This window comes from Tumidithrix elongata BACA0141 (genome assembly GCF_036349135.1).
GTDB classification, from domain to species: domain Bacteria; phylum Cyanobacteriota; class Cyanobacteriia; order Pseudanabaenales; family Pseudanabaenaceae; genus Tumidithrix; species Tumidithrix elongata.
On the sequence record NZ_JAZBJZ010000024.1, the window covers coordinates 1 to 53263 of the forward strand.

Here is a 53263-nt window from a genome sequence, read left to right on the forward strand (position 1 = left end):
GAGTCCCTTTACGCAAAGATCTCTAGGCGTTGCATTTCATCCTTGAATTGGCGCAAAAATTATGGTTTGCAGCGTGGCGATAATATTTGCTGGTACGAGAAACGCACAAATGGCAACACAATGATCGCGCGAGAACTGACACAGCTCATTAAAATCAAGCATTAAGAAAAGACGTTAATGTAACTCAATAAAGCAAGAAGTAAGAACCTAGCCTGAAAAAAGAAGTATGAAGCTAAGCCCTGTCCATTTTAGGGCAGATGGCAAGAACGCACAGGCTTTATGCAACATAACGTTAACTGTTGAAAAATTAGGACTTCAAGTGCGATCGCTGTCACATTACGATCCATCTGCGATCGCAGACACACTTCTAAAAAAGCAATAAAATTCTAAAAAATAGGAATCTAAATGAAAAGCTCTTTAACAGTTAGTGTTCTCTCAGTTTCTGCAGTTCTCCTATCATTTCCTGTTTTACAAACAGAAGCAGTTCCGACTCAAAACGAAAGCTTTGAACAATGGTGTTTGCAGAAAGATTTGCTTCCAGTCGAGACTAAAAAAACGGTTGAAGCACTGCTAAAGAAAGTTGGTACGCAAGACTGTAAGTTAGCCGATCTCAAATTCAAAAGTTTTTCTGAACTCCTCCTTGATGATAATAAAATCAGCGATTTAAAGCCTCTAGCAAGTTTGAAGAATTTGACTTTCCTTGGTCTCTCTCTCAATCAAGTTAGAGATATTACACCCCTAGCAGGTTTGACCAACTTGACTATCCTCAGCCTTGCTAACAATCAAATCAGCGATATTACACCTCTTGCAGATTTGACGAAATTGACTGAACTATATCTCGAGGAAAATCAAATCAGCGATATTACGCCTCTTGCAGCCATGACTAACTTGAAGAGACTGCATCTTGAAGGTAATAAAATCAGTAATATTAAGCCTCTATCAAATTTAACTAAATTGACTACAATCCATCTCTCTTTTAATCAAATCACTGATGTTAAACCCTTATCGGACTTGACGAAATTAACCACCATCTATCTAAATTTCAATCAAATTATTGACGTTAAATCTCTATCGCATTTGACTAACTTGATTTACATTTCTCTCTACAACAATCCGATCATTGAGAAGGTTTGTCCAGTTAAACCAAAATCTGTATGTAATTTCTCAACACCAGAAATTTAGATTGGATGCACTAGCCATTCTGTTTGAAGCGATCGCACCTCATATTTGAATTGGTTCCTTATAAATCGGGAAGCATGCGATCGCACTTCCATGAAAACAATAAAATCCTAAAAATGGAATATATGAAATCTTCTTTAGCCTTGAGTGTTCTCTCCATCGCCTCAGCTCTTTTATCATTTCAAGCCCTACAAGCAGAGGCAGTTCCAAATAATACTCAAAGTTTCGGGCAGTGGTGTCTACAAAAAGATTCTCTTCCCACAGAAACTAGATGGACGGTTGAGGTATTACTTACAAGAGCTACTACTAAGAACTGTCAAGTAGCCGATCGTATACTTAGAAGCTTTGGCAGCCTCGATATTGAGGGAAGTCAAATCAGCGATCTGAGACCTCTGACTGGATTGATTAACTTAACTAGCCTCAATCTCGATGATAATCAAATCAGTGATGTGAGACCTCTAGCTGGGTTGATTAACTTAACTAGCCTTAGACTCGGGAGCAATAAAATCAGTGATGTGAGTTCTTTGGCTGGGTTGAGTAGATTAGATAACCTGAAACTCGATGGGAATCAAATTAGTGATGTTAAGCCTCTAGAAAGTTTAACTAAATTGACTACACTCAATCTATCCAAAAATTTAATCAGTGATATTAAACCTCTAGCAGATTTGACGAACCTGACTACACTCTACTTCAATAGTAATCAAATCAGTAATGTTAAACCCCTTACTTGGTTGCGTAACTTGACTTGGCTCGAAATCGGGAGCAATAAAATCAGTGATATTAAACCTCTGGCTGAGTTGCATGGCTTATATCTCCTAGAACTTCACGACAATAAAATTAGTGATATTAAACCTCTATCAAGTTTAACTAAGTTGACTGCACTCATGCTCTTTGAAAATCAAATCAGTGATATTGAGCCTCTGGCTGGATTGAGTATATTAGTTGACCTTCGCATAGATGATAATCAAATTAGTGATGTGAAGCCTCTGGCTGGGTTGAGTTCCTTATCTGCGCTCCGCCTCAAAAACAATCAAATCAGTGATGTGAAGCCTCTAGCAGAGTTGAGTTCCTTACATGAGCTTTTACTCGATAACAATCAAATCAGTGATATTAAGCCTCTATCAAGTTTATCTAATTTGACCACACTTAGCCTCTCTGGTAATCACATCAGTGCAAAGGTTTGTCCAGTCAAGCCAGAGTCTGTTTGTATATTTTAGGTTCCTTTTGGGTGATTATCGATGAAGTAGTAAAAGTGCTTCATTCTCTCTACATCATCGCTTCTCTCTAAAACGCCACAGCGCCTTGTGCCCATTGATTCGTCAGGAATTGATATCACCATCATTCCTAACCGTGATTTAAATACCTATTTAGTGTGGGTAAAAGATTGCTGAGCGCATCGGGTTGTTTGAGGACGACATCCGCAACCTCAAGTAACTGCATAATTTCATCGGGAGGAGGAGAAACTTCTGGCTGAGATGTATCCCCTCTTCCATCAATCACAATAATGGGAAGACCTGCGCTTGTTTTGACAAATTGGGCGATATCCTTGCGCTCTTGGTCAGTTAAACGCAAGCGATTGTTTATCGTTACAATTAGCACGTCAGCAACTTGTGATTCAAGGCTCTGTTGGAGTAGTTCCGAATCATTGAGAAACTGAACTTGTAATCCCGCCAAGGTCAAATATTGATGTAACGGCTGGGCTAGGACTGTTGTTTCTAAACTTGCATCTGAGTTAGCATCTTTAAATGAGAACAACAAAATCGTTGGTGCTTGTAAATGGCTGACAGCACGATGAATTACACGATTGAGGCGTTGAGAAATCGCGAAAGGAAGTAGATTTGGATTGGAGGATTCTACTTCTGAACATCCATACAACCTAAGATCTGGGAACTGTGCCTGAAAGGGAACCAATTCACCCGTTTCCATACCAATGAGTAAGATTGGCAGTTTGGATAAAATGTCTAACTTAGAAAGACTCGCCAATCGCGATCGCATCTTTTCCTTTTCTCTACTATTTAGGATCGTCAGATCGGTTTGCCAAATTCTTGAAATCATTTCGCCTTGAGCCAAATCGTCTGCCTCTAGCAAGCGATGTCCCAAATCTTGGAGCAGGGCGATCGTTTCTTCTTCAACGTCTTGACGAAAATAGACAAGGGTTAGAGGTTTTTGCGCGATCGCATACTGAGATAAAAACGTACTCAGTTGGGCAGGCTGTATCGGTTTCGTCAAAATACCATCGACTTGTTGATATCCCTCACGTTTTGGCTCACTGGAGTCAATCGCCATCACCACACGGATATGCTCTGTTTCAGGATCGCCTTTTAACAGAGCAAGGACATCCCAGCCTGATAGCATGGGGAGGTCGGGGTTAAGTAAAATTAGACAGGGTTGTAGGCGGCGAGCTTTTTCTAATGCCTCTGTACCCGAACGAGCGACCACCACTCGATAGCCCCAGTCAGTCAGCGTTACCATAAATTGCTCAACATCTTTAGCCACTGTCTCGACGACTAGGACAAGGCGACTATGGCTGACTGCTACCTGAGAGTCAAGCTCTAAGTTGCTAGGCGGCGCTGGGGGCAACAAAATCGTAAACTGACTACCCACACCCTCTTGGGATACAAAGGTCACGTCTCCTCCATGCAAACGGGCAAGATGGCGCGTCAAAACTAGACCCAGACCAGGCCCGTCAAAGCGACGGGTGAGCACGCTTTCTACCTGCTGAAATTTCTGAAAAATCAGATGTTGCTTTGCTTCTGGAATGCCTATGCCGCGATCGGTGACAGTAAAAGCTATCCAGCCCTCCCACCATCGTACTGATAGCTTAATTTGTACTTTTGTTGGCACATTTTGAGGCGGAATCTCCTCATATTCTTGGGTTCTCTCGTTATACGAATCAATCGGGATTTCGCTAAATTTGCAGGCATTGGAAAGCAGATTGACCAACATCTGCTGCAATCTACCACCATCCGCAATTAAGGTGGGAATCGTGGGGTCGATATCTAACAAAATTTCTAAAGGTGGTACACCTGCTTCTGAGACAAAGTTTTTATGAATACCGATATCTTGTTGCCACAATCGGCGGGTTTGTTGAATGCTCTGCTGGCAGATAGTTTTGGTGGAAACTGTTTCTAGGGCAAGGGCTAGCTGACCTGACTCAGACTTAGCAAGATCGACGATATTATCAATGATCGAAACCAAATGCCGCCCACTTTGATAAATCATGTTGACATAGCGGCTTTGGCGTTGGTTTAGTTCGCCAAGGGTTTTCGTATTTAGCGTGCTTGCCATCCCAATCACTGAAGTAAGTGGGGTTTTGAGTTCATGGTTAATACAGGCAAGAAATTCATCTTTGAGTCGGCTGAGCCCAGATAGTTCTTGAGCTAACTGCTTTTGCAAGGTGATGTCATAGGCGATCGCCATTTCTAATCCCTGTAGCTCGCCATATAAAGCTGTGCTGGTTACCTGCCATGTTTGAGACTCACCATCCATCGTGCAACATTGATAGTGTTGTGGTAGGTCTTGAGTAGGCAGAGATAAGGGAGCATCAGTGCCTGTAGATGATTGCGAGTCTGTACTTGGTACTACCAAGTTTTGATGCAGGCTATCTCGCCAGATTTGGTTCATCCCTAACACCTTACCTTTGGTGTCATGGATCAATAAAGGTAGGGGAAGCTGTTCGATCAAACTAACTAGAGGGGCGAGGGCATGAGAGGGTAATGTTGTTTTTTCTTTGAGCTGTCGGACTAGCTCCAGAACCTCAACTACACCAATATAGCGATTGCGTCGATCTAGTAATGCCCAGATTGAGGCAGCATGATCGTACTGTGAGATCCTTTGTAAAAATTCGTTGACAGAGGTTGTGGCAGCGATCGCAGGCAGAGGCTGTAAATCAACATCTGCAAGTGTTTGAGTAGCAAAATCTAGATTAAGACTATTGGGCGAGTCGTTATGCGGAGCGAGATCTAACCAACCCAGCAGACACTGAGCGTTAAATAGCCCTTGAGGGGAGGCTTTGCGATCGACAACAACAACATAGGTCCATCCCTTTTTTAGCAGGGATAGTGCATCAAATACAGTTGCATCCAGTCCGCAAGTCGGAACCTGTGGCTGTGTAAACTGATCGAGAGATTGATTTGAGTCAATAGACTCCATTGTGGCAAAACCTAATCAAAAACTATTCGGTTACTTGGTTATAAGTCTTTAGTTAGATGCTCAATACAATATTCTTAAGCTATTGGTAAGGTATTACTATGAATACATTGCTTAATACTTTTTTAACTACAACCAATCTCACATGGTTTCGCTAATTGAATGAGAAAATAAAGATTAACGTAAGCAATTAGAAATAAACATAAACTTAGATTTCCTGTGTCTTTACCTCCCGTCTTACAAGTATGTTGTTTGGTTCCAGAGTCGCAAAGCCTATCTGTAGCTAAGAAGATTGAGCAATTTTTACCAACTCAGCGTTACAACGTCACTTGTGTATCTAGCCTAGACACTCTGCAAGAGGCACTTTTTAAACAAGACACTAAACAAGAAACTCCTCAAGAGTGTTTTCAGGACTGTCTAATTACTTGGGGAGAAGCTGAAGCTGTTATTCATCACCTGAGCCAGTTGGGCATATTTCTACCCACTGTAATGATTCAGGCTGAAACCGCCCCGATCGCTCCCCCTAAGCTAGCCGAAGGTTTGCCACCCAGTGACCTCCAAAATTTTTACAAGGCTGTATTGTGCATCTTGCCAGAACATTTATCCGATCTACCTACGGTGATCGAACAGGCAATATCAACCTTTTTAAGAACTTTTTCTGCTACAAAGCCTCAAGGCTACGTTAGTCTTCCAAATTCAGGCGTTTCTTTATCGACACAGCAACAACGTTTAGCGGAGAAGCTAAAAGAAAGGCTAGGATACTTAGGTGTTTATTACAAGCGCGATCCTAGACAGTTCTTTCGCCATCTACCCGATGAAGACAAGCAGATCTATCTCGATCGCCTCAATCATACCTATCGGAGCATTATTCTGGAATACTTTAAAGACAAACCCACCGATCTAAATCAGAAAATCGACGAGTTTGTCAATTTAGCTTTTTTTGGTGACATTTCGGTCTCTCAAGTGTTAGAACTGCACATGAACTTAATGGACGAATTTGCCAAATTCCTAAAACTAGAGGGTCGTAGTGAAGAAGTGTTATTAGACTATCGGATCACACTCATTGACATTATTGCCCACCTCTGTGAGCTATATCGTCGTTCAATTCCTAGAGGGGCATAGCGATCGCAGTAATTCACCAACCTACTACACCGATCATTGTAATAACTAATGAGACCTATTCGTAAGACCTATGTACTAAAACTCTACGTAGCAGGGAACACCCCCAACTCTGTACGTGCGTTGAAAACACTAAATGATATTCTGGAAAAGGAATTTCAGGGTGTTTATACCCTCAAAGTTATTGATGTATTAAAAAATCCTCAACTAGCAGAGGAAGACAAAATATTGGCAACTCCTACCTTAGCAAAAATCCTTCCACCCCCCGTGCGTAAGATTATTGGCGATCTTTCAGATCGTGAAAAGGTTTTAATCGGGCTAGATTTACTATATGAGGAGTTAATGGAAGATGTCCAATAAGGAACGCGATGCCAACAGCCAAGAACTAGGCGTACAGAAGCTACAGACCATGATTGAGGGGCTGGATGACATCACCCATGGTGGCTTACCCAAAGGACGATCGACCCTAGTTAGCGGGACATCTGGCACTGGCAAGACGCTATTTGCCATGCAGTTTCTTTATAACGGTATTGTTGGGCTAGACGATCCTGGTATTTTTGTTACCTTTGAGGAGTCCCCCTCAGATATTGTTAAAAACGCTTATAGCTTTAACTGGAATTTACCCGAACTGATCGAGCAAGGTAAATTGTTTATTTTGGATGCTTCGCCCGATCCAGATGGGCAAGAGATTGTGGGTGAATTCGATCTGACCGCTTTGATCGAGCGGATTCAATATGCCATCCTCAAGTACAAAGCCAAACGCGTATCGATCGACTCGATCACTGCTATTTTTCAGCAATATGAATCGATTGGTCTTGTCAGACGTGAGATTTTTCGGTTGGTGGCAAGGTTAAAGTCCTTGGGGGTCACCACAGTGTTAACCACCGAGCGGGTTGAAGAATATGGCCCCGTGGCAAGGTTTGGGGTCGAAGAATTTGTCTCTGATAACGTGATTATCTTGCGTAACGTACTAGATGGCGAACGACGCCACCGCACGGCTGAGATTCTCAAGCTACGGGGTACAACCCATATGAAAGGTGAGTTTCCTTTTACCATGACCAGTCAGGGCATCAACATCTTCCCGCTAGGTGCCATGCGCTTGACCCAAAAATCATCGAATACCAGAGTGTCCTCAGGTATCAAGACTTTGGACGAAATGTGTGGCGGCGGCTACTTTAAAGACTCGATCATTCTGACCACAGGAGCAACGGGTACGGGCAAGACCTTGATGGTCAGCAAGTTTTTAGAAACAGGTTGTGAGGGTGGCGAACGCGCAATTTTGTTTGCCTATGAGGAATCTCGCCAACAACTGACCCGCAACGCTTCTTCTTGGGGCACTGATTTTGATAAGTGGGAAAGTTCGGGTTTATTAAAAATTATCTGCGTTTACCCAGAATCCGCAGGTCTGGAAGATCATTTGCAGGTAATCAAGTCCGAAATTGCCACATTTAAGCCTTCTCGGATTGCGATCGACTCACTTTCCGCACTGGCACGAGGGGTGAGCAATAACACCTTCCGTCAGTTTGTGATTGGGTTAACGGGCTATGTCAAACAAGAGGAAATTACAGGGCTGTTCACCAATACGACCGATCAGTTCATGGGGTCGCATTCGATTACCGAATCGCATATTTCTACAATTACAGATACGATTATTTTGCTGCAATATGTAGAAATTCGGGGCGAAATGTCCCGTGCGGTTAACGTGTTTAAAATGCGTGGTTCGCGCCATGACAGTAAAATTCGTGAATATATCATTACCGATCAGGGTGCTCAGATCAAAGACTCGTTCCAGGGCTTTGAACGCATCCTTAGTGGTTCGCCGACGCGAATTTCTGTAGATGAAAAAACCGAACTTTCACGAATCATTCGCGGTGTTTCCGATCCTTTAGGCTAGTTAATGTGAAGGTATGAATTTGAGAATCTCGAACTTGAATCCATTCCTGTAACCCATAATACAAAGACTTCGCATTAAAGATTTAGGATATAACTACAAGTCTTTCTCTATAAGCTTCCTAGACTTCACTTCCCATAAAGTTCAATTCAATCAATTTTTGTAAGAAAAATCATTCAACATAAATTCGCAAAATTAATTTTGCGAATTTATGTCTCAACCTATTAAAAATACTTATATTTCTTGACTAAAATTCTACAGAAAGTCACGAAAAAACAACCCATAAACACCTCGAAGCATGACTATTCTCCTATGTCTTAAGATAGGCAAAATAGTCGTTTTTTGTCACCACCAAAGCATTTCCTTGATTAAAAAAAACGATCGCAAAAAATAACAAAAATCCCTAAAGCCTTGATTTAAAAGAATCTAAGGTGATATAAACTTGCTGAAAAGCTTAAATATTCCAAAGGATTTTAATTGCAAACCTCTACCTCTTCAGATGGATTTTCTTTGAGATGCTCGTACGATCCATCCTATAATAAAAAATTATTATCGAAAACCGCTCTAATTGAGTAAAAAGACCTAATTTTTTGCTTTGAAATTCACTCTATGACTTGCTTTTAGGGCATTTTTGTTCCCAAGTGGGAGAATGCATGTTAGTGTGAATCACGTCAGTCGAATTGCTTTAACTGCTCGAGTAATCCTTCCCAAATTGCTTCAAGCCTTTACTCAAAACAGTTCTCACACACTTGACTTATGCAAAAACACCTTATCAATTTACTATTTTTCGCTTTAACGATTTCCGCTTTTCCCTTGGTTCTTAGCTTTTCTAGTGACACAGCTACAGCCCAAGCAGATAAGCTAGTGAAGTCAGATAAGCAAACCGAAGCCATTCCTTCTACTTCAGATGCTCGTTCCAATGTTCTGAAAGTGGGTGAAACTCGTTCCCGCTCTATGGCTCGTTCGCAAGAAGATGCGATCGCTAAGATTTACCCCCACAAAATTGACGAACGACAAGCCGCAACGGTCTATGTACGCGGAATTCCAGTTCTTACCTTTGTCAGTAGTTTGGATGCTGTGGAAAATAACACCAGTAAAACGAACTCAGCAAACAATCTATCCACTGGGCAGATAGTAAAGCTAAACGATGCGAAGGCGACGAAGTTTCCCACTCAGACTAAGGCGCAATTAGAACCTCTTGCTTCTAAAGATCCTGTCGAACGTGCTACTGCAGCCGCTGCGCTCATTAACCAGCTCAGTCAAGATGGGCTTGATGCCAGTGCCATCTCTCCTGCTTGGGAATCAGGAAATTATGTAATTAAATTTGGCGATCGCGCTGCCCTTAAGTTTGACGAAAGTTTAATCTTGCCTCAAACCACCCGCAATAAAGCTGAGGATTTACTGCAAGCAACAAATCTGTTGCGGCGCTTGATGGGCGGGGCAACACCTGTGAATGGCATTACCAATGCCCCAGCTACTGCCTTGGTTGCGACAAACCAGACTGGTGCAGACTTTATCGGTCAAGTTACAGAAGTTGGTTCAGGACTTGCCTCTTGGTATGGACCTGGATTTGAAGGAGCCTATAGTGCCAGTGGCGAATTATTTAATACCAACGACTTAACCGCAGCCCACCGCACCTTGCCGTTTGGTACCAAGGTAAGAGTTACCAATATGGACAACGGCAAATCTGTAGTCGTCCGTATCAACGATCGAGGGCCCTTCTCTGGAGATCGAATTCTTGATATGTCTAGGGGTTCTGCGGAAGTAATCGGCTTAACCATTTCTGGTGTTGCCCCAGTTAAGTTGGAAGTTTTAATCCCCGCAGTTCTAACTGGCTCGACCCCCATTAAATAACTAGATCGAAATTTGAGCCAATTTTTCACCACGATCGCATCCCTACGCAGTTTTCTCAAGACCTGCCCGAACAAAGATAGAAGGGTTGGTCTTGTACCCACGATGGGGGCACTGCATCGCGGACATCTCAGCCTGATCGAGCGGGCTAGACAGGAAAATAATTACGTTGTTGTCAGCATTTTTGTCAACCCACTCCAGTTTGGGGTTGGTGAAGATCTGGATAAATATCCCCGTACGCTCGATCGAGACCAGCAGCTTTGTCAGTCCGCAGGGGTAGATGCGATTTTTGCACCCAGTGCCCAAGAAATTGGGGCTCAAGCCCAGCTAGCGCTCCGATCGGGTATCACCCAAGTTTTGCCACCACCTGAGATGACAGGGGTCTTATGCGGGCGATCGCGACAGGGACATTTCGCAGGTGTGGCGACGATTGTCACCAAACTTTTACAGATCGTGCAGCCCGATCGCGCTTACTTTGGTCAAAAAGATGGCCAACAGCTAGCAATTCTCAGAAAGATGGTCAAGGATCTGAATATTCCTGTCGAGGTGATTGGTTGCCCCACTGTGCGAGAACCTGATGGCTTGGCGTTGAGTTCGCGCAATCAATACCTAGATACCCCACAACGAGAGATGGCTACAGCCCTGTATCAGGCACTGAGGCAGGCAGCAGCGCTATTTCAACAAGGCATTGGCGATCGCGATCGCCTCGTAGCAGTCGTTCGGAATTTTTTAGCCACTCGACCCCTAATTGCCGTGGAGTATGTCGAACTGGTAGATGCCCTGAGTTTACAGCCGTTGGATTCTGTGTTCGATGCTTTGCCAGATGCTTCTGACCCAAATTGCACTGCTCAGGCTTCAAATCCCGAAGCTTCCTCAAACGCATCTTCATTAAATTCACCTTTATCTAACCCTTTATCAAACCCCTTATCAAACATAGTGCATGAAGATTGTGGGGCAATGTTGGCGATCGCGGCGCGTGTAGGTACAACCCGATTAATTGATAATATTCTCCTAAACCCTTTGTTCCTTTCAGAATCAAAACCAGAGTAAACAATCCGTGTCACCAAATCGCAAACCGATTATTGCCATCGATGGGCCCGCAGGGGCAGGCAAGTCAACCGTCGCTAAGTTAGTGGCACAGGAGTTAGGGCTGCTCTATTTAGATACGGGCGCTATGTACCGCGGGATCGCTTGGGTCGTGCAAACGGCTAATGTGGCATTAACGGATGATCGGGCGATCGCTGAGTTGGCTCGTCAGGCAGATATTGACCTACGTCCCCATGCGACGGATGCTAAACAACTGCTACAGGTTTTTGTGAATGGTGTCGATGTGACCACGGCAATTCGCTCGAAGGATGTAACCAGTAAAGTGTCAGCGATCGCTGCCCAACCTATGGTTAGGGAAATTTTAGTCAGCCAACAGCAAGCACTAGGAAAATCGGGTGGTATTGTTATGGAAGGCAGAGATATTGGTACCCATGTCTTCCCTGATGCTGAGATTAAGGTTTTTTTAACGGCTTCTGTGCAAGAGCGTGCTAAACGCCGCCATGCAGAGTTAGTGGCTCAATCTATGGGTCTGTCGAATGGGGAACCCGTCGAAGATATCACCGTCATAGCAGAAGCTATCCAAACAAGGGACGATCTAGATACAACGCGCACAGTTTCACCTCTAAGAAAAGCAGATGATGCCATAACTGTAGATACGGACGGACGCAGCATCAACGATGTCGTAACAGTTATTGTAGATTTGTATATAGCAAAGGTAACGAGTAGTAACCCAACTCAAAAACAGTAAGCGATCGGATTCACGATGAAATCATCATGATTCTTAGATCTATTAGGACTTTTCTAACTGTTAACCATACCTCTATGATGCTGAGCATAAGCAGATCGTGAAAATACCTGTGACTCCCCCATCCTCCTTAACTCGCCGTTCGAGGTTTTCTCGCAGATTGAACGCTGCCAGAAAATTTGCTGCATTCCTGCCTCTGCTCCTTGCGAGCGCAGGGGTAGTTAGTCTGTTTAGTATGAATGGCAGTGCCCCTGTTGTAGCGCAAACTACTAACACCGCACTCACCATTCGCGCTGATGTCCAAGAAGCCAACTCGATTACGGGCGTGGTGACTGCGACAGGAAACGTACAAATGAACTATCCTGCACGGCAGATCAATGCCACTGCGGCGCAAGCGCAATATTATTCCAAAGAGCAGCGTGTCGTGCTCACGGGAAATGTGGTCGTAATTCAGCAAGGCGTAAATAGTCTTAAGGCCGAGACGATTACCTATTTGGTGACAGAAGGTAAGTTTGTAGCAGAGCCACCTGCCAATCAACAGGTCGAGTCGGTCTATGTTGTGCCCGATCGCGATGTGGGGACGACGACAGCAACCACAGCAACCCCAGTGACTCAGATCAAGCCTGCCTTTAAAAACCAAATCAGCCCACTGGTGATTCCACCTAAAGCGCAAGATGCAAATCCGTCGGAAACAAATAAGCTTCCGGGCAATTCTACTAATCCAAGTTCGGGATCTACAGGTCAGTAAACTGTAGCTATCTGAGCCATGTCCCCATCGAAACTCTAAGACGCTTTCATGAAAATCACTCTAGACAACGTCAGCAAACTATATGGTCGTCGTCAAGTCGTACATCAGGTTAGTCTCTCAGTCAAGCAAGGGGAAATTGTGGGGCTACTTGGACCCAACGGAGCAGGCAAAACCACCAGTTTTTATATCGCCACGGGCTTAGTTCAGCCAGATACAGGCACTGTATTTCTAGATGACTTAGATATCACTCGCTTGCCAATTCATAAACGTGCCCGTCTCGGCATGGCATATCTGGCGCAGGAACCCACGATTTTTCGCCATCTATCGATTCGTGATAATTTACTACTGGTGATGGAGCAAACAGAAGTCCCTGTTCGACAGCGTCGTCAAAGAATAAACCAACTGCTAGATGAGTTTCGTCTGCGTAGTGTGGCAAACTCTCAGGGTATTCAAGTGTCGGGTGGAGAACGGCGACGTACAGAAATTGCACGGGCTTTGGCTGTGGGCGAACATGGACCAAAGTTTCTTTTGTTAGATGAACCCTTCGCTGGTATCGATCCGATCGCCGTGGCAGAAATTCAGACGATTATTGCAGGCTTGCGCGATCGCGACATGGGCATTTTAATTACTGACCATAACGTACGAGAAACCCTAGCCATTATCGATCGAGCCTACATTATGCGGGAAGGAGAAATTTTGGCGGCTGGTGATCGAGATCAGTTGGCATCCGACCCAGAAGTCAGAAAATATTATCTCGGCGAAAAGTTTCAGTTTTAGCAATCTTGTCTGTAGGCGCTAGATGGTTTAGCTGGGCTAAATTTCAGGCTGCTTAATCTACTTTTTGGCATTTAACGACTATATACGGCATTCTCATAAAGCTTTCTGACCATGTAATCTTAATAAAGGAAATGGCTACCTTACCCAATCTGAAAACGAGAAACAAAATTAGAAGCGCAAAAGTTGCTGGGGTGTTACCACTGGAATGGCTACCCCGCATATCTGTCATGGATCGCTACTTGAGTAGCCAAATGTTGGCACCCTTTCTGTTTGGGGTCGGTGCTTTTTCATCGGTAATTTTAGCGATCGGCTCTTTGTTTGAGTTGGTAAGGCTGATCACAGACTCTGGCTTGAGCGTCTTTACTGCGCTCCAAATTTTTGCACTGCGGCTTCCAGGTTTCATGGTTTACTCGTTTCCCATGTCTGTCCTGCTTGCCACGCTGATTTCCTACAGTCGTTTATCTGCTGATGGGGAAACAACAGCTCTAAGAAGCTGTGGTGTGAGTGTCTATCGCTTGGTTGTGCCTGCCATTATTTTGAGCTTTATGGTGACAGGGATGACGTTTGTGTTTAACGAGGTGATCGTGCCCTCAGCAAACTGGCAAGCGAAAAGCACCCTAAAATCGGCTTTAAATCAAGAAAATATTCAGTTTAAAAATCGAGATATTTTCTATCAACAGTACGGTGACATTGTTCAAGAAGATGGCACGACCACACAGGGTTTAGTGCGTAGCTTTTATGCCCGTCGCTTTGATGGCAAGGAAATGCAGGGCTTAACGGTCTTGGACTTTTCACAAGGACAATTGCAACAGATTTTATCTGCCGAATCAGCGGTTTGGCTGCCACAACAGAGCGTGTGGCAATTTCGGAATGGGGCAACCTATTTAATCGGCGAAGATGGTGACTATCACAGCATTCTGAGATTTGAGGAGCAAAATCTCCGCATTCCCCGCGCTCCGCTCGATCTAGCGCAAGAGCAACGCAGTGCTGAGGAAATGAATATCACGGAACTGAGCCGCTACATTGAGCTGATCCGACAGACAGGCAATGCTAAAGAGGTTAAAAAGTTGGAAGTTAGCCTACAACAAAAGTATGCCTTTCCTTTTATCTGCGTTGTATTTGCCTTAGTCGGCTCGCCTTTAGGAATGCGTCCCCAACGCACGACAACTTCTGTAGGCTTTGGTGTCAGTGTATTAATTATTTTTGGCTACTACGTCATGTTATTTGTTTTTGGGGCATTGGGGCAGGTAGAAATCCTAAGCCCTCTGGCAGCAGCATGGACGCCGAATGCGATCGGTTTGGGTACGGGCATCGTACTCTTAACTCGCGTGAATTAAGGTGCTTGTGAATTGTGAATCAAGCCAGTGAAAGCTAAAGCAAGGCAAAAAAATGTCCCACAGGCCCTTGTCCTTGTCCGATCGCTAAGGAATGCTTTAAAGCCTGTGTCACATATTGTTTGGCAGCCTGCACCGCAGGCAAAAGCGGTAGACCTAGCGCTAAATTTGCTGCGATCGCTGCCGATAGCGTGCAGCCTGTCCCGTGCGTGTGCGTCGTATCAACGGTCTCAGTTTGTAATACCTCTAGGCGTTTGCCATCAAACCAAACATCCACACCCCGCAAATTGCCAGTCATACCCCCACCTTTGACCAAGACTGTCCTACAGCCCAACTGGCAAATGGTTTGGGCTGCAGCTTGCATCTGTTCTAGGGTAGTAATTTCAGGAATGCCACTGAGGATTTGAGCCTCGTAACGGTTAGGCGTGGCGATCGCTGCTAGAGGCAACAAGGCATATTTGATCGTGTTGATGGCATCATTATCCAAAAGTTGTACGCCTGCCCGTGACACCATCACCGGATCGACGACGATATTGCTAAACCCCAAGGCTACAATTTTTCTGGCTACGGTTTTGATGATGTCTTGGCTGAGTAACATGCCAGTTTTGATTGCCAACACGCGCATATCGCTCACTACAGCTTCGATTTGAGCAGCGATCGCCTCACTAGGCAGGGCATCGACTCGCGTGACTCCTAGGGTATTTTGAGCAGTCACACAGGTAACCGCACAGGTACCATGGACGCGATGAAAGGCAAAGGTGCGCAGATCGGCTTGAATGCCTGCTCCGCCTCCACTATCTGACCCAGCGATCGTCATGGCGATCGGAACTTCTGGCTTGATTAGATTTTGCATTGTCTTAACAAAGTGCGTTGTATTTCGTAAATTCTGAGTAAATTCCGAATAAATAACTTATGACTAACTTTTGGCTAACTATTCTCTAACCTTGTATCCGCTTAGGTTTAAACAAAACAACCTAGTATAAATTTGGTCATGATGCAGTATTCGCATTCAGAATCCTCGCTCTCCCCTGAATGTATGACCTACTTAAATATTAAATGCTTTCAAGGAGTATGTTTATGGGTGTACGGATTGAATTTATGCAGCCTAGTGGAAAGCTAAATGCAACCAATGCCGAACTTTTTCGCCAACAAGCTAGTGCCTTACTTAACACGAAGCCCGATGCTTTACTGATTGATATGCAAGATTTGGTGATGATGGACAGCTCTGGGATCGGTGCTTTGGTGTTTATCCTTAAGAGTACTAGGTTAATTGGTTGTAGGCTAGCACTATGCTCGTTAAACGACCAATTACGGTTTGTATTTGCCACGGCGGCTCTCCATGTTTTATTTGACATTTTTGAGAGCCGTGCCGACTTTGAAGCTTGCTTGCTCGCTGTCTAAGCGCCAGTTTCTACGACTAGGGGATTGAGGTGAACCATAGCAATCCTTCATTGAGTGTGAATGCAGTAAGGGCTGGAAGCCCATGTAGACAAGATGCCTGCACGACAAATCAATGACAAGTTGTTTAGGATCGCTATAGCATTTTGCAGAGGCGCGCTCGAGAACTCGCGATCGCCAAACATAAATAGTTAGCAAACTTCAAATATGTTTGGACAGTGAAGGTGGCAAATGTTGCTAAAATTTCACCAGTTATCAAAATCCTGATTCTTGGAGCAGATCATGACAGATTCACAAGAAAAAGTACCGACAACAGAAGTCATATCAGATATTAAGCCTGATATTGCAGTTCCTGCAATCCAGTTGGAATCGTCTACAGGTGAAGTCACTACCGTAGCTCCTACGCCATCAACCTCTCAACAAATGGTCAGTAATTTACTCGAACAACTGACTAAACTATGGAGCACCTATTTTGGCGAGAACCCAAAGATTAGCCTAAATGTGGTGATCACAGCACTCTTAGCAATCCCATTGTTAATTCTCGCCTCGGCAACCCTAAATTTTATTAATAGCATTCCTCTCCTTCCCTCAATTTTAGAAATTGTTGGTTTTGGTGCTTTGATCTGGTTTACCTATCGCTATTTGCTCTTGGCGCAAACCCGTCAAGAACTGATGGACAATATCGGTGCTTGGAAACAAAAAATATTCGGTTAGTTTTCTCGATCTTTTCTGGAAATAGTAAGGGGCAATCGATCGATTGCCCCTTGTTTTGTACGTCGATCGATTTGTGCGTTAAGCTTGCAGATGGACTTTCAAACACGATCCCGCCAGCAACCCGATCTTTTGCTATCAATATTGCGTATCAAAGTTAGGATAATAGGCATAGATTGTTAAGTGTTATTTAGTGTCATTTAGGGAAGCGAAAAGGGATATTCGTCAATAATGGGCAAAATCGTTGGTATTGACTTAGGTACGACTAATTCTGTGGTGGCTGTGATGGAGGCAGGTAAGCCCGTGGTAATTGCCAACTCAGAAGGTAGCCGCACAACTCCCTCTGTGGTGAGCTTTACCAAAGACGGTGAACGTCTGGTAGGGCAAATGGCTAGGCGGCAAGCTGTGCTTAATCCTGACAACACGTTCTATTCGTTTAAACGGTTTATCGGGCGTAAGCATAGCGAACTGAGCAGCGACTCAAAGCGCGTACCCTACACGGTGCGGCGTGATGAGCTAGGTAACGTCAAAATTAAATGCCCCCGTCTAGAAAAAGACTTTGCGCCAGAAGAAATCTCGGCGATGGTGATTCGCAAATTGGTGGATGAGGCGAGTCGGTATCTAGGCACTGATGTCACTGGGGCAGTGATCACAGTTCCTGCTTACTTTAACGACTCGCAACGACAGGCAACCAAGGATGCGGGTAGAATTGCGGGCATTGAGGTCAAGCGGATCATCAATGAGCCCACGGCAGCTTCTTTAGCCTATGGCTTAGACAAAAAAGATAACCAAAAGATTTTAGTGTTCGATCTTGGTGGCGGCACCTTTGACGTATCGGTTTTGGATGTCGGCGACGGTCTATTTGAAGTCAAGGCAACCAACGGTGACACGCAGCTAGGAGGGGATGATTTTGACAAACAGATCGTCAACTGGCTAGCCGATCAGTTTTTACAGGATCAGGGGGTCGATCTGCGCAAAGAGCGGCAGGCATTACAACGCCTCACCGAGGCAGCCGAAAAAGCCAAGATCGAGTTATCGACAGTGGGCGTAACCGATATCAATCTGCCCTTTATCACCGCGACCGTGGATGGACCTTTGCATTTAGATACGACTCTGAAGCGATCGCAGTTTGAGCGACTATGTGTCGATCTACTAGAGCGGCTGAATAATCCCCTAGAGCAAGTTTTGCGAGATGCCAAGATTAGTCCCCGCCAGATCGATGAAGTTGTGCTTGTGGGCGGTTCTACCCGCATTCCTGCGGTGCAGCAGTTGGTGGAGCGCTTAATTGGCAAGCCACCCAACCAAGGGGTGAATCCCGATGAAGTGGTCGCCGTTGGGGCAGCCGTGCAAGCAGGCATTTTGTCTGGCGAAGTCAAGGATGTTTTGCTGCTAGATGTCACTCCTCTCTCCATAGGCGTAGAAACCTTTGGCGGTGTCATTAATAAGCTAATTCCGCGCAATACCACCATTCCTACGCGCAAGATGGATATGTTTACGACGGCTGAGGACAATCAAACCTCGGTAGAGATTCACGTCGTGCAGGGAGAGCGAGAGCTAGCCGAACACAATAAGTCTCTGGGGCGGTTTAAGCTTAGCGGTCTAGCACCCCAACCACGCGGCATGGCACAGGTTGATGTCACCTTCGATCTGAATACCGATGGCATTTTGGCGGTGACCGCCACCGATCGCCGCACGGGTGTAGAACGTCGCATCACGATTAAAGGGGCTTCGACGCTGGATGAAAAAGAAGTGCAGCGCATGATTGCCGAGGCAGAGAAATTTGCCGATCGCGATCGCGCTAAAAAAGAGCGAATTGCCAAAATCAATCGAGCTGACAGTTTGGTGGTTAGCTCGGAACGTCAACTCAAAGACTTGGCGCTAAATTATGGCTATAAGCTCAACTACGAACGCCGCAAAGAGATTGATGGACTGATTAAAAATCTTAAAGATGCGATCGCCAAGGAAGATGACAACCGCATCGATCGCGGTCAGTCAGAGCTGCAAGAAGCGATTTATGCCCTATCTCGCGAACTCTACGCAGAGGATGAGTACGAAGATGAGGATGACGATTTATTTGGCGGCATTTTAGATAGCATCGGTAGCTTTGCAAATCGGAACAGTCGTCGTTCTAAGGATGATGCCCCTCGTCGCCCCAATACCAGAGTCAGCTATGACGATGAAGATGACGATTGGGTCTAATTTACCAGCGGCAAATGGGGGATGCCCCATTTGCTCTTAAACTTTTCTCTTAAAGAAGAACAATTCATCCAAAATTTTTAGATAGAGGCGCTCTTTTATAGAATCGCCTCTTTTTTTGGGAAGTAGAAGGTGCGATCGCAGCTATGGGCGAATTTGCGAAGGATACTTCTGATGCAGAAATTCCGTAAAAACGGCAAAAAGTTTAAGTTTTGTTAAATGCTTGCCCTGTCTTGATCGTACTAATTTAACTTGCGACTACAATAGCTAGAATCATTACACAGTAATACTTAGAGCGATTTGGGTTTTATATGGATTTATTAAATGATAAGAAAAAACAGCTCTAGTCCATATAAATTAAAGGTTTTATGTATACACAAGTAGTATGTTGCTATTAGAATACAAAATTGAAACCTATAGCCTATGGGAGTTTCACAACTATAGGTAAGATTGGGTGTAAACTGCTTGCATTTTTATACAGTTTTGGCTCCGTTTTCATGTTTGGGATAGGCTCATCTTGGGACTATCGCAGAGATAACTTAAAAATGAGCAAATCGAAAATCCTCTAACTACTGAAATTACAGCAAAATTTATGAACAAAGGTGAACTAGTTGACGCGATCGCTAAGAAAGCCGCTGAAAAAGGCTTTACTGTTAACAAAAAGACCACAGATGAGGTGTTAACTGCAACCTTAGAAGTGATTGTTGAAACCGTGGCTGGTGGCGATAAAGTAACTTTGGTTGGCTTTGGTTCTTTTGAGTCCAGAGAACGTAAAGCTCGCGAAGGTCGCAACCCTAAAACTGGTGCAAAAATGGAAATTCCAGCAACAAAAGTACCTGCCTTCTCTGCGGGTAAATCTTTTAAGGAACGGGTAAGCCCACCCAGTGACTAAACACTAGCCAATCATGATGGTTAGCATGGGTGTAGGTGTCTACACCCATTTTTATTGCTGGTTTAGACAAGCCCCAGATTTGTTATGGTGAAGCCCAGTCGAACTGCCCCCCTAGCCCCCAATTCTGGGGGAACAAGAATTTTCAGAGTTTCCCAGAATTGGGGGATTTAGGGGGCAAACCCTTTGGATGGAAACGAATTGTCTTTGGCATTCCTATGGAGAATCTCGCTCAACCCAGTCATGGCGGTAACCTGCGATGGGCAGCTCAAATTTCCCAACGCGATCCGAGTCAAATCTTGGATTTTTCGGCAAGTATCAGCCCCTTGGGTTGCCCAAAATCGGTGCTTGAGCGGCTGAAATCGGACGAGACGTTAAACACCATTAGTCGCTATCCCGACCCAAGTTATACCCTGCTTAGAGAAGCGATCGCTGCCCATCATCACATCTCCCCAGACTATATTTTGGTGGGAAACGGAGCGGCGGAGTTACTGACTTGGTTATGCCGCGATCTGGCAAGGTTCGCATCTGTATTTCTTGGAGTTCCTGCTTTTGGCGATTATCTGCGAGGACTAAAAGCGTTTAACGCCCAGATCATTCCCATCGATTGGTGGCAAAGGGGCGATCGCGCGCTTGCGCTACAAACTTTGAATCGAGCCTTAAATCAAACCTTAAATTCTGTCGGTACTACTGGCAATTCGCGCAGTCGTGGAATTTTACTGAATAACCCGCACAATCCCACAGGGCAACTGTATACGCGCGAGGAATTGTTGCCGCTCTTGGAGCAGTTTGAACTCGTGGCGATCGATGAAGCCTTTATGGACTTCCTCCCGCCAGAGACTTCTCAAAGTCTGATCGATCGCGTCGAATCTTCGCCTAATCTCGTAATTTTGCGATCGCTGACCAAGTTTTATAGTATGCCCGGATTGAGAATTGGCTATGCGATCGCCCACCCCCAGCGCCTGCAAACTTGGCAAGCATGGCGCGACCCTTGGAGTGTGAACTGTCTGGCTGAGATTGCCGCGATCGCTTGCCTGCAAGATCGAGAATTTCAACAAAAAACATGGGACTGGCTAGCCAAAGAGCGATCGCATCTCTATGCAGATTTATCAAATATCGTAGGCTTGCACCCGATCGCTGGAGCCGCGAATTTTTTGCTGGTCGAGTCTGAGCGATCGGTGCTGGCGCTACAAGAGCATCTGCTAAAACAGGATGGAATTTTAATTCGCGACTGTCACAGTTTTGCGGAGCTAGGCGATCGCTATTTTCGCGTATGTGTCAAACTACCCGCCGATCGCGAACGATTGATTAAGGGAATTGAAGGATTTATGGAAGGTTGATGAAGCGATCGGGCTAGAGCGATGACTTACGCGGCCTTTAAATAAAGTAACGCACAGATCCCCGACTTTTTGTGTGACGAATAGAAGTGCTCTGTAATTGCAAAGAAAAAGTCGGGGATCTAGGAACGTATTGCGAATGTAGAGAAGGGCGAAAATTTGGTCTCTATCTCAGCAGAGGAATGGTATGAGAAGTAAGTATCTAGGCATCTTCAATTTCAATTCCTTCCCAAAGTTGAGAAATGGGAATGGTTTGTCCAGTCATGGCTTCGTGCCAAGCTTGACAAAAATCTGCTGAGACTTCTTGTAGGCTTGCTGTTTCAATGAATAACGAGATCGCTTCGTCGTCTAAACCTTAACTAAGTTTCTGCTGAATCACCTTAATTACTTGTGCTTCTTCGGGAATCATGATGCCGTCCAACATCGCAAACCTTTGGCACTGTACCAATAAAGATACTGCATATTCTGGCTGGATATCCTTGAGTAAAATCTCAAGCGGCAGTGGTGAATCCATATATTTCCCAATGGCTTCGATTGACTCAGGTCTAAGATTTGCAGATTTTAATTCAGATAAAACCTTCTCTTTATCTTTGCCTTGATTTCCTGCCAAAATTACATGAACGAGAATCCGATCGATCAGATTCTCTTGTGGAATCGCACTTTTTAAGCGTTCTTCACTATCTGCTTGAATCGCTTTTAATTTTTCTTCAAAATTGACAGGGTTCAGTTTTGCTTCGTAAAAAGCACAGCTAGCTCGACCAAGCGTATAAAGCATCACTGCTTCAGAACTTGCCGCAATTACGGCTCCTGCAACTGGAATATTTCGCAACAATCCTAATCCTGCTTTGATTGCCATTTTGCCACCAAAAGCTAACCCGAATACTGCGACAACTTCTCCTTTTCTAGTCGGATCTTTAAGATCCATTCCATAGGCAGAGGCAATTTGATACACCATCTCAGCTTGCAGTGAAGTTGTCGCAGCCAAATCGACCGCAAATAATGCTGCGGCAGAACCTGGGACAATACTAGTAGCAAATCCAGATGCACTAGCAAACATGGCTTTTTGTCCAATGATTCTTTGTGCAATTTGATTGTCTGACTCGTTGGGATATTTTTGTTTTAAACGCTTCACCTCAGCTTCTGATGCTGTAACATCAACCCGATCTAATATTTTCAGAAGCCAGTCAGCATTAAAGACTTTAGCTGCGTTCCGAATTAAAGGACTATTCCCAACAGCATCGATCGCATATCCTGCACTACTCGTTGCAGATGAAATTCCACCAACGACAGCGCCGCTTACGGTTTGTGTAATTGCGCCAACCGCGCCTCCAACCGCTCCTGCCGTTGCGGCAGCCGCTCCACTGACTGCATTTCCTGCACCAACGATCGCACCACCTACAGTTCCAGCCGCTCCTACAACATTACCACTAACTACATTCGCCGCACCACCAACAGCATTACTAACACTTCCAGCGGCTCCTGCGACTGCCCCCAATGCCCCATTCCACCATTTACCTTTCTGTGGCTTTTCAACGAGTACTGTAATTGCAGAGTCTGCTGTGGGAACTTCGTCTTTGATAGTAATTGCAGAGTCTGTTGTGGGAACTTCGTCGTTTAGCTGAGAATTGTCAACGGATTCAGGGAGACTAGTCATAAATACTTCAGTGGGAGTAGTTAGATCTAATAAAATTTGAGTTGATACTTTAGTTTAGCCCATCTCACCAAACATAGCTTTCAACCGCGATCGTAATCCTGACATATTTCTTCCGATGGAACTACAAGAATATCTATTGAATTTGGGAGATAAAGTCTATAATATTCCCATTTCCCCTTGTCATGGGTCGCATAGATGTTTGTCACTTTCGGAGACATTGGGATTGTTAGTAAGGTAAGGGCGTAGCCAATCGCAAGCTTGAGAAACTGCGCTCTCAGGATCTAAATCCCATAATTTGATAGTATTGTCCCAATTGCCAGAGGCGATAGTTTTGCCATCGGGTGAGAATGCGACGCTTAAAACTGAATTGCTATGACCCTTGAGTGTACAGAGTTCTTTACCATCAAGATTCCATAACTTTATCATGTCGTCATCACTACTACCAGAGGCGATAGTTTTGCCATCGGGTGAGAATGTCACACTGTTAATCAAATTGAAATGCCCAGTGAGTGTACAGAGTTCTTTGCCATCAAGATTCCATAACTTTATCATACCTCCATCACTGCCAGAGGCGATAATTTTGCCATCGGGTGAGAACGCCACAGTATAAACACTATAGCGATGCCCTGTAAGTGTATGGAGTTCTTTACCGTGAAGATTCCATAACTTTATCGAGTTGTCGCTACTACCAGAGGCAATAATTTTGCCATCGGGTGAGAATGCCACACTTAAAACTGAATTGATATGTCCTGTGAGAGTACGTAGTTCTTTGCCATCGAGATTCCACAACTTGATTGTGTTGTCAAAACTACCAGAGGCGATAATTTTGCCATCGGGTGAGAATGTAACGCTAAAAACTGGTTCGCTATGTCCTGTGAGAGTACGTAGTTCTTCACCATCGAGATTCCACAACTTGATTGTATCGTCATCGCTGCCAGAGGCGATAATTTTGCCATTGGGTGAGAACGCTACACTATTTACGCTATAGCTGTGTCCTGTGAGAGTACGTAGTTCTTCACCATCGAGATTCCACAACTTGATTGTATCATCATCACTGCCAGAGGCGATAATTTTGCCATTGGGTGAGAACGCTACAGTATTTACGCTATCGCTATGTCCTGTGAGTACAGGGAGTTCTTTCCTATTGAGATTCCACAACTTGATTGTATCGTCATCGCTGCCAGAGACGATAATTTTGCCATCTGGTGAGAATGCCACACTATTTACACTATAGCAATGCCCTGAGAGAGTAAGCAGTTCTTTGCCATCGAGATCCCATAACTTTATCGTGTTGTCACGACTACCAGAGACGATGATTTTGCCATCAGGTGAGAATGCTACACTATTTACGCTATCACTATGTCCTGTGAGAGTACGTAGTTCTTCACCATCGAGATTCCATAACTTGATTGTTTTGTCACGACTACCAGAGACGATGATTTTGCCATCAGGTGAGAATGCTACACTGTTTACGCTATCACTATGTCCTGTGAGAGTACGTAGTTCTTCACCATCGAGATTCCATAACTTGATTGTTTTGTCGTCACTACCAGAGACGATAGTTTTGCTATCGGGTGAGAATGCTACGTTCCTAACCCAATTACTATGTCCTGTGAGAGTAGGCAGTTCTTTGCCATCGAGACTCCATAACTTGATTGTGCCTTTATCAGTACCAGAGACGATAGTTTTGCCATCGGGAGAGAATGCTACGTTAAAAAACCAATTGCCATACCCAATTAGCGTAAGCAGTTCTTTGCCATCGAGGTTCCATAACTTTACCGTATTGTCAGAACTCCCAGAGGCAATAGTTTTGCCATCGGGAGAGAACGCCACGCTTAAGACCCAATTGCTATGCCCTATCAACGCATGTAATTCCTTACCATCAAGATTCCATAGCTTGATCATGTTGTCATAACTCCCAGAGGCAATAGTTTTGCCATTGGGTGAGAATGCGACGCTTACTAAACCACTTCTATGGCCTTCAATACGATTACATTCACGAATATTATAAATTACTTCCCAAAGTCTTCCAAAAGCTTTTCCTTCAGTATAAAAAGGAACTTTTTCACGGATCTCAGGATTTAAAATTCGCATAGCCGCTTTTACACTAACAATCAGTGCTTCTAGCTCTTTATGAGCTAACCAATAAGCCTCACAGGAGATACTCAAAGCCTCAATCTCAGCAATCTCGGCACGTTGTAGTTCTCTCTCTTTCTCTTCGAGAGCCTTTTCCTTTTCAGCAAGAGCCAGTTGCAATTGCTCCCTTGTCATTCGCAGTTCTACTGCCATATCAAATCCATACTTCTTCCGTATAAAGCCCGTCAGATAATCGTGAATCAACTGATAGCGATCCTCTGGTGTGCTACTCACCCGAAACGCCAAACCCGATCCCACCAGCACCGCCAGCACTAGTTCGAGGCTACCCTCTTTTCCCCCCTTATCAAGGGGGGCTAGGTGGGATCTCCCCTCGTTACCCAAAAGAGAGGTCATTAACTCAGCCGCCAGTTCCTCCTGCGTCTTTTGCGGACGCTTCTCCTCCGTTCCCGTCAGCGCATACAGCACCCTTTGCGCCAACTCCTGATTTCCCTCGCCGCAATCCTTCACCACATTCTCTAGCCACCGCTCCACCAAAACCTCGCTGGGCTTGCGTTGCACAGTTTTATCAGCATCGCTCGTCAATGCCAAATATTGCGTCAACGTCGAAATTTGCGGTTCCTCAGACTCTAGTTGCGCCCCCACCACCTGTAACTCAATCGGCAACACCCTACCCCGATCGCCTGTCAAATCCTCCACCAAGCGATCGCACAGATCCGCCTCCAACTTCACCTCTGCCCTTGCCGTCAGCGACTCAATCACCCGCCGCGCCTCCTCTGGCGTAAAATCGCCCAAATAATAGCGAATCTGCTTGCCCAGAATATCGTTCTCGACTTTCTCTAGATTCACGGCGCGATCGCATTCCAACAAATAATGCAGATAGTCCTCGCGCAGCGACAGCACCACCCGCACAAAATCCGTATGCAAACAGGCTCTCAGGAATTTGTAAAACGGCAAGCGATCGGCAAAATCTTCCTTCTTAAAAAAGAAATCCTCAAACTGATCGAACACCAACACGGTCAGATAGTTCTCTTCGACATTGCGCTTAAAATGCTCGATCGGATTCAACTCGGAACGTGCCCCACCAAAAAATTCCCGCAACTGCCGCTCGATCTCGCGACTCCATTCCTTATAGGTATTCACCGTCAACACCAATACCTTGCGACCATCCAGCGTTCCCCGCGATCGCAACGCAGGTACGACCCCGCCATTCAAAATCGAACTCTTTCCCGCCCCCGAATCCCCATGAATCACCGTCAAGGGATAGCGCGGCTGGCGAATCCGTTCCACCAGTTCCTCCACATTTTGCTTTCTGCCCGATGCCACGATTTCCACCGCAATGCCATCGGGTTGCCGCAACGCGATCGCCGCTGTCGCAGGATCGACCTCCTCCCGACTGGGATGCAGCATTCCCGCCCCGATAAACGCCCGCAACCCATACTGCTGCTCCACCGATCGCTGATGCTGCTTTGTATGAAACGCATCGAGATAGCGCCCCGCCTGCGTATATTGCGATCGCAACTCTTCCAGCACCCCCACATAGATCTGCGCGTCGTACTGATGCCGCCACTGCGATCGCACCCTTTCTAAACCCGCGATCGCCTCTGCCCTCTTACCCTGCCCCGCTAAAGCCCGCGCCAACCAAATCTCATATAGCCCGTAGATATAACGCCGCGTCCAAGCCAAATTGGGCAACTGCTGCCTCTCCGCCTCCCGATATAGCGCCAGTGCCCCTTCCGCAAACTGCTGCGCTTCTACATATTCCCCAAACGCAATCTTTACCGCCGCCATCATGCCGCGATCGTGCGCCTCCTTTAACAAATTTGGAAACTGTTGCCGCAGTGCCAACGCCTCCCGCGCCAACCCCTCCAATTCCTCAAATAACTCTTTACCCCTAATGAATTCTCCCCCCTTATCAAGGGGGGCTGGGGGGGATCGATCCAACCTCGCTAAATCCTCCACCACAGCCATCAAAAAATTAAGATACTCCGCCACCAAATCCGATCGCCCCAAATCCCTAAAAATCCCGATCGCTTCGGCAAAACTCTCCCTCGCAAGGCGGTAAAACGGAACCTTATCATAGCGACGGTGAAATGCTACCGTGCGATCGCACACAGCGACCTGAAACAAACAAGCCGCCTGCTTCAGCGCGTTCCTCCCGCGCCAAACCTCCAAGCTCTTGCCATACGACTGCTTCGCCGAGGCGAATTCCTTGTCCAATAAAGCGCAAAATCCAAAGGCAAAATCCAAATTTGCCGCGAGTTCGGAATCGAGAACTTGCCCAGAGGCTTGTAACTCCTTCACAGCAGTCTCAAGCTCAAATTTTTGCAAACCCTTAGCGATCGCCCCGCCGCGAAACATCCCTTCCTTTTCAGGATTGAGAAATCTCGCAAACAGCGATTCCGTAGTTTCGCGCAGAAACGCCACAAGTTCCAAGGGCATAAAACGAAACTCGATCGCCCCCGCTGTTACCCAATTTGCTAGATCGCTAGCATCGCGAGTCAGAATATCCTGCGTGCGATCGTTGAGCCAGAGCACCATCGGAAAATCCAGGCAGTTGGCAAATTCTTCCCGCACGCGATTTGCTGATTGCAGCACCGCTGAAACATCTTTGACCTCTTCTAATCCTAATACCATCAGCACCTTAGGCTGATGCTCTGGCGGTTCTTGTGCGACCGTCTGCATCAAATCTTGAACCAGTGTCAGCAATGTCGTTGCATCAGGCTCCAATTCGATTGTGGCGATCGCGCGATCGGGCAATTGCGCTGTTAATTCTGCCAAGCAACGGTTTTGCAGCGATCGATAGTTACACAAAGCGATCGACAGCGAAAATCCCTGCGCGTTGGTGGCGACTCGCTTCAGTAGCCTGAGGGAGTTTTGGTCGATCGTGGCAGTGGATGCGATGTGCTCGTCCATGATGTAGCCGAGATGCCTATAACAGTTTATCTAAAATCGGATTGCAATCAAACCAACCATTCCCTTGATATTCATACTCAAACACAAACTGGCTCTTAATCAGCATTTGATACTGCGCTTCTCCGCTTAGCCGCTTATCTTGATGTACTTTCCGAATCAATTCCCATTCATCATCTGTAACGATCTTACTCATTTTATTGCGTTCGTTGGCAATAATACTCTCTAGCAAACTCGCCGAAATCGGCGGATCGTCCTGCTGCAAGCATCCTAATAGAAACCGAAATAGATTGCGAACGTGCCCTCCACTCACCTGACACAGGCGATCGAGCGTTTGCGGCGAATCAAAAACAGCTTTAACATGGACATCCTCAATTCGTTGCAAGGGGCTAAGCGTCGGAAATGCCCTTGCCATCACGATCTGTCGCAATAGTGCCATTCCCTCCTCACATTCACTTCCATCAGCTAAACGCGCAGGAATCATCGGTAACGTCTTAATTTCCGTACCAAATCGACCCGTAACGATCGCCGCATCATTCGAGAAAGTCAGCAGTAAGGGAACCGTATAGACCAGATGGCAATCCAAGCCCCGCAACTGATCGCCCCGTTCCACAAACAAATATCCCGCCCGCGATTGTTCTTTAGGGTCGATGCGATTTTCAATGCGATCGAGGTTATCCACAATCACCACCAACCCCTTCATTCCCTTCTCGCGAAGCTGTTTCTTCGCAGGAGCCAGTAATTCCTTATTAATTGAATTGATGATGCTATTCGTGCGCGATTCTAGTCTCTCGCGCATTTGACGCCGCAGGGAGGGACTGTTTTTCGCCTGTGCCGTAATCTCGGCAATCCCCACCGAAAGCTTGAAATTTACACCCAAATCGAGTTTGGTTTGCAACAGATCCGCCATTTCGCCAAATAACTTTTTGAAATAGGCAGGGACGATGTTAATGCTCTGCCCTTCTAACGTGGCGCTAATTTGCCCCGCGATCGCTAATAACACATCACTGGCATCGACATCGCTCAACTCAAGCTGCTTGTCGCACTCAAAATAGGCAACGTGAAACTTTTGTTTGTCCAGCTCGTACTTCAGTCTCAAGAGTTCCGTTGATTTGCCGCAACCAATATGCCCCGTAAATAACTGACAAGTCGCTTCATCGGGAGCCATGCGCGCGATCGTGCGTGCCAAACTTTCCATCAGTTTCACCCCCCGCACGGTCGAAAGATCGACATAATAGCTGCGATCTAGCTCGTTACTAGAGTCAAGCGGATGGGTGGGGTTACAAGCCTTGAGAAAACGGGAAAGTTCGAGATCCATGCCGTACATCCAGAGCGATACCCGTATCCTAGCAATTTCTCGGAATATCGGTACGCTTTATACAATTTATACAATGGTCTCTGGCATGTTGTCTCGCTGGCATATTGCAAATCCTCTAGATGCGACGCCCGAAATGGGGCATGGGCTGTAGTCCGATCGAATCGTTGCAAATTCTGCAACCGTTAATGGTTTCTCTTGCTATGGGTATATGTTTTTCATATGTTTTTAATCGGCAAAGACAATTCAACGCAAACCCTCAATAAACCCTAAAGATAGGAAAACTTATGCAATTTTATTGGTCGATCGAGCAAATTCCTGAGCTTGCAGGTCTAACGCCAGCGCAGAAAAAGCAAGCATGGCAGTTTTGTTACAAAAAATATGTCTTTACACATTGGCAAAGCTGGGTGAGTCTATTTGCTTTAGGTCTTTTAGTTTCCGTGGGCACAAAGTTATTTAACCTCGGCAACTCAGTAACCAGCTCAGCCATTGGGGGTGCTATCGGTGGTGGTCTTGGTGGAGCAATTTTTGGAGTCACAACGATCAACGTTCTACGTCCCCATTTGATTGACTATGCGAATACCCACTTTACGATCGCAAATTCATCAACGGAACCTTCGCTTGAGGAGTAGAGTAGTTTAAACGCGATCGCTCAAGTCCCAAGCCATAACTACTCATGTTTCAAAACTTTTGGTATGCCGTTGAGTTTAGTAACCTCATTACCCACAAACCTAAGCGGATCGAGGTTTTAGGGGAGGAACTCGTGATTTATCGCACCGATGGGGATAAGATAGTTGCCCTTCGCGATCGCTGCGTACATCGAGGCAGTACGTTGTCGAATGGTTGGCTAGATCGTGGCTGCATCGTTTGCCCCTATCACGGTTGGCAATATCAAGCCGATGGAACCTGTGTCAAGATTCCTGCTAATCCCCCAAATCTAGGAATTCCACTTAAGGCAAAAGTAAAGGCGTACCCCGTCCAAGAGAAGTATGGCTGGGTATGGGTATTTATGGGCGATCCGCAAAGGCTACAACAGACATCTATTCCAGAGCTAGAGCACTTAAACGATCCAACCCTCGCGCGCATCGAAGGAGACTTCCATTGGTCGGCTAACTACGAGCGCGTTTTAGAGAATAGCCTTGATATTGCCCATGCGCCCTTCGTTCATGCGGGTGCATTTGGCAATCGTGACGAACCAGAAGTCGAGAACTATCAGGTCGAAATTTTAGAGAATGAATTTTGTGAAATCGGTGCAAGCGCAACTGTATTTCTCAAACCATCTCCGCCGAGAGGATTGTGGAAATATCTCGTAGGCAAAAATTCTGCAAAAGTGAGAACTCGCACTGCCTTCTTTATGCCCAATATTAGTTTACTGGAAGTCAATCTAGGGCTGGGTAGACTGGTGATTTATACTTCTCACGTTCCCATTGACGCGCACACAACCGTAAGCAAATGGATTAGCCTGCGGAGTTTCTTTACGGGTACATGGGCAAATGGAGATGCCCGCAAGCGCGTGCTCAAAATCTTTAACCAAGACAAACCAATTGTAGAATCCCAACGTCCGCAGATCGTTCCCTTTGATATTGGCGCAGAACTGCATGTCCAGTCCGATGCCCTGCAATTGCAATATCGCAAAATACGCGATCGCTATCTCAAGCTCAACGAATAATCCCGATCGGGATCTGAAATCTATGTTCCCCAAGCGTTTCCCACCCCCATGGCAACCTCCGACAGGTACAACAGCCTATTGGCGATCGCCTACGATGACCTATTGGGGCAACTCATCCACTACGGCGTAGATAGTATGGATGACGAGCAGGCATTCCATGCGTTTTGCCCACTTGAAGACTTCTTAAATTCTGAGGGTAACTGGTGGATGCAGGTGAACTTATCCGATCAGGCTTTGCTCATACGAGAATTTATAGAACAGGCGATCGGGCAGAATTCTCGATAGGATTTGTAACCCTGAAGTGCCTCAAGATCGTAATTCATAGAATTTTTACGGGTAAGCGTAGTGTTGAACTTTTGCCGCTTATGATGATGCTTATAGACTTTTGCTGAATTTCCACTGAATCTCTTTATGCATAAAAAAACTTGGTCAACCCTTGGCATGGTAGCGATCGCTTGGATAGGTCTAGGCTACTTGACGATAATCACCCAACCCACTACAGAAATTCGTCGTTTTGAGCTTGAGGTAGAAAAGCCACCCACCAACCAAACCATAGAAGTCAGCCAAGTTCAAACCGAGAATCAGGAGAAAATTGGCCGTGAGGTACTCGACCAAATTGTCACTTGTATGCGAAAAGAGGTTCCGAACCCAAATCAAGCCACCCAAGAGTCAGTCCAAGCAGCCTCGCTTAACTGCTTTATGAAAGTTGTGATGCTTTCGCCCGACGGTAAAGTTCGCGATGATGCCGAGGAACGTCTCAATGCCGTGATTAAGTTGACTGGTGTGCCGATACCTCAACCCAAACAGACGGGTCAAGCTTCAGTGCTTTTACAAAAACTACCGAATAGCTCCGTATTTACCTTACCTGTGAGCATCAATGGTAAACCTCAGACATTCCTCTTAGATACGGGAGCTTCTTCTTCGATTATTGATACGAAGACAGCTCAAGATCTTGGGATTAAGGGCGTTCCCTTTCCTAAACAGATTCTCAAATATTTTGTGGTTGGGAATGATTGTTCCAAATCAGAGGCAAGTATTCATGCCCTCCCAGACTTAACCGTAGATCGAGCAACGGTATCGGGGTTAAATGGAATGGGATTGCCAAAGGTCGCGATTCCTGGGCAGCAGTCTGGCGTTTTAGGTATGGATTTTTTAAGCGGTTACGATCTGGCGATCGATCCCAAAGCTTCGCGCTTGCAACTGCTTCCACGTTCTTCATCTTCTATTCCCACTTCTATTCCCAGCGCCATTCCATTAATCGGCAAACTGGGGATTATGACTGCAGAGGCAAAGGTCGATCGAAAAGGTAGCTTTAAATTTGCGCTCGATTCGGGGGCAGATGTGGTGGTTCTCTCAGAACGCCTTGCCCAAAAGCTAGGGATTAACCTCGCCGATCTGCCAGAATTGGAAGTTACGGGATTTTGTGGTACAGAAAAGGCAAAAACTACAAAACTCTCCCAACTTGAATTAGGGGGCTATGTTGTAAAAGATTTAGATGTGGCAATTATCAAGAACGATCTGCTCGATATTATGGGCGTACAGGGCATCATTGGACAGAATTTTTTGACGCGATTTCAGCAGTATTGGCGATTTGGCGATCGCAGCGCGTTAGGCTTCCCAGTCAATGGTAGTCTTGTGCTCACACCGATCGCAACCGAAAAGTAGAAGCTTAAACCTATGACTTAAACCTATGAGTTACTCGCGCCTAAAACCTGCTTAGAAACACGGATTTGCTCGGGGCTAAACCCTGCTTCCTTAAGGTAATCGAGAAATGCCGCGCTACTATAGCGACCATCGACACGCAAGGCATCTCGATAGGCTTTACGGGCAGCCGCGCGATCGCCTGCATCCCAATGAGCAATGGCTAGCGCCACTAGAGGATGGGGGTTGCTCGGTTCTAGATCGGCGGCTCTGACTGCATTGGCGATCGCCAGATCGTACTGTTGCTGGCGATGGTAAGCCAGACTGAGGTTGTAGTAAGCAATTTCGTTATCTGGTTTGAGTAGGGCAGCCCAACTATGTACCATGACGGCATGGGGCAGGCTACCCTGCACCAAATAGACAATGCCCAAGGCATTAAACGCTTCCACTGTTTGCGGCTTCAGATAGATTGCCCCCCATAGAGAAGTCGCAGCTTCTTCCTCTTTGCCTGCGAGGTGTTGCGTCCAACCTAAAATCACCCTGCCTGAGACATCTTTGGGGTCAAGTTCGACCGCTTTTTGTAAGGCTGCGATCGCTTCTGACAACTTCTCTTGTCGCCGATAGGCTAAACCCATTTCGCGATATTGTTCGGCAGATAAACCCGTCGCTTTATCGATCTTGGCTCCCCATGCGGGTGCGATCGCTGACAAAATTACCCAAATCGATAAACTCGTAGCAACAAACTTGAACTTTTCTTTCACAACGTTGGCGATCGCGGCATGATGACTTGCCTCCCAATTAAACCGCAAAAATCACTTGTTTATATCTGATTGGTATCTGAGTCAGTTTTGATGATTTTGTAATTAACCTCAGCTCGGGTTAATTACCCTTTGCCCAAAACCACATCCAAATTTCGTTGAGCCTTTGCCAAGGCTTCCTCTGGGGTACTCTTTTGTAAAAGGGTTGCCTCGATCGCTCTGCCCACGCTCTCAGAAATACGCGGATAGTCGGGTGAGAGGGGACGGGTGCGACCCGCTGACATTTGCTGCAAAAAGATACTTACCTCTGGTTGCTGCTCGATATATTTGGCATATTCTGCACTCTGCTGCGATTTGAGATTGGTCGGCAAATAGCCTGTCTGGCTTGCCCATTCGGTCTGAAATGCTTCGCTCATGACAAACTCGGCAAATTTCCAAGCGGCTGCCTCGCGTTCGGGAGAGCTTTTAAACAGAAACAGATTCTCGCCACCAATCGTGGTTGCCACGGTGCGATCGCGTGGAATTGGCATCACGCCAAAATCAATTTTCTTTTTGGTCATAAACCGTAGCGCCCAGGAGCCGCTGATCTGCATCGCAACTTTCCCCGCGATAAAGTTGTCTTCTTCATAGCCGCGCTCGGGCTGAGACAAAATCGCCGCATTCGATTTCACCAAGTCATCCCACAGTTTCAGCGCAGTGGTTGCTTCGGGGGTATTTAATTGCGGCAGATCGCCCTTGACCAAATCCCCACCCGCACTCCATAAAAAAGGCGTCCAGATAAACACCGTAAACTCACCCTTGCCGAGGGGTAAAAAGATGCCGTGGCGATCGATGCGACCATCTCCATCGGTGTCGCGGGTTAGCTGTTTCGCAACTTGACGCAATTCATACCAAGTTTCGGGTAATTTTTTGATGCCCGCTGCCTCAAACAAACTGGGACGATAGTAAATGCCGATGTTATTCACTCCAAACGGCACAGACCACAACCGATCTCTATACTGCATCGTCGGTAGCAGTCCGGGGTCGAGTTCGCTTGCCATCGGCGATCGCTTCAACAGGTCATCCACAGGACGAATGGCATCGAGTTCCACCAGTCGCCCTGTAATCATAGGAGAATACCACAGCAGATCTGGGGTGGCATTGCCGACCACTGCCGATAAAATCTTGGGAATTTGCTGATCGGGCTGTCCCGCATACACCGACTCCACAAAAATTTGGTTCTGGCTTTGGTTAAAGCGATCGACCAGCTTATTCACGACTTCGCGATTGGTAGGCGGATTTACCCCCTGCCAGAAGGTGAGATGAATTTTTCCATCTTGGACGGGCGCAGTTCCACAACTTGTGAGAATTAAACCACTGACAAAAGCGATCGCGATCCCAATCGCAGCAATACGTAGGATTCTCAAGCGATAGATCATCTTAGCTGGGATCCATGTGGTAGTAGGGCTTGCCATGACAATTTTCCTAACAGCGTGTCGAGATTAGGGCGTAAAACGGATCGCTATTACCAGCATTTAGCCATGATAGAAAGCTCGGCATCTGCGGTGCTTGGACGATCGCCTCTGGTTTGGTAAAGCCTTGGGGCACGGAGGCAAAATAACTTTTTACCAACTGTAAATGACTGGCATCGGAACCATCGCGCCAAGCTTGGATTGCCTTTTGGTAAAACATGCGATTGGAGAAGCTGACGATCGCAATCCCACCGGGTTTGAGAATGCGATGGATTTCCGCAAAGATTGCCTCGGGATATTGGAGATACTGTACCGAGACCGTATTGAGCACCGCATCAAAGCTCCCATCCGCAAGGGGAAGTTGAGGGTTTTGGTTGAGATCTTGAACAAAGTAGCGATCGAGGCGAGGATTTCGCGCTAATTCTTCTGCATTTAATCCATGCCCTTCCACATGGGCAAATTCCATATCATCGGGCAAGTGCGACACCCAACTGCTCATCAAATCGAGAATCCGCGTCTGAGGAGTTAAGCGATCGCGATACAAATTGGTTAGTTGTTGAATAAAGCCGTTGTCAACATGGGTAACAAAGCGGGGATATTCATAAAATAGCGCATCATCGGAAGCGTCTAATTTTGTGCGTTGATTAGGTTCTAGCTGCATAAAAAGTGCGATCGAAGCAAGATTACCTTCATCATCATACTTAATGCCCGTTCGGGATAAGCTAAAACCCTTGTGCGATCGTCAGCTAAAACATGACGTTGGCTTCGACTCCGCTCAGCCAACGTTAAATCGGTACAATATTTTCAAGTAAGTCCCTAGCTGCGTAATCGCTTTTATTCGTCACTAATACCCAAGAGATTCTCTTTTGACGTTTTGAGTTGCTGCCACAAAACATCGAGTTGCTGAAATGCTTCATGGGGTGAAATTTTACCGCCAGTCTCTAGCGCGGTAATGTAGCCAACCCGCTGTGAGAATTCTTGCAAATTTGCGTCAAATACTAAATTTTCGGGCGTGCAATGACCGAGGTAACGACGTGAAGGGAATAGAAAATCCAATTTATCTCGCTGAGATTCTTGGGGTTTAGGTTCTTCAAATTCAAATTCTTCGTCCATTGTCGTCCCTCTTGCTGGTGCTTGCGATTAATCTATTGGTTCTATTGAAGCCTCAACCCGTTCAAATTCATGTTCCTCTAAAGAGATCAAAATTGTCTCGACAGTGCTATTTGTTCGATCTTCTACGAACTTAACCAACCAGCGCCCTGACTCTTCCCTTGCATGGATATACCCATACACACCCTTGTAGTAGGGGTAAAGTACCCTTACACAATCTCCAACTTTACATATTTGAGATTTAATCATAGCTGAATTAGTTCTTAACTAATCCTTAACCAAAACTAACCGATCGCCAATCTTGCTGTCAATCTGCCCCAAACAAAAATTGCGGTAGCCTGGGCGAAACGCCCAGGCTACCGCACACTTTTCGCAGCTTTCTGAAACAGATTCGCTCAATGGGCTCATCGCGTTAACTTAACGCCCAAGCCAATCGCGCCTATACTCCCGCTGTTGCCAAAACTGGGTTGGGGACAGTCTTGTTAAACAACTGTGCGAGTTGACGCGGGGCGCGATCGCACCAATTACGCTTGCCATAGGCATAGCCAGCGATCAAGGGCACAGCAAGGGTTGCTTCGGCAAATACCATCTGTTCGGTGGCAATATCGACCTTGCCCCAAGAATGAGCTTCCCGTAGGGTTGAGCCAGACAATGCGCCATCGCGTTCGTCCGCCACGGTAACTTGAACTGCATATTTGTGCATAGCAGCCTCAAAACCAAGTAACTCAGCCGCGACCACCGTGTCTTGGGCAAAGTTTTTGGGAACGCCACCACCGATCATCATCAAACCCGTGTGAGGTGAAGCGAGCTTGCATTGGGTCAGTTCGCGGAAGTCGCGCACGGAGTCAATCGTGACATGGGACTCAGGTGAGTACCATTGATGGTGTACCAAGCCAAAACCAGCCGAACAATCGCTAAAGGCAGGCACAAAGATTGGGACTTGATGTTCGTAAGCAGCCAACACCACAGAATGACGATTTTTGGCATTTTTATCGAGATAGGCGCCCATTTCATAGATAAACTCGCGAGAAGAGTGCGGACGATGGGGAAGTGCATCGGCAATTTCAGCGATCGTCATGTCGCAAACCCGCAGTTGATCTTCATCAATGTAGGTGTCATAGATGCGATCGATGCGTTCTTCGCGCAAAACCTCATCATTGGCAAGAATATCGCCCACATAATGATGAAATCCTAAGGCTTCAAAGAAATCTTGATCGACGATGTTTGCGCCCGTAGACACGATCATGTCTACCATGTTGTTTTCGATCAAATCGACAACAACCCCTTTCAAACCAGCACTAAACAGAGAACCAGCCAAACAAAGAATGATCGCGCAATCTTTGTCTTGAATCATCTGGTCGTAGATTTGAGCAGCACGACCTAAATTTCTACCTTGAAAAGCTGTCTGTGCCATGGCATCGACTAGTCCGACTACGTCATGAGCCTTGATGTCAATGTGTTTGACGGTTTGGTGCAATAGTTGTGCGCGCTTCATGGTTGGTGACTCTCTAAAAAATAACTCAAGTAAAATTTTGGCCGTTTAGTAATAGAGGCAAACCCTTTGACGCAATTCGATTTCAGCTGTCACCCACATAGCAGTGTTTGCTATGTGATTTAGAGCATTTCGCAGCAGTTTGTCCAGCAAAGCTTACTCACTCAGGACTTTGCCTAGAAGAGCTGTAAGGCTTTCTGGGGGATAATGTCACGGGCTAAATTACACCGCAAGAAATAAGTGTGCAAATGTAATTGCAACCTTGTTTGACAAAAACTGTGAGACGCTAGATTTTTGACGCTGTAAAAAGAAGCGCTAAAGAACAGTTGCTATCTATTAAGATTTAAAAATTTTTGCCTTCTCACTATAGAGAAGCGATCGACCTAGGCTGTTGACTGTAGAATAGTTAGATGGGTTTACCGAGTAAAAATCCCCAAGCATAGTCACAACCCTGATAGTTATCAGGTCGATCAGATTATACTGGGTCCCTCGCAGGCATCATCCCAAGAGAGTGCAGGATCGGATTGCCTTTTTTCATCTAACTTGATGTTTAGCTGCCAATCGCAGCCAAGTATTAAGATTAATTTGTTCAATTTTTATACAAAAAACAACAAGTTGACTACGATCATAGCACTAGTTTACAAATACAGCAAAATGGCGCTAGAGGATTTATCCAGATTACGTTTTACTATAGATAGGAAGGCAGTGAGACATAACCCTACTTCTTAAGCTTGACGCCATCAAAGTACTAAATCGTTAGTTATCAGGGGGTTGTCGTAAATGATGACACAGTTTCAGGAGGCTATACAAGCAATTAAAGAAGAGCGGTATGTGGAAGCCATGCGCCAGTTTTCACAACTGCTCTATGAGGATCCGCGCAACCCCAAACTGTATATTTGGCTGGGCATTATCTACCGAAAAGCTGGAAAAATTGAATATGCTAAGTTTCAATATCAGCAAGTACTTACCTTAACCCACGATCGTGATTTGCTCGAGATGGCAAAGAACTCGCTCTCAAAAATTCAACAGCTATCTTCCGACAAGCCAACAAGCCAACAAGCCAAGCAAGTTACTGTAGCAAAATCCCTTCAGAGCGAACCTCAAAATAGTGAAGTAGCAATGCTTGTTGATATGGGAACTGCAAATAATCCTAAGTTAAACGGACAGAAAGTAAATACCATGACAACTTCATCAGAAAGTGTTACCAAAAATGCAAACTCTGCTCCTGTGGATGTGGGATTAAATACGCAAGTGCTCCAGGTTCCGCCACCTATGCCGCCTCTAATGAAACAACCTCTTAAGTCCAACTCACCTACCCCAAACTTGTTTAAACCAGATCAGCCAGTAAAAGCCGATCAGAACCAGCAGGTTAAAAGTAAACAGTCAGGTCAGACCGATCCCAGTAAGTCTGCTCAAACTAAGAGTAGTCAGGGCAATACCAAGTCACCCTCTGCAACTTCGTCAGATCCAACTGGCAAGAATAAAGTAATTGCCAATCAAACCGATCGCAACGGGGTTAGCAAACCCGTAATTGCTGAAGGCATGGCTGAACCTGCCGAAATGCTAACGTCTAATCCTAAATTCTCTTCCATTAAGCCGAAAATCACGGCTTGGGCGATCGCACTCGCAACGATTCCAGCGATCGCGATCGGGATCTCAACCTATCAGACAGGTAGTTCAAATTTTGTGGCTCAAGTCAAGCAAACCAAAGCAGTTGAAGCAACGAGTCTGGCAGATACGCTCAGTCGCTTTATGCTGAAACAAGTTGAAAATGTCAGCCTGCTTGGTACCTTATTTGCCGCCAAAGAAGTCAATAAAACTCCCCCTGCCCCGTCCTTAACGCCTGCCCAACAAAAACAAGCCACCAAAGATGCTTTGACCAATCGGCTCAACCTTTACAAACAGGCATATATGAGCTTTGACAGTATTGCCATATTTGACCTTACGGGCAATCTCCTCGCTCAATCAGCAGATACACCGACACCACATACCTTAGATAAAGACTTTCTCAAGCAAGTCCTGGTTGCAAACAGCCTCCAAATCAGTAAACCAGCCTTGGCAGATCAGGAATATGCCATCAATTTTGCCATCCCAATCAAAGATCCAGCCACGCAAAAAGTAAGTACGGTTTTGCAAGCTCGAATGCCAGTCAAGATTTTATTGGAAAACCTTAGGGGGACTGGAACTAGTAATTTTTCTGTGGTCGATGCCACAGGTAAGTACGTGGTGAGTACAGAATCCGCCCGCACGGGCACAGATGCTACAGCAGATTTTGCAAATTTGGCAGACCTGAGGGCAGGTAATCAGCCTAAAGAAACAATTACCAGTGATCGCAGTTCTAGGTTCCTTGCCTATGCGCCCGTACCAAAACTAGCTGCCACAGACCTAGACTGGGATGTACTAACCAGCACAGATAAAAATGCCGTCTTAACTGCCAATCAATTGCTACTGCTTGTAGCGGCGATCGGAATTGGGCTAACACCTTTGCTTGTCGGTGCGATCGCCTACGCCCTCTCAAACCAACTTAGCTCGCGCCTTAAAAACATCAATGGCGCAGTACTTCAAATTGCAAAGGGCAAGCTGAGAACTCGTTTGATAGTTGATGGGAACGATGAGCTAGCCGAACTATCCCTCAGCATCAATAAAATGACTGAGGAGTTTCAGACCATTCTCAAAACTCAGCATAAGGATAATGAGCGACTTCAACAGCAGGTTTTACGACTATTCAAGACATTGATGAAGCTAGCCCAAGTTGACGAAGCGAACCTCGCAATCTCCGATGAGTCGATTAGTTCAATCGTTAACAAAGCTCAATCTCACATGGCGCGAAAAGAAACTGAAATCGTTCAGTATCGCCAAGAGAAAGAGCTTTTCCACAAGCAATTAATGCAAATGGTTGCAGAAGTTAAAGATCTCTCACAGGGAGATTTAACTGTGTCAGCTCACTTGGCTGAAGGAGATATGGCAGAGGTTTCTACCTTCTTTAATGGCGTAATTGATAACCTCCGACAAATCGTGGTTCAAGTCAAAACTGCTGCGGCACAGGTCAACCAATCGTTGGGACACAATCAACATGCGATTACGCAGCTCTCAGGTGAGGCAATCAAACAGGCTGAGCAAATTTCACGGACATTAAACTCAGTACAGCTTATGAATATGTCTGTTCAAACCGTTGTACGCGAAAGCAATCAAGCTACAGAACTTACCAACCATGCTTCCAGTCGCATTCAAGTGGGAAGCCAAGCGATCGATTTGACGATGCAAGGAATTTTGAATCTGCGATCGACTGTGACAGCAACGGCTAAAAAAGTGAAGCGTTTAGGCGAATCATCCCAACAAATTGCCAAGGTGGTATCCCTAATCAACGATATTGCCGTCCAAACCAATTTTCTGTCGATTAATGCCAGTCTTGAGGCAGCGCGTGCAGGTGAACATGGTAAAGGCTTTGCGTTAGTAGCTGAGGAGGTAGGCACACTCGCAGCGAGATCTGCAGCAGCCATCAAAGAGGTTGAGCAGTTGATCGGTAACATTCAAGTCGAAACCAGCGAAGTCATGAATGCCATGGAATTGGGCGCAAGCCAAGTTACTGAAGGGACTCAACTTGTTGAAGATGCACAAAAAAGCTTGCAGCAAATCACGGCTGTCTCTCACCAAATTGATGAGTTGGTAAGCTCTATTTCTGATGCTACAGGTTCTCAGGCTCTTACTTCAGAGTGCATTGCTAACTTGATGAAAGATATTTCCCAAGTATCTGGAAGAACTGCCAGCTCATCAACCAAGGTATCTAAATCTTTGCAATCATCTGTTAAGTTAGCAGAGCAGTTACAAAAATCTGTAGACAAATTTAAGGTTAGCTAAATACAAACAATGTTAGGCGTGCTGAAGTCCCTGATTAAAAACACTCCTAAGTGCGAAAGGTAATTTCCTATGAATAATGCTGAAGTTGAAGCGAGACAGATGTTGCTTAAGGAAGCACAAGAACATCTGTTTGAAATTGAAGATTATCTGGTAGGGCTAGACCCAAAGTCTCTAGATTTCAAAGAGAAAATTGACAGTATGCTGCGATCGGCTCACTCTCTAAAAGGAGGAGCATCCATGATGCAACTGGATAGTTTGAGTAGTGCAGCTCATCGTATTGAAGATGCCCTCAAGTTACTCGAAAACATTAAGTCTGAGATAACTCAAGAAATCCATGGGCTGTTTTTACAGGGTATCGAGCAATTACTGCAAATTGTCGCGCTTAATCGTCAAGGGGAGTCAGTAGATCGAGCTTGGATGGCTGAGCATATCGATTTGGTATTCGATCAACTTTTTCAGAAACTACATAGAGATTCTGAAGAAAAGACTACGGAGATGGTTGAAGAAGTTGTCGATTTGGCAGCATTAATTTTTGAAACCGAAGTCGAGAGCCACTTAGAAAATCTAGAAGCCTTGCTTGACTCATCATCAACCCTTTATCGCTTAGATGAAGAGCTATTAACGGTAAGTACAGATCTAGCAGCTATTGGGAAAATGCTAGATCTAGAGAATTTTGTCCAACTATGCGAATCTATATCCCTATATATATGTGCAGGCAAATATTCTATTACGAGACTTTCTCAAGTGGCTTTATCAGTATGGCGACGATCGCAGGCTTTAGTACTCTCTGGTAACTCAGAATCTATTCCCAGTAGTATAGAAACAGAACTAGCAAACTTAGGGATTAATCACCAACCTCAAATCGAACGAGAAATCGAAGAAGGTTCTGAAATCAATTTAACGGCATGGCTTGAGCCCACTGATACGCAAACTTCTATTGAAGCAACGGTTAGCATGACATCCCCCTTATCAAGTCTCAGGGAGATGGAAGCTGAAGATGAAGAGGAGACGATGATTTTGTTGGCTTCGCCAGTGGAGTTTATATCAGAAGAGGATATGAACCAAGTAGAACTATGGGTGGAAGAAGAAAATAGTCCCTTCAATCTAGCGCAAATGACAGATTCAGAGAGCCTGTTTAATGGGACAACCCAGACTGACTTAAATACTGACTTAAATTCCGACCGTGCTTCTTTATTGGATCAAGATATTCCTGAGCCCTTCTTTGAAGATCGGACTGTACTTATAGACTATATGCAGGCATCTTCTAATGGAGTTGAGCCAATAGAAATTGTATCCACCCAAACAGAAATTTTCGATGACGAGCAAACAGAAAGTGATCTTCTAAACGCTGTAGAAACCAATTCTGACCAAGACTGTGAAATCTTTTATGCTAGGGGTGAAATATTTCCATCGACCGAGATGTTGTCGGAAACTCCTTTCATTGAAGATCGCCTCTCTGAGAGCCTGATTGAGGAGAATATATCTGCACCTTTTTTAGCTATAGAAACTGTAAAAACTGAAGAAGACCCTAGCGATCGCAACGTAGTAATCCACGAAAAAGATATAGCTAGTGATGATTTAATCGATGTAGGGCAAATCGCTCATTATCAAGAGATGTTTCTCGATAATGAAGTAGAAATATCAGAAATCTTTACCCATGTCGTCTCAACAGATGCCAAAGCACAACCTGAGATAACTTCAGAAACGCCCTTTACAACCATCCCTTTAATCAAGCCTGAAGCTTCCCATGGGGATATCGTAAATCCCACGCAACCGGCACTTTCTGATGCAGCGCCAATGCTGGGGAATAATACTGAACCATCTGAGACATCTAATTTACTCGATTCTGAGTTAATAGAGATGGATGATGCCTTTTGGCAGGGGCTGGATCGAATGCTTGGGAGTTCTGACCATCTTAGTGATAGCGGCAACTCTTTGATGGATTGGGTCTCTGATGCATCTCTACCTCTTTCTGAGCCTGTAATCGAATCTGCGAACATTGCGAGCAATCCTCAATCCTTTCTTGAAGATAATCTTTCTAGTTCCGAAATTTATCAGGCAAAACACGATGGGGAACCAGTTCAAATGCTACCCGATCGAACGATCGAAGGATTGGAAGTAGCACCAGAGAATAATATAGCGATCGCTCCAACAGTTGAGGTAGGTTTTGAGCGGTCTGAGGTTGTAAATTTAGAGCGAGATGATGACTTTGAAAATATCACCGATCTAATCTCCTATGAGGGAGCAAGTCATCAGAAAGCCCTGAGGGTAAGCTTGCCTCTAAGCCACTTGGACAACCTTTCTAGACTGGCTGAAGGACTTGTGATCAGTAAAAGCAATCTAGATATGCAATTAGATCGCCTTAAGGAGCTATCTCGCCAACTACAGCGCCATATACGCAATTTGGATGACTCACAAGACGATTTTTATACAACCTATACCCAAACCTTTAATCACTTTGACTTCAAAACCCAAGAAAATCTACAGAACGAATCAAGTAACGAATCTAGCGACAAATGGTCAGACCAATCCAATGGAAATAGAGCCTTTGCTACGATAAAACAGCTCGATCGCCAAACAACCCTGACCCCCGATCGCTCCAACCATCTGCTATCCCTAGCGCAATCCGTGACAGAGGCAATTAGCCAACTGGAGGAAGTTACTCAAGGAATTAACTTGACCCTATTGGAAGCAGAGCAGGAATCAGCCAGTGTTGGGCATGAATTTAGCCAGTTGGTTACTAGTATCAACTATGCCAAGGTGATGCCCTTCTCAGATTTAGTAAGTCGATTCCCAAAGATACTGCGTAATTTATCCTTGCAGTATGGCAAGCAAGTGGAACTCAAGATCAAGGGAGGCGATACGTTGATTGAACGTGCGATCGCCGATGCTTTGGTCGATCCGTTGCAGCATTTACTTCGTAACGCCTTCGATCATGGTATTGAAGATGCTCCCACTCGTAAAGCACGTGGCAAGCAAGAACATGGCAACATTGAGATGGCTGCAGTCCAAACCGCAGGAAGAGTTCTGATTACGGTTCGTGATGATGGTGGTGGAATTGACCTCGAAAAAATTCGAGTCAAAGTGCAGCAAACCGCTTTTGAAGAAGGGCTTGACTCATCTTCACTTACCCAAGTTAGTGATGCAAAGTTGATCTCTTTTATATTTGAGCCTGGTTTTAGTACGGCAAATAAAGTTAGCCCTCTATCGGGAAGGGGCATAGGGATGGATGTGGTGCGTACCAATCTCCATCAAATCGGGGCAGATATTTCTGTGGCTTCAAAATCAGGAGAAGGCACAAAATTTACGATTGGCCTTCCGCGAAAATCCCCCATAGTCAAGATCGTATTGGTCGAAGTTGACCAGATGTTCTTGGCGATACCCTGCAATGAAGTTCAAGCAATTATTCCCTTTACCTCCGATGAAATTTTGTCTAAAGAGGAAGAAAGTAGTGTATTTGTTTGGCAAGATCGGGAAGTTCCTATTGTACGGTTGAGCGATCGCCTTAAGCTTAATTGCCATTTGAACGCCAAACAACAGAACCATAAACCTGCGAATGCTACCCCTTCAATGCTGATTTTGCAGCACGAGCGAGAGTTGATGGCAATCCCTGTGGATGCTTGTTGGGGAGAACAAGACGCACGCTTACATGAGATCGAAGGGGATATCTCACTACCCGATGCTTTCTCTGGATGTCTGGTTTTAGGGAATGGTCAGCCTGTCGTGCTGTTGTCCCCTGCGGAAATTTCGCTTCAGTGGCTAAGAGCCAATCCCTTAGGAGGGGCTTCTATGGTCTATTCACCTCAGGCTAAATCTCCCAAGAGAACTGCGAAGTCTTCAATCGGTAGTTCTTCAGATTCTGATGATGTTGTGTTAATTGTTGATGATTCGAGTAATACTCGACATAGTTTAGTGCAGGCTTTGGAAAAAGCAGGTTTTAAAACAGAGCAGGCAAAGGATGGCGATGATGCTCTATTAAAAATTCGTAGTGGGATTCGCGTCAATGCGATCGTGTCTGATATCGAAATGCCTCACATGGATGGTTATGGATTGCTATCCAAACTCAAGGCTAATGAAGCTTTAAGTCACTTGCCCGTAATTTTCCTAACCTCAAATAGTGATGAAACCCAGCAACAACATGCGCTAAGTCTTGGGGCAGCAGCTTGCATCTGTGCCCCCTATCAAGAGAACGATTTAGTCCAAGCCGTTAAGCAACAGTTAGGCATGAAGTCTTAAAAGCGATCGCACCCTCCCGCCACAATTTCTCTTAGATTCTCTTAGATTCTCTTAGAAAAGAGGAGGGGGACATTGTCCTCCTCCCTACGCGAGTTTCTGCTTAAAGTGGCTCGATTAAACCACCACCCAACAATAGTTCGCCAGAATAGAACACTGCCGCCTGACCGGGAGTGATGCTAAACTGCGGTTCATCAAAGACAATGCGGGCACGGCGGTTCGCATCCCCTTGAGAGTCGCTATCCAATGGAACAATTGTTGCCAAGGCTGGGGGAGTACGATAACGAATCTGGACTTCTGCCCGAATTGGACTGGTTGCAGGGGCAAGAGATACCCAGTTGATCTGATTAATCGTACATTCCTGCGCCTCGGTTTCTGCGCGATCGCCAACAATCACCTCATTTTTACCTGCATCAATTGCCACAACATATAGGGGATGTGCTGCTGCCACGCCCAACCCCTTGCGCTGACCAATGGTGTAATGGTGTGTGCCTTCGTGTTCGCCCAAAATATTGCCTTGGGTATCGACAATATTGCCTTTGCGCTGATAGATATATTGGTCGAGAAATTCTCGCATCGAGCCATGGGCCTCGATCAGGCATAAATCTTGACTTTCAGGTTTTTCGGCAGTCGTAAGACCAAACTCTGCGGCAATCTGGCGCGTCTCAGCTTTGGTGAGTTCGCCCAACGGAAACACGCAATGACCGAGATCGGTTTGTGGCACTTCGTATAAAAAGTAAGACTGATCTTTGGCGCGATCGACAGCACGATATAGCTGATAACGTCCCGTATCCGAATCGAACTTTATACGGGCATAATGTCCAGTCGCAATCGTCTCAATGCCCAACTGCTCCTTTGCATATTGCAGCATAGGGGTAAATTTTACGGCTTTGTTGCAGCGCGAGCAGGGCAGAGGCGTACTGCCTGCGGCATAGCCTGTCACCAGATAGTTAATGATGTTTTGCTCAAATACATCGCGGCTATCAACAATCTCATGGGGAATGTTTAGCTGTTCGCAAATTTTAGCAGCATCAACCATGCCATCCGAGCAGCATTGACCTTTGCCTCGCATTAACCACAGTGTTAAGCCAGTTACGTCATAACCCTGCTGATGCAGTAATGCTGCTGCAACAGAGCTATCGACACCACCCGATAAGCCAACGACTACTTTTTTCGCCATATCTTTAAGTCCAGAGATTGTGCCACTACGTTGAGTGCGAACCCTATTGTAACTACTCTAGCAATTGCATGGATTGATTAGATCGGAATCACCTCGAATATAGTCAGAATAAGCCTACAGAAATGAATAGAGAAGCTGAAAGATCAGCCGAAAGAGTGCCATACAGGTAACCGTGGCAAAGCCTGCGATCGCGCTCATCAGTGCCATGTTTTCCAAGCTAGGAAGACTTTGCAACTGAGGTAACTTAGCAAAAAGCTGCAAACCAACCACAGCCAAAATGGTTCCCACATTCACAAAAATCAGGAGGTCTTTATTATCTAAAATTTGACTGATGCGCAACCAGAGAATTGAAAGCACCACCCCCCCTAAAATTAATAGACTTGGCTGCATCCCAATTTGGGCAAAGCCCACATAATACGCTACTAGTCCTAAAAGCATCCCCTCAAACCCAATCAAGAATGCAGCAAACAACTGGTTTCCTAAAGGAGCTGACAGCAACCAAGGGGTGGCAGAGGGACTTGCTGGAACTTGACGCGCGGCTTGCACAGGCGGCGGAGAAGCAGAAGCAACCCGACGCGAGGCAGGTGCGGGAGGAGGTGTAACCACCGCAGGAGGAGCGGAAACAGGAACCTGCGAAGGGGCAGAAATAGAAGTTTGGGAGGGTTGAGTAAGCGTTTGAGATGTGGGGGCATAGATTTGCTTGAGTGCATCTAAAACATCTTTGGCAGATTCAAAGCGCATATTTGGCGCAGTTTCTAGCATCCGATCTAGTAATCTGACCAAATCGGGATTAACCGCGATCGCGCTGTGCCAGTTCCATTTATTTGTATTTACATCAAAAAGATCGTCAGGTTCCTTACCCGTTAGCAAATACAGACAAGTAACGGCAAAAGCATAGAGATCGCTAGAAGGAAAGACTTTATCGCCGCGCATCTGCTCGGGTGCGCCATACCCCGGCGTGAAAATCCCTGTAGATTTTTGCCCTGCGGCAGCAGCCGTTACCTGCTTAACTGCACCAAAGTCTAGGAGAAAATAGGTTTGATCGGCTTTGCGAATCATAATATTCGACGGCTTAATGTCGCGATGAATCGAACCATGATCGTGAACAAACTGTAAAACAGGCAGCAAACTGCTCATAATTTCTACAACATCGGCTTCAGCGATCGCACCATGCTGTTCGACTAATTGCTCGAGCGTAAAGCCGTCAATAAATTCTTGGACGAGATAAAAGAAATTGTCCTTGCCAGCTTGGACTTCAAAAAATGCTAGTAAGTCTGGAATTTGGGGATGCGTACCCAAACGTTCGAGGACTTCTCCTTCGCGATCGAACATTTGCTTGGCAATTTCCAGTTGCTGCCCAGTTAACCCTAGTGGCATCAGTTGCTTGACCACGCAGCGTCTCATGGCGGGGGTGTAGCGATCGCGCGCTATATAGGCTGCCCCAAATCCTCCTCTGGCAAGAGGCTTTTCAGTGAGATAGCGACCTGCTAAAAACAGCGGCATCCCACAAGTCACACAAAATTTTTGACTAATGGTTTTAATCGTGCCACCCGTATCCAAGTCTGGACATGCATTGACTGGCTTTGGGCAATTGGGGCGAGTGCAGTAGATATCCACTGTTTATCCGAAGATAGTTATAGAGATCACGATTATACAGGGGCTTTGGGCAGCAGTTTGTTATCTGCGATCGGCATAAACACGGAACCTCGATCGCCGATTGCCAAATTATCGCGCACCTTAACTTGAGAAAACCGAAGAAATACCTGTAGTCCGCAGCTAATTCTAGGGCGATGCTAGGATACGGAAAGCTCCGATCCCTGAGTTTACTAACGACCTGATGGAAAGATACAGGCGATCGCAGGACTTAGCAATCAATTTTACGATCTTGAATTTAAACGTTTTATAGCATGAATCGCTTATACCCTCGCCAAATTTCGCTCTGGACAATTTTCTTGCCAATATTTTTAGCGATCGCTATTTTATCGTTCTCGCAACTGATCCCCCAATGGCAAGCCTCGGCATGGGCAAAACCCCTATCGTTTAGTCATGGGGCATTAAAGGGGCGAGACTTTTCAGGGCAAGAACTGGCGGGCTCTGGTTTCGCCAATGCCAATATGGAAAGTGCTAACTTTGCCAATGCTGATGTGCGAGGAGCTATCTTTAGTGCTTCGATTTTACGCAATGCCAACTTGCATGGGGCAGATTTTACAGGCGGGATGCTCGATCAAACTGATTTTGCCAAAGCCGATCTGAGCGATGCCATTTTGGTCGATACGATTTTGTTACGCAGTACCTTCGATTTCGTCAATATTACGGGGGCTGATTTTAGCGAGGCTATTCTTGATGGCGCTCAGATTAAGTGGTTGTGTACTAAGGCTAAGGGCGTCAATTCTAAGACGGGGGTGAGTACCCGTGAATCGCTAGGATGCGATTAAACAAACGTGCAATCCTTAAAAGCAGGGGCAATATAAATTGCCCCTGCTTTTAAGGATTGCTATGGTAGTGACGATCTAGAGAAATTTCAGCATCAAGGCAAGGACAACTAGCATGACACCAACGATATAAAAAGCTCTGACGACATGGATTTCATGCCAGCCACTTAACTCTAGATGGTGGTGAAAAGGAGCCATTTTGAATAGACGCTGACCCACACCTGTTGAGCGTTTGGTTGCCTTGAAATAAGAAACTTGGGCAATCACAGAGATGGATTCCCAGACAAAAATTGCACCGACGATCAGCAAGCCCCATAACATATTGCCGAGTAAAGCCACGGCTGCAAGTGCCCCACCCAAAGCTAGCGAACCCGTATCCCCCATAAACACATTGGCGGGATTGCGGTTAAACCACAGAAAGCCCAAATAACTGCCGCTCATGCAAGCACTAAAGATAGCGAGTTGAGGTTGCTCGGGGAAAAGTAACATTGCCATACCGAGGAGTGCGATCGCACCTGTACCACCCGCTAAACCATCCAGACCATCGGTTAAGTTTGTCGCGTTAGTCGTGCCCATGATCACAAAGAGTGCCAGAGGGCAAAAGAGAATACCAAGGGGTAAAACCAAATGCAGGGGTAGGTTGATTGTGCTAAACGATTGCCAATCTTGGGTCAAACCCATCCAAGTACAAAAAGCGATCGCGCAGATCGCCTGTAAAGCCAGCTTAGTTTTTGGAGAAATCCCTTTATTAGAATGGCGGCGAAGGATTTGCCAGTCATCTAACCACCCAACTAATCCGAATGCTAGGGTGAGAACACAACAAGCCGCGACTCGCGGCTCAAAACCAGAAAAAACTAGGGCAGCAACGATCCCCACCGGCATGATAAAAATCCCGCCCATGGTTGGTGTGCCTGCTTTTTTTAGGTGTGCTTGAGGCCCATCCTCTCGCACAATTTGTCCTGTCTTTAACTGACGTAAGATAGGAACGGCTACACTACCGAGTGCAATTACACCCAAAACACAAACAAACAGAGGAATCAGCAAACTGTAGGTCAGATTCACATTTAAGGAAATGTCTATACCTAAAACAAGCAAGATGATGCTCAGTGCCAAACTTAAAGAAACATTCTGACCTGAAGGAAGCCTGCGCTTTCTTATCCGCAATCCTGTATCAACCATTTCCTCACACCAACTTCACGTCAAATTTAGACAGATGCACACCACAATCTGAACCTTCTAAGCGTGCCAAGCGCCAGTACTATACTACGAGTACGATACTCTGAGTACTCTACCAAGCCGCAAAGCTTACCTTTTAAGACGATCTAAGATTGCCCAGAATATATGACCTTAATATCAGAAACTCCTAGGGTTTGTCTACATAAAAAAAACTGTTTCTCAGAATTTTTGAGTATCTCCACCTAAAGGAGTAACGATCGAAACCAAAGAAGCTTCAACCATCACAGAAAATTAAACATCATGGCTACTGGAGCCGCTAACATTCAAAGCCTTAACGCCCGTCAGCTTACCCTTACCGCCCTGCGTCTAATTCAAAGACGAGGCGTATATGCTGATGTTGCACTGAATCAGGTATTACAACCATCGACTGACAAGGAAACGCATCAGGTTTCTGCCAGCGATCGCCGTTTAACCACAGAACTAGTTTATGGCATTACCCGTCGCCAACGCACACTTGATTCGATAATTTTGCAATTTACCCGCAAACCTAATGCCAAACTCAATCCCGATCTGCGATCGATCTTGCAGATTGGAATTTATCAGATTTGTTTCTTAGCGCAAGTCCCCGCATCGGCTGCTGTGAATACCAGTGTGGACTTGGCAAAACACAACAAATTAGCGGGATTAGCAGGTTTTGTGAATGGGGTTTTACGTGCTGTGGCGATCGCCCAAGCCGAACAGTCCCTATGGCAAAATCTTCCCGATCTCGGTAGTAAATATAGTTTCCCAGATTGGCTGATTTCCCTGTGGCTAGAGGAATTTGGGGCAATTGAAACCGAACAGCTATGCGACTGGTTCAATCAGTCTCCTCATATCGATCTGCGGGTTAATTGTCTGGTCGCAAATACTGACATGGTTTTGACTGCTTTTGCCGATGCGGGGATTGCTGCCACTGCGCTGGTTAATATTCCCAATGCTGTTCGACTAGAACAGGGCTCGGGAGAGATCTCACAGTTGCCAGGATTTAAGGAAGGGTGGTGGACTGTACAGGATGCCAGCGCCCAATTAGCTGCCCTTTTGCTCGATCCTCAGCCCGATGATGTCGTGATTGATGCCTGTGCTGCCCCAGGGGGGAAAACCACGCACCTTGCCGAACTCATGGGCGATCGCGGCAAGATCTATGCCCTAGACCGTTCTGCAAATCGGCTCAAGCGTCTAAAGGAAAATTGCGATCGGCTCCAGCTTAAAAGTATTGAAACTTTGGTGGGAGATAGTCGGGAATTTCCCCAGTTTTGCGATCGCGCCGATCGGGTTTTGTTAGATGTTCCCTGTTCGGGATTGGGGACATTACACCGCCATGCCGATGCCCGCTGGCGACAAACCGCCGAGGAGCCCTACAAGTTGGCACAGCTACAGATAGAAATTCTCGAACAGACGGCACAATGGGTAAAATGGGGTGGTGTCTTGGTCTATTGCACCTGCACGCTACATCCTGCTGAAAATGAGGCTGTAATTGGTCAATTTTTATCCACCCATCCCGACTGGCAGCTCGCGACTCCTCAACCACCTAGTCCCTTAACCAATTTTCTGACCCCAGAGAACTGGATCAGAGTCTTGCCCCATCAGCAAAATATGGATGGTTTTTTTATGGCAAAACTTCAGCATTTATAAAATTGTGGATTCGCCTTTTAACTGCTAAAACACACTTATAAGTTGTTGTCTTTGCTTGTATCAACTTGTAAACATAATGTGGTAACAATATAAATAGTTTGGGTAACGTCGTTGTATCGATCGAACTAATTAATAAGTAAGTTCCCCCATAGATTTTTTCCTCCGCATAAAAAAGTAAACCTCGCTAACAGGTGAATCCTATGAAGCTAAGAATTCTGACTGCTGCGCTTTTTCTAGCCACTGGTACAGCCATCAGTGCGATCGTTCCAACGCAGGCAAAAGCCCAAAGTGCCGAACACCTCAAGGTATTTTTAGAAAGCCGTGAATGCCAGCGTTGCGAACTGAGCGGCATCAATGCTAGCGGTGCTAATCTCAGAGGTGCTGTGATTGATGGCGCTGATTTTAGACGCAGCATCTTGACTGGTATCAACCTATCTTTTAGCACCATCTACTACGGCGACTTTAGAAGTGCCGATCTGAGTAGTTCCGATCTAAGACATTCTTTTCTAATTAATGGGGATTTGATCAGAACCAATCTTGCTGGGACTAATGCTCGCAACAGCCGTTGGAAGAATGCTGACTTGACGGATGCAAATCTGAAAGATGCCAATCTCATCGATATTGAGTTAGTTGGAGCCAAGTTAAATGGGGCTGACTTGAGAAATGCTTCTTTGCGTTATGCCAGTTTATATCGAGCTGACCTTAGAGGTGCCAACCTCAAAGGTGCTGACCTCTATCGGGCTGACTTGACTGAAGCCGATTTGAGTGGAGTCGATCTAAGCCAAACCAACCTCTGCCGCGCCACCATGCCCGATGGTTCAACCTCCATGCAAGGCTGCATCATTCCTAAATAGTTAATTCATTCGTAATTTAAAAAGCTTGGTTTATTCTCATTAACCAAGCTTTTTTTGTATTTATATAAACCAGAGGGCTAGGGTTTTGAAATTCTTTAAATAACGTCAGTTCGGGATAAGAGAACCCGAAACGCTATACATCCCAAGGATCCCCCCAGCCTCCCTTGCAAAAGCGGGGAGAATTTACTTCCCTTTTGTAAGGGAGATGCGATAGGGCAGGGGGATCAAACTCTTCGGTTCCAACAAGTTGGACTGCTTTGATTGACTCCACGACGCCTATGCTGAGTTCGCTGCAACGCATGGTTAGGCGGCACGTCGTGAAAAAACATACTGATAAATAGACTTGTTTGGAAATAATAGATAATAACAAAACAGTTAGAAGGCGAGATGT

At 45.7% G+C, this 53263-nt stretch carries 39 protein-coding genes and 2 pseudogenes; 28 read left to right on the top strand and 13 right to left on the bottom strand.

Going from position 1 to position 53263, the window contains the following annotated elements; all coding sequences use genetic code 11:
• Positions 1-226: 226 nt before the first annotated feature.
• The 3 genes from V2H45_RS08100 to V2H45_RS08110 all read left to right on the top strand — a co-directional run bounded on the left by V2H45_RS08100 (position 227) and on the right by V2H45_RS08110 (position 2396).
• On the top strand, positions 227-382 hold the full coding sequence (locus V2H45_RS08100) for a hypothetical protein (protein ID WP_330483125.1): 156 nt from the start codon (positions 227-229) through the stop codon (positions 380-382).
• A 23-nt stretch (positions 383-405) separates the two neighbouring features.
• Positions 406-1182 carry a leucine-rich repeat domain-containing protein gene (locus tag V2H45_RS08105; protein ID WP_330483126.1) on the top strand — a complete coding sequence of 259 codons (777 nt, stop codon included), beginning with the start codon at positions 406-408 and terminating at the stop codon, positions 1180-1182.
• A gap of 122 nt (positions 1183-1304) precedes the next feature.
• Positions 1305-2396 carry a leucine-rich repeat domain-containing protein gene (locus V2H45_RS08110; RefSeq protein WP_330483127.1) on the top strand — a complete coding sequence of 364 codons (1092 nt, stop codon included), beginning with the start codon at positions 1305-1307 and terminating at the stop codon, positions 2394-2396.
• Between the two features lie 127 nt (positions 2397-2523).
• Here V2H45_RS08110 and V2H45_RS08115 read toward each other — a convergent pair whose 3' ends face one another.
• Positions 2524-5331, bottom strand: coding sequence for a hybrid sensor histidine kinase/response regulator (locus V2H45_RS08115; protein ID WP_330483128.1), 2808 nt, complete (start codon positions 5329-5331; stop codon positions 2524-2526).
• 216 nt (positions 5332-5547) lie between these two features.
• On the opposite strand from V2H45_RS08115, the gene V2H45_RS08120 reads away from it, so the two are divergent.
• The 9 genes and pseudogenes from V2H45_RS08120 (at position 5548) to V2H45_RS08160 (ending at position 14843) form a co-directional block, all read left to right on the top strand.
• A complete protein-coding gene (locus tag V2H45_RS08120) occupies positions 5548-6450 on the top strand; it encodes a circadian clock protein KaiA (RefSeq protein ID WP_330483129.1) in 903 nt (300 codons plus the stop codon).
• A 48-nt stretch (positions 6451-6498) separates the two neighbouring features.
• On the top strand, positions 6499-6807 hold the full coding sequence (kaiB, locus tag V2H45_RS08125) for a circadian clock protein KaiB (protein ID WP_330483130.1): 309 nt from the start codon (positions 6499-6501) through the stop codon (positions 6805-6807).
• Positions 6797-8341 carry a circadian clock protein KaiC gene (kaiC, locus tag V2H45_RS08130; protein WP_330483131.1) on the top strand — a complete coding sequence of 515 codons (1545 nt, stop codon included), beginning with the start codon at positions 6797-6799 and terminating at the stop codon, positions 8339-8341. Before kaiB ends, kaiC begins: the two co-directional genes overlap by 11 nt.
• A gap of 753 nt (positions 8342-9094) precedes the next feature.
• On the top strand, positions 9095-10192 hold the full coding sequence (locus V2H45_RS08135; protein ID WP_330483132.1) for a septal ring lytic transglycosylase RlpA family protein: 1098 nt from the start codon (positions 9095-9097) through the stop codon (positions 10190-10192).
• Positions 10193-10225: 33 nt separating this feature from the next.
• Positions 10226-11005 (top strand): annotated as a pseudogene (gene panC, locus V2H45_RS25800) (pantoate--beta-alanine ligase); the annotation flags it as partial.
• A gap of 138 nt (positions 11006-11143) precedes the next feature.
• A pseudogene (gene cmk, locus V2H45_RS25805) lies at positions 11144-11984 on the top strand ((d)CMP kinase); the annotation flags it as partial.
• A 232-nt stretch (positions 11985-12216) separates the two neighbouring features.
• The gene (locus V2H45_RS08150; RefSeq protein WP_330483135.1) at positions 12217-12729 is read left to right on the top strand and encodes an LptA/OstA family protein; all 513 of its coding nucleotides are present in this window, start codon (positions 12217-12219) and stop codon (positions 12727-12729) included.
• Positions 12730-12777: 48 nt separating this feature from the next.
• Complete coding sequence (gene lptB / locus V2H45_RS08155; protein ID WP_330483136.1) at positions 12778-13506, top strand: LPS export ABC transporter ATP-binding protein; 729 nt, start codon at positions 12778-12780, stop codon at positions 13504-13506.
• A 131-nt stretch (positions 13507-13637) separates the two neighbouring features.
• Entirely contained in the window at positions 13638-14843 is a 1206-nt protein-coding gene (locus tag V2H45_RS08160; RefSeq protein ID WP_330483137.1) for an LptF/LptG family permease, read from the top strand.
• A gap of 34 nt (positions 14844-14877) precedes the next feature.
• Here the strand turns inward: V2H45_RS08160 and thiD are convergent, their stop codons facing one another.
• On the bottom strand, positions 14878-15693 hold the full coding sequence (gene thiD / locus V2H45_RS08165; RefSeq protein WP_330483138.1) for a bifunctional hydroxymethylpyrimidine kinase/phosphomethylpyrimidine kinase: 816 nt from the start codon (positions 15691-15693) through the stop codon (positions 14878-14880).
• Between the two features lie 224 nt (positions 15694-15917).
• On the opposite strand from thiD, the gene V2H45_RS08170 reads away from it, so the two are divergent.
• From V2H45_RS08170 to cobD, 5 genes are all read left to right on the top strand, one after another.
• On the top strand, positions 15918-16241 hold the full coding sequence (locus tag V2H45_RS08170; protein WP_330483139.1) for an STAS domain-containing protein: 324 nt from the start codon (positions 15918-15920) through the stop codon (positions 16239-16241).
• Between the two features lie 279 nt (positions 16242-16520).
• Positions 16521-16952, top strand: coding sequence for a CAAD domain-containing protein (locus tag V2H45_RS08175; RefSeq protein ID WP_330483140.1), 432 nt, complete (start codon positions 16521-16523; stop codon positions 16950-16952).
• 228 nt (positions 16953-17180) lie between these two features.
• Positions 17181-19148: a molecular chaperone DnaK gene (gene dnaK, locus V2H45_RS08180; protein WP_330483141.1), complete on the top strand. Its 1968-nt coding sequence runs from the start codon at positions 17181-17183 to the stop codon at positions 19146-19148.
• Between the two features lie 589 nt (positions 19149-19737).
• Complete coding sequence (locus tag V2H45_RS08185; RefSeq protein ID WP_330483142.1) at positions 19738-20037, top strand: HU family DNA-binding protein; 300 nt, start codon at positions 19738-19740, stop codon at positions 20035-20037.
• Positions 20038-20072: 35 nt separating this feature from the next.
• Positions 20073-21374, top strand: a complete 1302-nt coding sequence (cobD, locus tag V2H45_RS08190) for a threonine-phosphate decarboxylase CobD (protein ID WP_330483143.1) — start codon at positions 20073-20075, stop codon at positions 21372-21374.
• A 352-nt stretch (positions 21375-21726) separates the two neighbouring features.
• Here the strand turns inward: cobD and V2H45_RS08195 are convergent, their stop codons facing one another.
• The 3 genes from V2H45_RS08195 to V2H45_RS08205 all read right to left on the bottom strand — a co-directional run bounded on the left by V2H45_RS08195 (position 21727) and on the right by V2H45_RS08205 (position 29350).
• A complete protein-coding gene (locus V2H45_RS08195; protein ID WP_330483144.1) occupies positions 21727-23025 on the bottom strand; it encodes an EcsC family protein in 1299 nt (432 codons plus the stop codon).
• Between the two features lie 180 nt (positions 23026-23205).
• On the bottom strand, positions 23206-28035 hold the full coding sequence (locus V2H45_RS08200; RefSeq protein ID WP_330483145.1) for a WD40 domain-containing protein: 4830 nt from the start codon (positions 28033-28035) through the stop codon (positions 23206-23208).
• Positions 28036-28051: 16 nt separating this feature from the next.
• Positions 28052-29350, bottom strand: coding sequence for a P-loop NTPase fold protein (locus V2H45_RS08205; RefSeq protein ID WP_330483146.1), 1299 nt, complete (start codon positions 29348-29350; stop codon positions 28052-28054).
• Here V2H45_RS08205 and V2H45_RS08210 point away from each other — a divergent pair.
• From V2H45_RS08210 to V2H45_RS08230, 5 genes are all read left to right on the top strand, one after another.
• Entirely contained in the window at positions 29349-29501 is a 153-nt protein-coding gene (locus V2H45_RS08210; RefSeq protein WP_330483147.1) for a hypothetical protein, read from the top strand. The two genes, V2H45_RS08205 and V2H45_RS08210, sit on opposite strands and share 2 nt — an antisense overlap.
• Before the next feature lie 133 nt (positions 29502-29634).
• Positions 29635-29979 (top strand): hypothetical protein, encoded by a 345-nt coding sequence (locus V2H45_RS08215; protein ID WP_330483148.1) that lies wholly within the window; start codon positions 29635-29637, stop codon positions 29977-29979.
• A 44-nt stretch (positions 29980-30023) separates the two neighbouring features.
• Positions 30024-31016 (top strand): aromatic ring-hydroxylating dioxygenase subunit alpha, encoded by a 993-nt coding sequence (locus tag V2H45_RS08220; RefSeq protein ID WP_330483149.1) that lies wholly within the window; start codon positions 30024-30026, stop codon positions 31014-31016.
• A gap of 48 nt (positions 31017-31064) precedes the next feature.
• A complete protein-coding gene (locus V2H45_RS08225) occupies positions 31065-31301 on the top strand; it encodes a hypothetical protein (RefSeq protein WP_330483150.1) in 237 nt (78 codons plus the stop codon).
• A gap of 126 nt (positions 31302-31427) precedes the next feature.
• Positions 31428-32681 carry a retropepsin-like aspartic protease gene (locus V2H45_RS08230; protein ID WP_330483151.1) on the top strand — a complete coding sequence of 418 codons (1254 nt, stop codon included), beginning with the start codon at positions 31428-31430 and terminating at the stop codon, positions 32679-32681.
• Positions 32682-32704: 23 nt separating this feature from the next.
• Here V2H45_RS08230 and V2H45_RS08235 read toward each other — a convergent pair whose 3' ends face one another.
• From V2H45_RS08235 to V2H45_RS08255, 5 genes are all read right to left on the bottom strand, one after another.
• Positions 32705-33466, bottom strand: a complete 762-nt coding sequence (locus V2H45_RS08235) for a tetratricopeptide repeat protein (protein ID WP_330483152.1) — start codon at positions 33464-33466, stop codon at positions 32705-32707.
• 74 nt (positions 33467-33540) lie between these two features.
• Entirely contained in the window at positions 33541-34869 is a 1329-nt protein-coding gene (locus tag V2H45_RS08240) for an ABC transporter substrate-binding protein (RefSeq protein ID WP_330483153.1), read from the bottom strand.
• A gap of 10 nt (positions 34870-34879) precedes the next feature.
• On the bottom strand, positions 34880-35527 hold the full coding sequence (locus V2H45_RS08245) for a class I SAM-dependent methyltransferase (RefSeq protein WP_330483154.1): 648 nt from the start codon (positions 35525-35527) through the stop codon (positions 34880-34882).
• A 173-nt stretch (positions 35528-35700) separates the two neighbouring features.
• Entirely contained in the window at positions 35701-35979 is a 279-nt protein-coding gene (locus V2H45_RS08250; RefSeq protein WP_330483155.1) for a DUF7219 family protein, read from the bottom strand.
• A 436-nt stretch (positions 35980-36415) separates the two neighbouring features.
• Positions 36416-37471, bottom strand: coding sequence for a 1,9-bis(guanidino)-5-aza-nonane synthase (locus tag V2H45_RS08255; RefSeq protein ID WP_330483156.1), 1056 nt, complete (start codon positions 37469-37471; stop codon positions 36416-36418).
• A 777-nt stretch (positions 37472-38248) separates the two neighbouring features.
• On the opposite strand from V2H45_RS08255, the gene V2H45_RS08260 reads away from it, so the two are divergent.
• Positions 38249-41326 (top strand): methyl-accepting chemotaxis protein, encoded by a 3078-nt coding sequence (locus tag V2H45_RS08260; protein ID WP_330483157.1) that lies wholly within the window; start codon positions 38249-38251, stop codon positions 41324-41326.
• Positions 41327-41395: 69 nt separating this feature from the next.
• Positions 41396-45562: a hybrid sensor histidine kinase/response regulator gene (locus V2H45_RS08265; protein ID WP_330483158.1), complete on the top strand. Its 4167-nt coding sequence runs from the start codon at positions 41396-41398 to the stop codon at positions 45560-45562.
• Between the two features lie 100 nt (positions 45563-45662).
• Here V2H45_RS08265 and mnmA read toward each other — a convergent pair whose 3' ends face one another.
• Together mnmA and V2H45_RS08275 are read right to left on the bottom strand one after the other, a co-directional pair.
• Positions 45663-46739: a tRNA 2-thiouridine(34) synthase MnmA gene (gene mnmA / locus V2H45_RS08270; protein WP_330483159.1), complete on the bottom strand. Its 1077-nt coding sequence runs from the start codon at positions 46737-46739 to the stop codon at positions 45663-45665.
• Between the two features lie 114 nt (positions 46740-46853).
• Positions 46854-48356, bottom strand: coding sequence for a serine/threonine-protein kinase (locus tag V2H45_RS08275; RefSeq protein WP_330483160.1), 1503 nt, complete (start codon positions 48354-48356; stop codon positions 46854-46856).
• Here V2H45_RS08275 and V2H45_RS08280 point away from each other — a divergent pair.
• Positions 48264-48485 (top strand): hypothetical protein, encoded by a 222-nt coding sequence (locus tag V2H45_RS08280; RefSeq protein WP_330483165.1) that lies wholly within the window; start codon positions 48264-48266, stop codon positions 48483-48485. The genes V2H45_RS08275 and V2H45_RS08280 overlap by 93 nt on opposite strands.
• 161 nt (positions 48486-48646) lie before the next feature.
• Positions 48647-49174: a pentapeptide repeat-containing protein gene (locus V2H45_RS08285; RefSeq protein ID WP_330483161.1), complete on the top strand. Its 528-nt coding sequence runs from the start codon at positions 48647-48649 to the stop codon at positions 49172-49174.
• Positions 49175-49249: 75 nt separating this feature from the next.
• Here V2H45_RS08285 and mraY read toward each other — a convergent pair whose 3' ends face one another.
• Positions 49250-50350, bottom strand: a complete 1101-nt coding sequence (gene mraY, locus V2H45_RS08290; RefSeq protein WP_330483162.1) for a phospho-N-acetylmuramoyl-pentapeptide-transferase — start codon at positions 50348-50350, stop codon at positions 49250-49252.
• Between the two features lie 297 nt (positions 50351-50647).
• Here mraY and V2H45_RS08295 point away from each other — a divergent pair, with 297 nt between their 5' ends.
• Entirely contained in the window at positions 50648-52018 is a 1371-nt protein-coding gene (locus V2H45_RS08295; protein WP_330483163.1) for a 16S rRNA (cytosine(967)-C(5))-methyltransferase, read from the top strand.
• A gap of 200 nt (positions 52019-52218) precedes the next feature.
• Positions 52219-52872 carry a pentapeptide repeat-containing protein gene (locus tag V2H45_RS08300; RefSeq protein WP_330483164.1) on the top strand — a complete coding sequence of 218 codons (654 nt, stop codon included), beginning with the start codon at positions 52219-52221 and terminating at the stop codon, positions 52870-52872.
• The last annotated feature ends 391 nt before the right edge of the window (positions 52873-53263 follow it).

Excerpts from the sequence above, each read along its gene's own strand:
- V2H45_RS08100 (WP_330483125.1), top strand. The coding sequence starts at position 227 with ATGAAGCTAAGCCCTGTCCATTTTAGGGCAGATGGCAAGAACGCACAG.
- V2H45_RS08105 (WP_330483126.1), top strand. The coding sequence starts at position 406 with ATGAAAAGCTCTTTAACAGTTAGTGTTCTCTCAGTTTCTGCAGTTCTC.
- V2H45_RS08110 (WP_330483127.1), top strand. The coding sequence starts at position 1,305 with ATGAAATCTTCTTTAGCCTTGAGTGTTCTCTCCATCGCCTCAGCTCTT.
- V2H45_RS08115 (WP_330483128.1), bottom strand. The coding sequence starts at position 5,331 with ATGGAGTCTATTGACTCAAATCAATCTCTCGATCAGTTTACACAGCCA.
- kaiB (WP_330483130.1), top strand. The coding sequence starts at position 6,499 with ATGAGACCTATTCGTAAGACCTATGTACTAAAACTCTACGTAGCAGGG.
- kaiC (WP_330483131.1), top strand. The coding sequence starts at position 6,797 with ATGTCCAATAAGGAACGCGATGCCAACAGCCAAGAACTAGGCGTACAG.
- V2H45_RS08135 (WP_330483132.1), top strand. The coding sequence starts at position 9,095 with ATGCAAAAACACCTTATCAATTTACTATTTTTCGCTTTAACGATTTCC.
- V2H45_RS08150 (WP_330483135.1), top strand. The coding sequence starts at position 12,217 with ATGAATGGCAGTGCCCCTGTTGTAGCGCAAACTACTAACACCGCACTC.
- lptB (WP_330483136.1), top strand. The coding sequence starts at position 12,778 with ATGAAAATCACTCTAGACAACGTCAGCAAACTATATGGTCGTCGTCAA.
- V2H45_RS08160 (WP_330483137.1), top strand. The coding sequence starts at position 13,638 with ATGGCTACCTTACCCAATCTGAAAACGAGAAACAAAATTAGAAGCGCA.
- thiD (WP_330483138.1), bottom strand. The coding sequence starts at position 15,693 with ATGCAAAATCTAATCAAGCCAGAAGTTCCGATCGCCATGACGATCGCT.
- V2H45_RS08170 (WP_330483139.1), top strand. The coding sequence starts at position 15,918 with ATGGGTGTACGGATTGAATTTATGCAGCCTAGTGGAAAGCTAAATGCA.
- V2H45_RS08175 (WP_330483140.1), top strand. The coding sequence starts at position 16,521 with ATGACAGATTCACAAGAAAAAGTACCGACAACAGAAGTCATATCAGAT.
- dnaK (WP_330483141.1), top strand. The coding sequence starts at position 17,181 with ATGGGCAAAATCGTTGGTATTGACTTAGGTACGACTAATTCTGTGGTG.
- V2H45_RS08185 (WP_330483142.1), top strand. The coding sequence starts at position 19,738 with ATGAACAAAGGTGAACTAGTTGACGCGATCGCTAAGAAAGCCGCTGAA.
- V2H45_RS08195 (WP_330483144.1), bottom strand. The coding sequence starts at position 23,025 with ATGACTAGTCTCCCTGAATCCGTTGACAATTCTCAGCTAAACGACGAA.
- V2H45_RS08200 (WP_330483145.1), bottom strand. The coding sequence starts at position 28,035 with ATGGACGAGCACATCGCATCCACTGCCACGATCGACCAAAACTCCCTC.
- V2H45_RS08210 (WP_330483147.1), top strand. The coding sequence starts at position 29,349 with ATGCCGTACATCCAGAGCGATACCCGTATCCTAGCAATTTCTCGGAAT.
- V2H45_RS08205 (WP_330483146.1), bottom strand. The coding sequence starts at position 29,350 with ATGGATCTCGAACTTTCCCGTTTTCTCAAGGCTTGTAACCCCACCCAT.
- V2H45_RS08215 (WP_330483148.1), top strand. The coding sequence starts at position 29,635 with ATGCAATTTTATTGGTCGATCGAGCAAATTCCTGAGCTTGCAGGTCTA.
- V2H45_RS08220 (WP_330483149.1), top strand. The coding sequence starts at position 30,024 with ATGTTTCAAAACTTTTGGTATGCCGTTGAGTTTAGTAACCTCATTACC.
- V2H45_RS08225 (WP_330483150.1), top strand. The coding sequence starts at position 31,065 with ATGGCAACCTCCGACAGGTACAACAGCCTATTGGCGATCGCCTACGAT.
- V2H45_RS08230 (WP_330483151.1), top strand. The coding sequence starts at position 31,428 with ATGCATAAAAAAACTTGGTCAACCCTTGGCATGGTAGCGATCGCTTGG.
- V2H45_RS08240 (WP_330483153.1), bottom strand. The coding sequence starts at position 34,869 with ATGGCAAGCCCTACTACCACATGGATCCCAGCTAAGATGATCTATCGC.
- V2H45_RS08245 (WP_330483154.1), bottom strand. The coding sequence starts at position 35,527 with ATGCAGCTAGAACCTAATCAACGCACAAAATTAGACGCTTCCGATGAT.
- V2H45_RS08250 (WP_330483155.1), bottom strand. The coding sequence starts at position 35,979 with ATGGACGAAGAATTTGAATTTGAAGAACCTAAACCCCAAGAATCTCAG.
- V2H45_RS08255 (WP_330483156.1), bottom strand. The coding sequence starts at position 37,471 with ATGAAGCGCGCACAACTATTGCACCAAACCGTCAAACACATTGACATC.
- V2H45_RS08260 (WP_330483157.1), top strand. The coding sequence starts at position 38,249 with ATGATGACACAGTTTCAGGAGGCTATACAAGCAATTAAAGAAGAGCGG.
- V2H45_RS08265 (WP_330483158.1), top strand. The coding sequence starts at position 41,396 with ATGAATAATGCTGAAGTTGAAGCGAGACAGATGTTGCTTAAGGAAGCA.
- mnmA (WP_330483159.1), bottom strand. The coding sequence starts at position 46,739 with ATGGCGAAAAAAGTAGTCGTTGGCTTATCGGGTGGTGTCGATAGCTCT.
- V2H45_RS08285 (WP_330483161.1), top strand. The coding sequence starts at position 48,647 with ATGAATCGCTTATACCCTCGCCAAATTTCGCTCTGGACAATTTTCTTG.
- mraY (WP_330483162.1), bottom strand. The coding sequence starts at position 50,350 with ATGGTTGATACAGGATTGCGGATAAGAAAGCGCAGGCTTCCTTCAGGT.
- V2H45_RS08295 (WP_330483163.1), top strand. The coding sequence starts at position 50,648 with ATGGCTACTGGAGCCGCTAACATTCAAAGCCTTAACGCCCGTCAGCTT.
- V2H45_RS08300 (WP_330483164.1), top strand. The coding sequence starts at position 52,219 with ATGAAGCTAAGAATTCTGACTGCTGCGCTTTTTCTAGCCACTGGTACA.